We start from the raw sequence: 56,066 nt of genomic DNA, 5'->3' as shown, positions 1-56,066 counted from the left end.
CAAGGAGGCGCCCTGATCGGCGCGCTGCTCGGCGGCTGGCTGTCCGACAAGATCGGCCGCCGCGTCATGTTCCTGGTGACGATGGTGATGTTCATCGTGCTGGCGCTGGCGCAGGCCTTCGTGCCCAACGTTACCTGGCTCGTCGTGATCCGCTTCCTGCTCGGCATTCCGCTCGGGTCGGACATCTCGACCGGCTACACCTACATCATGGAATCCATGGCCAAGGGCGAGCGCGAGGTCATGGGCAACCGCTGGCAGTTCATGTTCGCGGTCGGCGAGGTCATGACTATCGGCGTCATCGTGATCTTCCTGCTGACCGACATGAACCACGAGATGTTGTGGCGCGTGACGCTCGGCCTCGGCGCGGTGCCGGCGCTGATCATCCTGATCATGCGCCACGACGTGCCGGAGACGGCGGTGTGGCTGGTGCAGAAGGGGCGCTACCGCGAGGCCAAGCAGGTCGCGCGCGAGATGTTCAACGACAATCTCGACATGCTGCCGGACCGGGACGTTGAGATGCCGAAGGTATCGACCCGCGCGTTCCTCGCCGATCTCAAGAAGGATCCGATCCGTTGGCGTGCCACGCTGTATGGCTGGATCGCCTGTTTCGCGCAGGCGAGCGAGTTCTCGACCTTTGCGTTCTACCTGCCGGTGCTGTTTGCAATGGTCGGCGTGTCGTCGATCCTCGGCAACAATCTGGTGACGATGGCGCTGTTTGCCTTCGCAGCCCTGTCAGGGTGGGTCGGGCCGCTGCTGACGCCGAAGATCGGCCATCGCGGCATCGCGATGGCCGGCTTCTCCATCGTGCTGGTGTCACTGCTGGTCGCTGCGTTTGCGCTCTACACGGACAACAAGATGCTGCTGCCGTTCGCCGCGGCTGGGATGCTCTGGGGCCATTATTGGGACGCGTCGAACTGCATGACCATCCCGACGATGGTCGCGCGGCCGCGATACCGCGGCACCGCCAGCGGCTTCGCTTACATGTTCGTGAAGCTGCCGTCCTTCCTGGCGATCTTCCTGTTCCCGACGCTGTTCGCGGCGATCGGACAAGCCAACGCCACCCTGTTCGTGGCGATCTTCCCGGTGATCGGATTGCTCGCTGCAACCGTCATCCTGCCGGAGGTCTACGGCTACGAGAACGACTGACGAAGCGTGACCCGGTCGCGGCGTCGTCGCCGCGATCGGGGCCTATTTCGGGATGTCGCGCGCCGGCGGCTACGGGCTCAAGAAGACCGGGTCGATCCCGACTCCATGGCCGAGCAGGCCGATCGCCTGAAGCTGGGCGGAGTGGAGGTCGATTTCCACGATGGCGAACAGGGTAAACAACACCACTGCGGAGAAGACCAGCAGCGGATGCGCCGTCTCGGCCCGGCTCTCGTCGCCGCGAATCGGGCGACGCAGGGAGGAGCTCTGCGGCAATGCTTTCGATCGAATCTGCATGACGAACCTTCCTTGTCGCCATATCCGTCTGACCTGCGCGACAATGGAATTCTAGCCGCGGTGTCACCGCCGGCATTGATGCACCGCAAATAGCTTGCACTCGATTTCGAAAGCTGAGCCCGGCGTCTCTTACCGGATTGCCGCCGCCAACGCCGCGATCAGCGCGGGTGGCGTCACCAGCAGGCCGAGCTTGAGGAACAGCCAGGCGCCGACCTCGATCTTCTCGCGCCGGAGCGCGACCAGCCAGAGGATGGTGGCGAGCGAGCCGGTCACCGACAGATTGGGGCCGAGGTCGACGCCGATCAGGATGGCGCTGACAACAGGCACGGGCAGATGATCGCTGGCGGCGACCGAGCCGGCGACGAGGCCGACCGGAAGGTTGTTGGCGATGTTGTCGGCGAGCGCGGTGGCAATGCCGACGCTCCAGGCGGCCTGCGGGACGGATTGTGCCACCGCTTGGTGCAGCAGCCCGCTGAGCTGCGCGATCACACCGGTCTTCACCAGCGCCTCCACCATGACAAAGAGCCCACCGACCAGCGGCAGCACACTCCAGGACACGCCGCGCAGCACAGGCATAGGCGATTGACGGTTGATCAGCAGCACGGCGGCCGCCGTCGCGGTCCCGCAGACGAATGTCGGCAAGCCCAATTGCAGATCGAGCGCAGAGGCCCAGATCAGCACGATGCCGATGGCGCCGATGCCATAGGCGGTCAAACGGCCGCCGCGTCCGAGTTTCGGGTGAGGGACACTCTTTTCGATCGTTTCGTCCTTCAACTCGCGGTGCAGCGCAAGGCGCAGGGCGACATAGGTGAGCCCGATCGAGGCAAGTGACGGCAGCGCGAACTGACGCAGCCACGTTCCGAGATGCGGCATGTGCTTGCCGAACACCACGAGGTTGGCCGGATTGGAGATCGGCAGCACGAAGCTCGCGGCATTGGCAATGAAGGCGCAGACGAACAGATAAGGCAGCGGCTTGGCGCCGGCCGCGCGAGTGGCGGCGTAGACGGCGGGCGTCAGTACGATCGCGGTGGCGTCGTTGGAGAGCAGCACCGTCACCAGCGTGCCGACGAGGTAGATCAGCAGGAACAGCCGCTGCGGGGAGCCGCGCGCATGCTCGACCGCAAAGGCGGCTAGATAGTCGAACAGGCCTTCGAGGCGGGCGAGCTCGGCGATCAGCATCATGCCGATCAGGAAGAGATAGACGTCGACACCCTTCTCGATGCCGGTGAGCGCGTCCTGCCAAGGCAGCAATCCGAGCAGCACCAGTGCAGCGGCGCCGATCAGGGCCCAGATCGCCTCCGGCAGGCGAAAGGGCCGGATGATGACGCCTGCGGTCGCGGCTACGATGATGCTCCAGGCCCAGATGGCGTCAGACGGCACGGTCAGTCCTCAAGGTGAACCAGATCTATTCGGCAGCGATAGCTGATGCGGACGCCGGTGTCTTCCCCCGCAGATCGCCATCTGCGCTTTGCCGCGTCTCCGGCAGAGCGAGGAAGCAGATCACGGCGCCGAGCGCCGCCACGGTGCCGAGCGAGATAAATGCTGCGCTGTAACCAGCGCCGACCACGACCAGGCCGGCAAGCGTCGTCGATAGCGCCGCGCCGATGCTCTGGGCGGTGATGACCGCGCCCTGCGCGACGTTGAAGCGGCCGGTATTGCGCATGAGGTCGGCGACGATGACGGGAAAGATTGCGCCGAAAATGCCGGCTCCGACGCCGTCCAGAAGCTGCACGCCGACCAGCCAGAACGGATTGTCCGAGAGCGTATAGAGGACGCCGCGGATAGGCAGGATCAACAGTGCGGCAAGGAAGAAGCGCTTGTGGCCCCAGCGGTCGGCCCTCGCGCCTACCAGCATTGCGAACGGCACCATCACGACTTGCGCGGCGACGATGCAGGCCGACATCAGGCTGGTGCCCATGTTCTTGTCCTGCAGCGCGAGCTTCTGCCCGACCAGCGGCAGCATGGCCGCGTTGGACAGGTGAAACAGGACCACACAGATTGCGAAGACGAGCAGTGGGCGGCAGGTCAGGAGTACGCTGAGGCCCGAGGGCTGTTCGGGCTCCGTGCTGGCGTTGCTGTCGCGCAGACCGCGGGCGAGATCATGGTCGATGGCCCGTTCGGGGATTGCGACAATGCTGGCGAGACTCGCAATCGCCATGGCGCCGAGCAGGTAGAACACGACGGTCGGGCCGAACCAATAGGCGAAGACGCCTGCCAGACCCGCCGCGACAGCGTTGCCGGCATGGTTGAAGGTCTCGTTGCGTCCGATCCGCCGGGTGAAGGCGGCATGACCGAAGATGCCGAGCGAGACGGCCGCGATTGCGGGCGGGAAGATGACAGCAGCAGCCTGGGCGATCCCCTGCGAGATCGCGACCGGCCCGAAGGTCGGAAACAACGGCAGCGATAGCGAGGCAAGCGTCACCAAAATCGCGGCTATCGCCATCGCGAGCCGCTTCGCCCGCGTTGCATCGACCAGCGGACCAGCCGGCGTCTGCGCCACGATGCCGGCGATCGTCGCGATCGACATCACGAGGCCGATGCGCGCCTCATCCCAGCGCTGCTCGGTGAGCAGATAGACCGCGAGATAGGGCCCCAGCCCATCGCGGACATCTGCGAGGAAGAAGTTGGCCGCATCCAGCGCGCGGCCGGCGCGCCTCGTCTGATCGGAGTTCGCGCTCGACATCGGGTCTCTCGGTCGAGGCTCAATGGCCCCGGCAGCAACCATCGTGATGTCGGCCTGGTTCCGCGGATCACGTCCGGCTCCTCAAAACTTGACCGCGAGCAGCACCGCGCCGCCGCCGATCATGGCGAAGATCGCGGTCACCGCCGCAAAGCAGGCGGAGAGGATCGCCCAGGTCTGCCAGGCGGAGAGGAGCGCGGGTTTCATGTCATCGATATCCGTTGCTTAGGACAGCGCGCCCGAGCCGTCATTGCGAGCGCAGCGAAGCAATCCAGAGTCTTTCCGCGGAGGCAGTCTGGATTGCTTCGCTGCGCTCGCAATGACGGAATGCGCGGCAACGCGGTGCGCCCATCAAACTCACCTTACCACCGACAGCTTCTCCGTGATCGCCTTGCGCAGGATACGCGACAGCGATTCCACCGAATAGGGCTTCTGGATCAGCTCGAAACCGCGATGCGCATTCTCGGCGAGCACGTTGCTGTAGCCAGAGGTGAGCACGACGGGCAGGCCCGGATAGCGCTCGCGGATGATGCTGGCGAGCTCGACGCCATTCATGCCGGGCATGATGACGTCGGAGAAGACGAGATCGACGGCGAATTCGTTTTCACCGAGGATGGTCAGGGCCGCATCGGCGCTGGCGACGCGGCGGACGACATAGCCGAGATCCTCCAGCAGCTCGGTGGAGAAGCGGCCGACCTCGTCGTTGTCCTCGACCACGAGCACGCGGTAGCCGCGCCCGGTGGCCGCGGCCTCATGGGTCAGTGCCGCGGCTTCCTTGTCCGTCGCAGGGCTTTGTGCCTGCGGCAGATAGATGGTGAAGGTCGCGCCTTTGCCTTGCCTGCTCGTCACCGCAATGTCGCCCTCGGACTGTTTTGCGAAGCCGAAGGCCTGGCTGAGGCCGAGCCCGGTGCCCTTGCCGACCTCCTTGGTGGTGAAGAAGGGCTCGAAGATCAGGTCGAGATGCTCCGGCGCGATGCCGCAGCCGGTGTCGGTGACCGAGATGGCGACATAGTCGCCGCCGCGCGCCGATTGTGCGCGCAGGCTCGGAATCCCAAAGACCTTGCGGACGGCGATGGTGAGGCCGCCTTCGCCGTTCATGGCGTCGCGGGCGTTGACGGCGAGATTGATCAGCGCGCTTTCGAACTGCGCGATGTCGGCCACGGTGAAGCAGCCGGCATCCTCAACCTCGACCGCGATCTCGATGCGGCCTCCGACCAGCGGACGGATCAGTTGCGCGACGCCCTCGACCTGGCTGCCGACATTGAAGATCTGCGGCTTGAGCGGCTGCCGCCGCGCGAACGCCAGCAGCTGTGCAGTCAGCTTGGAGGCCCGCTCGACCGTCTCGGAGATGGCGTCGACATAGCGGCGGCGGCGCTCCTCCGGCAGCTCACGGCGGCGCAGGAAGTCGGTCGCCGAACGGATGATGGTGAGGAGATTGTTGAAGTCGTGCGCGACGCCGCCGGTGAGCTGGCCGATCGCCTCCATCTTCTGCGACTGTCGCAGCGCTTCCTCGCCGCGCCGGCGCTCGGTGATGTCGACGGCCTCGGGCACGGCGCCGGTAATGTTGCCGTGGCGGTCGAGCACGGGGCGCATGCCGAATTCGAAATCGCGCTCGCCGATGGGAAGGCGCAGCCGCATCTCCAGCCGCACGGCTTCGCCCTTGAGCACGGCATCGAAGGCGTCGCGCACCAGCGCGCTCATGCCCTCCGTTGCGCTGAACCAGGGAGTCTCCCACAACGGCTTTCCGATGACGTCCGAGGAATTCGCCTTGATGCCGTCAAGCGCAGTCTTGTTGGCGTAAAGCAACTCGCCCCTGAGATTGACGAGGCCCTGATACTGGTTGCTGGTCTCCAGGATCGCACGCAGCCGCGCCTCGTTGGATTCGAGCTCGGCGGTGCGCTGGGCGATGCGCTCTTCCAGAGTCTCATTGAGCTGCCGGAGCTCGATCTCGGCCTGCTTGGCCGCGGTGATGTCGTGGGCGACGCCGATGAAGCCGATATGCTTGCCGGTCGGGTCCCAGCGCGGCTGCGATTCCGAGCGCAGCCAGCGCCATTCCCCCTTGGCATTCTTGTAGCGTGCTTCCAGCACGAACGGCTTTAGCGACGCTTCGCCCTGGACGGATTGCTGGAGCACATGCGGCAGGTCGTCCGGATGCAACACCCTGCGCCAGTCGAAGTCGATGGCCTGATCATAGGGCAGGCCGACGAAATCGACATAGGCCTGGTTGGCGAAGGAGCGCTTGCGGTCGAGCTTGGTCACCCAGATCGGCACCGGCGCGCTGTCGGCGATCAGCCGGAAGCGTTCCTCGCTCTCGCGCAGCGTCTCGCGCGCGAGCGCCTGGGCGGTGATGTCGATGTGGGCGCCGACGAGGCGGATGGCGCGGCCGTCCTTGTCGCGCTCGATCTTGGCAACGACCCGAATCCAGCGGGTCTCGCCGTCATTGGGGCGGATGATGCGGTATTCGGCGGTGTAGTCTTCGCTCGTTCCGGCGAGAGCCTCGAAGAAATGTTTGACGGTCGCGTCGCGATCCTCGGGATGGATGCGGTTGACCCAGTCCTCGTGCGTCTCGTCCGCGGCCTCCGGGGGCAACCCATGGATCATCAGATATTCGGGCGAGCGACGGTTCTTGAAGCCCTCACGGAAGTCGACCTCGACGCCACCGACCTTGCCGATACGCTGGATGCGCGCGAGCTCGGCCTCGCGCTCCTGAAGCGCGCGATAGGCGTTGTCACGCTCGCGCGCGACGTCTTCGAGGTGCTGGCGCAGCCTTTCGGCAGCGATTGTCTCGGGCAAGGGTTTGTTCAAGGCATGGGCCGTTGTCATGCGGGTGCGCACGTGCCGGACCGATATTCACACAGACGGAGCGTGATGGCCATCGCTTAGAAGGGAATATGCAGGGAAGGGGCGCGGATTCCGGCGGGTATGAACGAATGCCTCCACCGGCTATTTGTTCCTGACGTTGGAACGATGCGCCCTCTGTGCGCGTATCTGCGAGGCGCGACAACTCTGATTCCACAAGACTCCCTTTGCGAAGAGGCTAAATCTTGAAGCTCTTTGTCTGCCAGGCCTGCGGCAACGTCCTCTATTTCGAGAACCGCGCCTGCGAACGCTGCGGTCACCGCGTGGCCTTCCTGCCGGAGAAGGAGACGATGTCGGCCGTCGAGCCCGACGGCGAGGCCTGGAAGACGCTGACCGACAAGGGCGAAAGCCGCATGCTGTGCCGCAATGCCGAATACGATTCCTGCAACTGGCTGACGGATACTGGCGACGGCACGGGCTACTGCCGCGCCTGTCGTCACAACGGCATCGTGCCGGATCTGTCGGATCCGGCGCAGCTCGCCGGCTGGCGCGAGCTGGAGGTGGCAAAGCACCGCCTGTTTTATTCCCTGATCCGCTGGAAGCTGCCGCTCCAGACCCGGCAGGACAATCCCGCGCATGGGCTGATCTTCAATTTCCTCGCCGACGATCCGCACAGCGGAGAGAAGGTCATGACCGGTCATGACAACGGCCTGATCACGATCGCGCTCACCGAGGCCGACGACATCGAGCGCGAGCGGCGCCGGCTCGAGATGGGCGAGCCCTACCGGACGCTGCTCGGGCATTTCCGCCACGAGGTCGGACACTATTTCTGGGACGTGCTGGTGCGGGACGGCGGCAAGCTCGACCAATGCCGCGCCATGTTCGGCGACGATTCGGCCGATTACGGCCAGGCCTTGCAGCGCCATTATGCCGAAGGCGCGCCGCCGGACTGGCAGCAGAACTACGTCTCCGCCTACGCGACGACGCATCCGTGGGAGGACTTCGCCGAGACTTGGGCGCACTATCTCCACATCGTCGACACGCTGGAGATGACCGCCGAGTTCGGCATGGAGGTACGCCCCAAGGTCGACCGCGACGGGGAGCTGACGACGCGCATTCGTTTCAACTCCTACGAGGCCCGGGATGTGGAGGCGCTGGTCAGCGCATGGCTGCCCTTTACCTTCGCCATGAACAGCGTCAACCGCGCCATGGGCCTGCGCGACCTCTATCCCTTCATCCTGTCGCCCGCCGTGATCGCCAAACTGGGTTTTGTTCACAGCCTCGTGCGGGACGTAGCCAAGGCCGGGAAGCCGTAGGCGGTGCCAGGGCCCGCCGGCCCCGTTCCGCAAGCCCGTTCCGGTCTTGCGCTGGTACGCCAGAGGGGAGGGATTTAGACCGTTGCCTCCGGCCCATTTTGATGTACCACGGGAGCCACACGGCCCATTTCCCATAGGCCCCGACGGCCAGGAAAGGGTCCCCGCCCAAGGTCGAGACTCAAGAAAAGCATGTTCAAACGCATTCTGATCGCCAATCGCGGCGAAATCGCCTGCCGGGTCATCAAGACTGCCCGCCGGATGGGCGTTCAGACGGTTGCGGTCTATTCCGAGGCCGACCGCGATGCCCTCCATGTCGAGATGGCCGACGAGGCCGTGCTGATCGGCCCGCCGGCTGCGGCCGAGAGTTACCTGGTGATCGAGAAGATCGTGGACGCCTGCCGCAAGACCGGCGCCGAGGCCGTGCATCCCGGCTACGGCTTCCTGTCCGAGCGCGAGGCGTTTCCGCGCGCGCTGGAGGCGGCCGGCCTCGTCTTCATCGGCCCGAACCCCGGCGCGATCGCGGCGATGGGCGACAAGATCGAATCCAAGAAGGCGGCCGCCAAGGCCAAGGTCTCGACCGTGCCGGGCTATCTCGGCGTCATCGAGGACGACAAGCACGCGGTCCGCATCGCCGACGAGATCGGTTATCCCGTGATGATCAAGGCCTCCGCCGGCGGCGGCGGCAAGGGCATGCGTATCGCGAACTCCAAGGCGGAGGTCGCCGAAGGCTTCAACCTCGCCAAGGCCGAGGCCAAGGCCTCGTTCGGCGACGACCGCGTCTTCGTCGAGAAGTTCATCGTCGATCCCCGCCACATCGAGATTCAGGTGCTGGGCGACAAGCACGGCAACGTGATCCATCTCGGCGAGCGTGAATGCTCGATCCAGCGCCGCAACCAGAAGGTTATCGAGGAGGCGCCGTCGCCGCTGCTCGACGAAGAAACCCGCCGCAAGATGGGCGAGCAGGCCGTCGCGCTGGCCAAGGCCGTGCACTACGATTCCGCCGGCACCGTCGAGTTCGTTGCAGGGCAGGACAAGAGCTTCTACTTCCTGGAGATGAACACGCGTCTCCAGGTCGAGCATCCCGTCACCGAGCTCGTCACCGGCATCGATCTCGTCGAGCAGATGATCCGCGTTGCCGCCGGCGAGAAGCTCGCCATCGCGCAGAGGGACGTCACGCTCACCGGCTGGGCGGTGGAATCGCGCCTCTATGCCGAAGATCCGTTCCGCAACTTCCTCCCTTCGATCGGGCGCCTGGTGAAATACCGCCCGCCGGCGGAAGCCAGCAAGGATGGCATCACCGTGCGGAACGACACCGGCGTGCAGGAGGGCGGCGAGATCTCGATCCATTATGATCCGATGATCGCCAAGCTGGTCACGCATGCACCCTCGCGCGCCGCCGCGATCGAAGCGCAGGCGACCGCGCTGGACGCGTTCTATGTCGACGGCATCCGTCACAACATCCCGTTCCTGTCCGCGCTGATGCATCATCCGCGCTGGCGCGAAGGCCGGCTCTCGACCGGCTTCATCGCCGAGGAATTCCCGAAGGGCTTTGCGGTGCGCGTGCCCGAAGGCGAGGTCGCGCGGCGGATCGCTGCGGTCGGCGCCGCCATCGATCATGTGCTTGGCGAGCGCAAGCGGCAGATCTCGGGCCAGTTAGGCGGCCGCATCGTACAGCGCGAGCGTCGTCGCGCGGTCTGGCTCGATCACCAGGAGATCCTGCTCGAGGTCGGACGCGAGAGCGAGGCGATCGCGGTGCGCTTCATCGATGCCGAGGGCAAGGCCGGCAATGCGCATCTGTTGCAGTCACCGTGGAAGCCCGGCGATCCGGTCTGGCAGGGCACCATCGACGGCCAGTTCATCGCGGTGCAGACGCGGCCGATTGCCAATGGCATCCGCCTCGCGCATCAGGGCGTCGAGGTGCCGGTCTATGTCTGGACCGAGGCGGAAGCGGCCTCGGCACGCTTGATGCCGGTGACGACGGCCTCCGATACCGGCAAGAAGCTGCTCTGTCCGATGCCGGGCCTCGTGGTCTCGATCGCCGTGAACGAAGGGCAGGAGGTCAAGGCCGGCGAGACGCTCGCGGTGGTCGAAGCCATGAAGATGCAGAACGTGCTGCGCGCCGAGCAGGACGGCACCGTGAAGAAGATCCACGCCAGCGCCGGCGCCACGCTCGCGGTGGACGCGCTGATTTTGGAGTTTGCGTAAACGTGTGAGTGAGGCGGGCGGTCTGCCCGCAACCACCGTCATTGCGAGGAGCGGGCGACAAAATTGCAAAGCAATTCTGCGCTGAAGCGACGAAGCAATCCAGTCTGTTTCCGCGGATACATTTTTGGATTGCTTCGCTTCGCTCGCAATGACGGGGTATGCTGCGGCCTCCGTGATTTAACCGAGACAGCACCATGGCCTTTCGTTCCCGCCGCGAGAAACTGCGATCGATCCTGTCGGGCGGGACTTGCGTCCGTCCCGGCTCGGTCTACGACGCCATCTCGATCCGCATTGCCGAGGACCTCGGCTTTCCGCTCGGCATGTTTGGCGGTTCGGTGGCCTCGCTCGCCGTGCTCGGCGATCCCGATGTCACGCTGATCACGCTCACCGAGCTTGCCGAGCAGATGCGGCGGATGTCGCGCGCCTCCGCGCTCCCCGTCCTCGTCGATGCCGATCACGGCTATGGCAATGCTCTGAACGTGCGCCGAACGGTGCAGGAGCTGGAGACAGCGGGGGCTGCCGGGCTCACCATCGAGGACACGCTGCTGCCGGCGGCGTTCGGCGAGGCGAAGACGCAGCTGATCCCGCTCGAGGAAGGCGTCGGCAAGATGAAGGCGGCGCTCGACGGCCGCAGCGATCCCTCGCTCGTGATCATGGGCCGCACTGGAGCTGCCTCGATCACTTCGATCGAAGATGCGATCCGGCGCGCCGTGGCCTATGAGGCCGCCGGTGTGGACGCGCTGTTCTTCACCGGCATCAAGTCGCGGGCGGAGCTTGCGGCCATCGCATCCGCCACGCACCTGCCGCTCGTGCTCGGCGGCGCTCCGGAGGAATTGAAGGCGACCGACTATCTCGAGAGCCAACGCGTGCGCATCGCCCTCCAGGGGCATGCTCCGATCGCGGCTGCAACGCAGGCCGTGTACGAGGTTCAGAAAGCGTTGCGTGACGGCACAGCGCCGAAAGCGCTGAAGGGATTGCCCGCAGCGGAATTGATCAACCGCGTCATGCGCGAAGCCGACGTGAAGACGCGCAGCGCCAACTTTCTTGGGCTGAAAAAATGAGCAGGGCGATCCTCCAGGTCATGATCCGCGGTCGGGTCCAGGGCGTCGGCTACCGCGCCTGGGTCGAGTACCAGGCGACCACCAGCGGTCTCGAAGGCTGGGTCCGCAACCGCCGCGACGGCAGCGTCGAGGCGCTGTTCGCGGGCGCGCCCAAGCACGTCGCCGACATGGTGGCACTGTGCCGCCACGGCCCGCCGTCCTCACGCGTCGACAGCGTCACCAGCGAGACCGCCGGTGCGGATGAACTAAACCTGCGCCGGGCAGGGGAGGCATTTTCGGTGTTGCCGACGGTGTGAACGCTCGCAACAGGTCGTCATCCCCGCTAGTCCCGGGCATCCACGTTCTTCGTGCGACGGGGCTAGACGTGGATGGCCGGGACAAGCCCGGCCATGACGGCGAGGAGGCTTCGGTGCCTCAAGCTCTCGAAGAGAACAATCACCGTGGCAGCTTGGCAATGGCCTCGCTCAGCTCGTGGATCTCATAGGGCTTGCGCAGGATCGGGAAATCGCCGCGCACGCCTGCGGCGACCTCGCTATAGCCGGTGGCGAGCAGGATCGGCAGGCCGGGGCGGATCTGGCGCAGATGCTGGGCGAGGCTGAGCCCGTCCATCTTGCCGGGCATGACGATGTCCGAGAAGACGAAGTCGACGCCGTTCGTCTCGATCTCGCGCAACGCGGCTTCGGCATCAGCGACCCTGCGCACGCTGTAGCCGAGCTGTTCTAGCAGGCCGACGCTGACGGATGCGACCTCGGGATTGTCCTCGACCAGCAGCACCGTGCCGCTGCCGCGGAACGGTGATGCTCCCGCCGTCTCACGTGATGGCGCGTCGTCTGCGCGTGGCAGGAGGATGGTGAAGGTGGTCCCCTTGCCGAGCTCGCTTGCGACTTTGACCGTTCCACCCGCCTGATGAGCAAAGCCGTGCACCTGGGAGAGGCCAAGGCCAGTGCCCTTTCCGATCGGCTTGGTCGTGAAGAACGGCTCGAAGATCTTGTCGAGGACGTCATCGGGAATGCCAAGCCCGGTATCGGTGACGTTGATCGCGACGAACCTGCCGGCGAAGGGGTCCTCATGCAGCACGACGTTGTGCGCACCGATCGTCACCGTGCCGCCGTCGGGCAGCGCATCGCGGGCATTGATGACGAGATTGAGCAGCGCGGTCTCGAGTTCGGAGACGTCGGTCTTGATCGGCCAGAGATCGGGGCTGATGTCGAAGGCGAGGCGCACGGAGCTGCCGACGCCGGCATCGAGCACCTCGCGGATCGCGGCGATACGCTCGGCGAAGTCGATCGCCTGCGGATTGACGCTCTGTCGCCGCGCGAAGGTGAGCAGCTGGTTGGTCAGCGCCGCGCCGCGCTTGGCGGCGGTCTCGATGGCCGAGATCGCGCGCTGCAGCTTGGCCTCGTCCTTGGCCCCTCTCTTCAGCATGTGGAGGCTGCCGCTGATGATCATCAGGAGATTGTTGAAGTCGTGGGCGACCCCGCCGGTGAGCTGCCCGAGTGCATCGAACTTCTGGGCTTCGGCGAGCTGCTTCTGCATCGTTTCGAGCTTGATCTGCGTATTGCGGCGTTCGGTGATGTCGCGCGTGATCTTGGCGAAGCCGACCAGCTCGCCGTCCTCGTAGATCGGATCGATCACGACGCTGGCCCAGAAGAACGTGCCGTCCTTACGGACGCGCCAGCCTTCCTCCTCGTAGCGGCCCCTTTCCCGCGCGATGCCCAGAGCGCGCGCGGGCTTGCCATTGGCGCGGTCGGTCTCGGTGTAGAAACGGGAAAAATGCTGGCCGAGGATCTCATCGGGCGCGTAGCCCTTGATGCGCTCGCCGCCGATGTTCCAGCTCGTGATGATCCCGGCGGGATCGAGCATATAGAGGGCGTAGTCCGCAACGCCTTCGACCAACAGCCGGAAACTGCGTTCGCTCTCGAACAAGTCTCTCTGTTGATTAGACTTTTTTACCATTCCGGACCCCGCCTCGACGGGGACAAACGCTGGGGGCGGCGGATTGGTTCCCGGGATCTGGGACATTTTTAGGCAAACATCAGGGGCCGTATGCAGATCGGCCACCACCCCCACGAGACGCCACGCAGCGCGCTCGAAGCGATCCTGTGAGCGTTCGCGGTCTCAAGCCGGCATGCTCCGGAAGGTCGCCGCCACCGCGCGCAGCGCCGCCAGCTTGGCGGGATCGCTGACCTTCGAATGTAGCATCACCTTCGAGCTGCCGAGTTTCGGCAGCTTCTGCGCCGGCCCGATGTCGACCAATCCGGGAGGTGCGATCCGCCGCGCCAGCGGTGCGGTGGCGAGCCCGGCAAGCGCGGCCGCCACCACCGCGGCGACGCCGCCGCCGACAAAGCGTTCGCGCCAGGCGATGCCGGCTTTGTCGAGCGCGCGCACGGCGATGGCGCGGACGCCGCAGGGCGGGGCGAGCGTTGCGAGCGGCAGCGGCTCGCCCTTCGGCAGCGTGAGGCGGCGTGCGGCAAACCAGCCAAACTCGTCCTCGGCCAATTTTTCGCCGCCGCGGCGGCTGCCTTCCTGGCGGACGATCACGGCGTCGAGTTCTCCCGCGTCATAAGCATCCTGCATTTCGCGCGAGAAGCCGATGGTGACGGCGAGGGTGAGATTCGCAGACATCGCATGCAGTCGTTCGAGCAGCGGCACCAGCTCAGGGCCCGCGGCGTGGTCGGAGATGCCGAGGGAAAGCGACTGCGCGGTCGCCGCCTCACCCGACAGCGCGCGGTCATGCGCCGCGATCAGCGCGCGGGCGCGATCGAGGAACGCGGCGCCGTCGGCGGTGAGCCGGACCGCGCGCGGCGAACGCTCGACGAGACGTTTTCCCAGTAACGCCTCCAGCCGTTGCAGCTTGAGGCTGACCGCCGCCTGCGTCGTGCCGAGCGCTTCGGCGGCGCGCGTAAAGCTCTGGAGGTCGGCAACCAGCAGAAAAGCCTGAACGGTGGCGATGTCGAGCGTAGCTGTCATTATAAAGCTTTATCACTGGTATCAACAGAGATAAGATACCAAAATGATGAGCGGAGGTCTAGCTTCTCACCGACGCCGCGCAAATCGCGCGACATTCTTGGGAGAACCAGCATGCCCCTGATCACCGTATCCTACACCACGTCCCGCCAGTCGCCGTCGCTGAAGGCCGACATCGCGAACGCCGTGTCCGAGCTCACCGCAAAGATCCTGCACAAGGATCCCGAGGTGACCGCCATCATCGTGAAATCGGTCGATGCGGGCGACTGGTTCGCCGGCGGCAAGTCGCTCGCCGAGCAGAAGCTTGCGAGCTACTGGATCGACATCCACGTCAGCGAAGGCACCAACACCAAGGACGAGAAAGCTGCCTATCTCGCTGCCATGTTCAAGCGCATGGCCGAGATTTTGGGCCCGCTGCATCCCGAGACCTATCTGCACGTCGACGAGGTCAAGGGCGATGCCTATGGCTTTGGCGGCCTGACCCAGGAGCGGCGCTACATCGCCGGCAAGCTCGAGGTTTCGCTCAAGGCGGCGTGAGACAGGAAGCCGCGGGTGATGATCTCACCCGCGGCCCGAATTTCAGCTCGCCGCCCGGAACTGAACCTCGGAATTGTTCAGGAAGCACGTCTTGTCGAACAGCTTCAGGTCCAGCGGATTCGGCAGCCTGACATCGCTGAGATCGGGGCAGGGCTTGACTGAGGGATCATAGGATCGATCGATCTGTGCGATAAAGACGACGATCAATCCCCCGTCGCGTGCGAACGATTTCAGCGCGCGCACCTGAACGGAGAGGTCGGGGTTGTCCCGCCTCTGGTCGAGCAGTTGCAGATAGTCGATCACCACGACTGTGCCGCGGGGAGCTGCGGCCATTTGCTTCACGACGTAGTCGGCGCTGATGGCGTCTGAGCAATCGATCTCGAACAGTTTGTCGAACTGCACGGGGTCTACGCCGATCGCGCTGAGGCGGTCCAGAACGTCTTTCTCGGTATACTCGAGCGAGAAGAACGCAGCGCGATGGCCCGACCGCATGGCTTCGACGGCAAGCTCGAGGCTCATCAGTGTCTTACCTTGCCCGGGGCGCGCGCCGACCAGCACGAGGTCGCCCGGCCGGAATTGCGGAAACAGCCTGTTGGCCGGCGTCACCGCGGCAGCTTTCGCCGCCAGCATGCTCCAGGCGGAAAAGCCTTCCGCCGTGGCGATGCGGTCAAGCGCGGCGTGGAGCGGAATGCCTTGCTCGTGCGACAGGCGCTTTGCGTTTCGCTTCAGACGATAAATGGGTGCAGACAACTTCATCGAGAGAACCTCCCATTGCGAGCAGAAAGCGCAATCCCTCCTTATGCCTGGCGCTCGAACAGTCGGTCCGATGATCGAATCGCCCGGCATGACGTCTGCTTTCCCGGCGGAGGGGGGAGGCGCGGGCGGCACCAGAATCAAACATAGCCGATTCCGCGGCGAGCGGAGAACACGCGCGATCGGCCTCGAACAAATAATAAATGTTAGACTGCCGCTTCTGGCAGCAGCGCGCGGGTCGGCCCGAACAGCTCCTCGAACGCCTGCCGGAGCGCGATGTCGACATCGGCCATGGTCACGAGCTGGCCGAGATCGACCAGCGAGGTGACGCCGTAGCGGGGATCGGCGACGCCGCAGGGCACGATGCCGTCGAAGTGCGACAGCTCCGGCTCGACGTTGATGGCAATGCCATGGAATGACACCCAGCGCTTCAGCCGGACGCCGATCGCCGCGATCTTGTCCTCGTGCTCAGGCCCCTTGTCGGGCCGCTTCACCCAGACGCCGACCCGGTCCTCGCGCCGCTCGCCGCGGACGTTGAAGGCGGCCAGCGTGCGCAGAATCAGCTCCTCCAGGCTCGCGACATAGGCCCGGACGTCCGGCCGGCGGCGCTTGAGGTCGAGCATGACATAGGCCACCCGCTGGCCGGGGCCGTGGTAGGTGAGCTGGCCGCCCCGTCCAGTCGCAAAGGTCGGGAATCGGGGATCGAGCAGGTCGGATTCCTTGCCCGAGGTGCCGGAGGTGTAGAGCGGGGGATGTTCGAGCAGCCAGACCAACTCGGGAGCCTCGCCCGCGGCGATCGCCGCGACGCGGGCCTCCATGGCGGCCACCGCGTCCGGATAGGGCACCGGAGCGTCCGAGATAAGCCACGCGACGGGCTCGCCGCCGGCGGCGGAAAACGACGTCAAATCCAGCTCTTGACGCTGGTTTTGGCGGGGGCTTTTAGGCGAATTAACCATTAGCTAACCATAACGTGGTGATCATCACGGGAGCAAATACCAAGTCCTTTGGTTCAAAGTCCCAAGTTGCGGCGGTCCTGACAGTGCCCACTCTCGATAAAGTCACCGTGGATCTCATGGTCGTCCTCGGCACGACCACCATGCCGATCCATCAGGTATTACGTCTTTCCCGCGGCGCCATCATCGAGCTGGACGCAACCGAGGCCGACGAGGTCAAGGTCTTGGCCAACAATTTGCCGGTCGCCTCCGGCGTCGTGCTGGTCGATCGCAACCGGATCGCGGTCGAGGTCAAGCAGATGCTGCCGCGCACGCCGGGGACGCGGTAGCGCCCCGGGGACGCGGTCGCGGGCCGGGCACGCGGGAGCGTCCTGGGCGCCCGATAGGGCCGATCCCTGGGGAAGGGGCCGGAAACTTTCCTGCCAAGCTTGTGGAATTCGGGGCCCTTGCAGGCTTGTATCCCCCTGATGGATTTGTTAGATCGGCGGCCGCTGATCCGGCCAGCCTAACGACCTCAGGCCGGCATCTCCTAGCGCTCGTGGCGGAACTGGTAGACGCGCTGCCTTGAGGTGGCAGTGGGTAACACCGTGGGGGTTCGAGTCCCTCCGAGCGCACCAAGCGCGTAAGTCATTGAAATATATGATAGTTTCTTTTTGAAACTACTCGAAGAGCACTTATTCGCCACTGGAAAGTGGTGCGCCGCCCTAAAGAGATAACCGCACGCAGCCTGAAGGCCGCATCGCGCTAAGGTGTCCAGCCCTCTAGTTGCGGTCAGCCAGCTAAATCCTTCACAATTGTCTGGCCCATTTCATCACTGTTCTGACGAGCACTGGGATTCTAGTGCGCTCCATGCCGCGTCGTCCTGCCAAGATCACTCAAGGTGAAATTGCTCGCGTGATCCGCGCCGCCAAGGAAGCTGGCGCAGCGGAGGTGGTGATCGACGGTGAGGGGCAAATCCGCATTCCGCTATCATTGAACGGAGTGGCTTCGCCTCCATCACAGGAGTGCGACGACGGTCAAGCCTGGACGCCGTCCGTGCTCGCAAGAAAGAAACGGTGGTCATCTCGAGATGCCACGTCCTGGCCGGATATTCCAAAACAGCCACTCAGACTCGTCGGTCGGGCAGTTGGTAGAGGATGAGAAGCCAGAATGCCTGTAGGCGGAAAGACATCCCAGCCGATCGGCGCAGCAAGCTTGCGCTACACCGCTTTGGTTCCTTGGGCAAAACCTATATTATCGCCTTATGAGAACGGCCGCTAAGCTCGAACTCGATGCCGGCACCAAGACATTTGCCTCGGGCCTCCTGGCTGATTTGATAGACGCGCTGCGCCGCAGCCGTAAGGGCGACCTGGTGGCCTTGATCAGCGGCGATCCAAGCATCGGCCCCGACCTTGAGGCATGGTGTCGCTTCACCCGTAACAGTTTGGTTGACGTGGCGGTCGAACAAGGTCGCACCCGCTGGGTAGTTCGGTACGGAGAGACTCCTGAAAGCGTCGAAGATCGGCCGGTCGGCTCTCGTCTATGGCTTTATACGAACTTCGACTGCAACCTAAGCTGCGATTACTGCTGCGTGCGCTCCTCACCCAAAGCTCCGCGGCGGGCTCTTGGTATCGAGCGCGTGCGACGTATCGCTGTCGAGGCGGCCGAGCTCAGTGTGGGGGAAATCTTTGTGACCGGCGGCGAGCCATTCATGTTGCCAGATATCGGCGAGATCCTTGCCGCATGCGCGGCGGCGGCGCCGACCACGGTCCTCACCAACGGCATGCTGTTTGCCGGACGTCGGCTCGCAACGCTGCGCTCATTGCCGCGCGAGCGCGTAACATTTCAGATCAGCCTGGATAGTCCGACGCCGGAGCGCCACGACGGCCACCGTGGAAAGGGAACCTGGGCACGCGCCTTGAGAGGAGTTGAGCTGGCGTGCGCCGAAGGATTCCGGGTGCGATTGGCGGCGACGGTGTCAAGTGACGCGGAAGCCGAGGAATTCCGCAGCTTCCTGGATGCCCATCACGTCAGCGAGGAGAACCGCGTAATCCGGCGGATTGTCCTGCGAGGCTCCGCCACACAGGGCATTGCGTTGGCTAGGGCGGATCTGGTTCCTGAAGTAACGATTACCGCCGAAGGCGTGTTTTGGCATCCGGTCGGCGCAGAGGATAAGGACCTGCTGGTCAGCCACGACATCTTTCCGCTCGCCGAATCCTTTGCAGCCGTGCGCCGTGCCTTTGATCGCGAAAATGAGCATCAGCGCCGGTTGGCAATGATCTTCAATTGCGCCTGATAGGGGCGGAGCTCTCTATCGCTAAGCCGAGGGGCGCGTTAAGAAGCCTTGTTGCGCCGATGCTTCCCGCAATTCGGCGTAGGCTGCAAGCTGCGGCGCTATCCACTGGCGCAGCCCTTCGGCCTCGAGCACAGCGCGATGCGTCGGGTTTTCGTAGCTCATGGCGAATAGTGCTTTGGCAAAGTGCTGCTCCAACGCGGGGTCCAGATCGGATCGGGCAGTGAACATGCAGTGATTATATGGCGGCGAGGTCCAGATTTCGGTCAGCGCACCTTCCGGCACCAGACGCTCTGTACGCACCGCGTTCCAGAATGGGCTGCCGATTGCGCCGGCATCGGCGCGGCCGTCGAGCACCGCGCGAACGACGTTGGACTCGCTCGTCCCCGTGTCACCGTGCTTACCGAGGTCCGTGTTGAAGCGCAGCGTTCGGTAGTCTTCCCCCTCAATCAGTCCCTCGCGCTCTAGAAAATAAACCGGGAGGATTGCCGCATGGCCGCTGTCGCGGCTGCCGAGCGCCAGGGTCCGGTTCTTGAGATCGCCAAGCGTAGCGACCGGCCCACCGGTGACCGCAACGATCTTGGTCATCCAGCCGACGTCGGTGTCGCGCATCGCGATCGGGCGGCAGCGCTTGTCGCTCCAGGCATCGGCCTGGACATAGGCGAGGTTCGTGTTCCATGCGATGTCGATCCGCGGCAGCCGCTCGCCCGGCAAAGCCAGCAGCGCTGCGACCTGGGCCTCGTAGCTCTGAAACAATACGACCTCGACGGCGAGATGCGCCTCCTCGTGAAAGTAGCGTCGCATGCCCTCCCAGATACTGACCACCTTCGGATCGTATGCGACGGCACCTACCCAGATCGTCTGGCTCATGATTACTCCTCGCCTGTCACGCCTGATTTCAAATGCGATCAATCGCGATCCGAGGCGGCCAGCAGGGCAACCCTGCCGCGCTCAGAACAGCGGTATTCCCAACACGGCCTTGCCGATGAATTCACGCAGAACATCGCCCGTCGGCGCCATGACCGCGCCTGCATGGGCATCGCGGAACAATCGCTCGATGGCCAGATGCTTGGAAAACGCAGCACCTCCGCACACCCGCATCGCCGCCGAAGTGACGCCGATAGCAACATCACCCGCCGACGCTTTGCACTCGAGCACGCGCAGCATGGTGGTATCTCGGGGGCGCTCGAGGTGACCGACGAGATCGTCGACGCGCGCGGCGAGCCCATCAGTGTCGATTTGCATTGTCGCAAGTTGCGCGCGAAGCGTCGGCAGGCTCTCGCCGAGGCTCTGGCCCAGATGCTCGAAGCGAGCGCTCTTGAGGTGAGCTGTGGTCCCCGCCACGGCGGCCCGGCAAAGGCCTAGCGCGACCGCCGATGTCCCGAGGTTGAACAGCGGAAGCACGATTTCCAGCATCGCCTTGAAGCCCGCTCCGTCGTCGGTCAGCTGAAGACTCGATCCGACCTCGGCGTCCTCAAGGATCATCGGCGCGGAAGCGTTGGCGCGCATCCCGAGACCATCCCATGGGCCGGCGACCGACAGTCCAGGCGCACCAGCGGCGAAAAGGTAAAGGGTTGAATCGGTCGGACTCTTCCCTTCAGGAGCCAGCGCCGAGACAACATAGCTTTGCGCGTGACCGGCGCTCGTCACCCACGATTTCTTGGCCGTGATGCGCACATTGGTGCCACTACGGATCGCTCGCGAGACAGGCGCCCAGAAGTGGCTGCGGGATCCGGCTTCGCTGAATGCCAGCGTGGTGAGGTGCTGACCGGCTGCAATATCTTTCAACGTCTGCACGACGGCTGCACCGGGACGGGCCGCGGCGATCGTCGCGGTGGCGCACATGTGCATCAAATAGACCATCGCGGCCGACGCGTCCGCTTCCGCAAGCGTCGCAATGATGGCAGCGAGGGTCCTTGGTCCGAGAGCCGAGCCGCCGACTTCGGTGGGCAGCATCATCCCCAGCAGTCCGGCCGAGCCGAGCGCCGCGACTGCCTCCGACGAAAATCGAGCATCCTTGTCGTTTTGTCGTGCCGCCGGCGCCAGTATGCGGTCGGCGATCTCCCTGGCCTGCGAAACTGCAGTCTCGTGGTCCATAACAGCCCTCCGTCGTGCTCGGTCGAATTGAACTAGCTGCAGGCGGCTGTATTGCACTGCAGCGGATGTGTCGGGTCGGAACGCCCAGCGTGTGGCGCTACCGCTTCCGTATACTCGCTGTTGGTTTCTCCACGCCAAAGTACCCCCAAATTATTACGCCGCTCAAAGCGATCTGGTTACGTCACCCGGAGGATATTTTTTAGACGTCGGTCGCACCTTTTGCTTGTTCCGGCTGCGGCCGGCGGAGACAATCATCGCAGCAGGGGGCGGCGCTGGTCCGCTGTCGCGAAAAGCGCTGCGAGCGACCGGCGATTGCGTAAGGAGGTTTGCCTGGCGTGGCGGCAATTGATCGCGATCCCGGCCGATCGCCCGCGGCCCCGGCTCCTGCTATGAGCGTTGCGGCGATTGGGATCATCTGTAAGGCGCCGCAGCCTGGCCGCGCAAAGACCAGGCTTGCGACGGCTATTGGCGCGGTTGCCGCCTCGGAGCTCTCGGCTTGCTTTCTGCGTGACGTCGCCGACGCCATCGAGACGGTCCCGGAGAGCCTCGGCAGGCGCGGCTATGGTGTCTATGCGCCCGCGGGGGTCGAGCACATCATGCGGGAGCTGCTTCCCGCAACGTTCGGGCTTCTGCTGCAAGTCGGTGACGATCTCGGAGATGTGCTGTTCGGTGCCGCGCGCGATCTCCTCGACGGACACGACTGCGTTTTGCTCGTCAATGGCGACAGCCCAACCCTTCCTGCCCGTTTCCTGGTCCGGGCTATCGAAGCTCTTCGCGAGCCCGGCGACAGAATGGTGCTCGGGCCAGCAAGCGATGGCGGTTATTACCTCATTGGGTTAAAGCGCCCACATCGGCAGCTATTCACGCGCATCGCATGGGGGACGGAGACTGTAGCTCGCAGCACATGCGATCGCGCCGCCGAGATCGGACTTGCCACGATACTGCTGCCGGAATGGTACGATATCGACGACATTGAAGGGCTAACTTGGCTTAAGGACGAATTGGCCGGCAATTCGGCGCGCTTTCGCGGCGGTGGTCTGGCGCGGGCGAGCCGAGTTTTTCTCAAGGCTGCGCAGCGGATAGACCCATGAAGCCAATTGCGGGAACCATTGCGAGTCAATTCGGCGGACTGGCGCGCTCGGTCACCACAATGCCTCCGCTTCATCGGCTGGCCGGTATTGGCGTTATCCTGCTTGGTCTCACTCTGGTGACCCCCTTTGCCTTCGAGGCAGCCGGTGATAATGCCTTCATTGCTCTGACCATTCTTGCAGGTCTGCTGACGATCTTCGCGACAAGTATGGCCGAACAGGCTCCACCCGATCGCGCGCTATGGCTCATTTTTGGATTGGCGATCGTTCTGAGAGCCTATGTGCTGGCGTTCGATCCCCTTCTGTCCAATGACATCTATCGCTATGTCTGGGATGGCAGGGTTCAGGCCGCAGGTATCAATCCGTACCGCTATTTCCCGGCTCATGAGGCATTGGCATCTCTGCGCGACGGGGCGATCTTGCCGCACATCAACCGGGCCGACTCTGCCGTCACCATCTATCCTCCCGTCGCGCAGTTTTTCTTCCTCGTTGTCACGCGGATTGGTGAAAGCGTGACGACGATGCGCCTCGCACTGTTGGGGTGCGAGGCCGTCACCGTCACGATGATCATGCTGCTGCTGCGGCGCATGCACCGCCCGGTGACGCGCGTGATCGCCTATCTCTGGCATCCGCTGCCGCTGTGGGAGATCGCCAACAGCGGCCACGTCGACGCGCTCATGGTCGCGCTGGTGCTGCTGGGCCTATGGATTGCCCTGGCCGGCTCCGCTCTGCGCGGGGCCGCCGTGATCGCATTATCGACGCTGGTGAAACCGTATGCGGCGCCGGTGCTCGCCGGGATCTGGCGGCCGTGGGACCCTAAAATGCCGCTCGTTGTGATCGCCGTCATCGCGCTTTGTTACCTTCCTTATCTGTCGGTCGGCTGGGGCGTTCTCGGGTTCCTGACCAAGGGCTATTTCAACCAAGAGGGGATCGTTGCCGGCAACGATATCTGGCTGTTGTCGCTCTGGCGGCTTGTGTTCGGCGAGCATGAGCGCGACGTTGCCGTCTACGTGGCACTGGCCGGGCTGGTCCTCATGCTCAAGGGGCTCACGGTTGCCCGCAGCTCTGATCACAGCATCGCGTCGCGTGTTGCCGACATTAACATGCTGTTGCTTCTTGCTTTCCTGTTGTGGTCGCCCAACTACCCCTGGTATTTTCTGATTGTTGCGCCGTTTGCCGCCTTGTGCGGCTCCGCGCCCACCTGGGTCGTTTCGATCGGAGCGCTGTTGCTATCCGAACAACTCGACTGGGACTTCTACATTCCAAGGGTGGTAAGCAAATCAATCCTGTTTGGAGGTCTTTTGCTGGCTTGGGCCTTGGTCGTCTGGAGGACCCGCATGCCGCGGACCATAGAGGCAAGGCTGTTGCAATGAGCCTTTCCCGCGAAGCGCAAAACCCTCACGCGCCGTTCGACCCGCGCCGCTACCACGAGTCGGTCGCGGGCGAGCGCACCGAGGTCGCCCAGCGCCCGCCAGTCTGCCTTTATCTGGAGGTGACGAACCGCTGCAATCTTTTGTGCACCACTTGCCCGCGCACCTACGAGCAGCTCGAGCCGCCGGCGGACATGAGCTGGGACTTGTTCGTATCGATTGTCGATCAGGTCCCCGGTCTTGCGCGGGCGGTTCTGCACGGCGTCGGCGAGCCGATGCTGGTCGCTGATCTGCCCCGCATGGTCGGATACCTGAAGGATCATGGCGTTTATGTCGTCTTCAACACAAATGGAACGGTTCTCAGTGAGCGCAACGGCCGTGCGCTGATCGACGCCTGCCTTGATGAACTGCGCGTCTCTCTCGACGCGTCAAATCGCGAGAGCTTCAAGGCGATCCGCGGCAGAGATTATTTCGGCCGCATCATCCGCAACGTGCGAGCATTTCGCGAACTACAGGAGCGGGAGGGCCACTCTAAGCCGCTGGTATCCTTCTGGCTGACCGGTCTGAGAGAGACTGTCGAGCAGCTTCCGGCCTTTGTGCAAATTGCGGCGGAGATCAGCGTCAAGGAAGTCTATCTGCAACGGCTCGTATTCTTCGATGAATCCGCCATTGGCAAGGCGCGGCCGGATCAGGCGCTGTTCGAGCGCCTGACGGAGGAGGAAGCGGCGTACCTGAAGCAGGCTGAGGAGCTCGCGCGCTCCCTTGGCATGACCTTCAGCGCATCGGGCGCAACGAGCGAGCCCAGCTTAAGCCTCAAGGGTGGCGGAGACCTTTCGCCATGGTCGCTCTGCCGGCGGCCATGGTCGCTGATGTACTTTACGGCCAATGGCCGTGCGCTGCCATGCTGTATCGCGCCGTTCTCGCAGCATGGCTATGACAACTACACCCTCGGTCATGCCCGGCAGCAGGACCTGCGGGACATCTGGAATGGGCCCGCCTACCAGCACTTTCGGGCAGCGCTCTTGTCAGACGAGCCACCCAAGTGCTGCGCCAATTGCGGCCTGCGCTGGAGCCTGTGAGCCAGGTGATCAAGGAGAGCGAACAGAGCGAGCGCCGGCCGGTGGTTTCGGCGATCATTCCCTGCATTGATGAGGAAGCAGCCATCGGCGGGGTCGTGACGGCGGTGCTCGGCCAGAATGTAAGCGAGGTCATCGTGGTCGACGGGGTCTCGCGAGATCGTACGGTCGAGCGCGCTGAGGCCGCCGGAGCGCGCGTAATTGTCGAGCCGCGACGCGGCTACGGGCGCGCGATCCAGGCTGGCATCGCCGCTGTGCGCGATAACGCCGACATTCTGGTTTTCCTCGACGGCGACGGCAGCGATCCTGCGGAATTCATTCCTGATCTGGTATCGCCGATCATTGCTGGGCAAGCCGACTTCGTACTCGGCTCGCGTGTTCGCGGCCCACGTGAGCCCGGCAGCCTGGCACCACAGCAGGTCATCGCTTCCCACGTCGGCAGGCTTCTGCTGCGCTTCGTCTATGGCGCAAACTTCACGGATCTGTCGCCGTTTCGCGCTATCCGGCGGGATGCGCTCATACGTCTCAATATGAAGGAAGAGACATTTGGCTGGAATCTGGAGATGTTGATGCGGGTCGCCGCGGCGCGTGTACCGATGCTTGAGATCGCTGTCGGACAGCGGCGCCGAATCGGCGGAGTGTCGAAGGTCTCCGGCAATCTCATCGCCGGCATCAAGGCAGCCTGGTCGATTTCGGCGACGTTTGTTCGTCTCGCGTTCGAGCTGCGAGACCACGGCAAGAGGAGCTAGTCAGTGCGTGCCGGCACGATCTTCACAGGCAACGATATCCCGGGGAGACTTTCGATTTTCCTTATTCGGCGGGGAGAAGACAGCGAGGTATCCGCCATCGCCTGCGAGCTGATATGTGGCGATCTCGCGATAACCGACGGCGCTCGCTTCGCAACGCAACTGCTCAATTGGCGTGCCATGTTCGGAGGTCGGACGCTCAAGGTCGACAATTCCGATCCGCGCGCCCGGTTTCAAGGCAGGCGCGAGATTATAGAGAAAGGCATAGGGTTGGGCGATCTCGTGATACATGTGCACGAGGATGGCAGCATCCAGCGAGGAGGCGGGCAGGCGTGGGTCGTGCGGTTCGCCCAGCGCTAATGTGACGTTTGTCAGTCGAAGACGCTCGACGCGCTTGGCGAGCTCGATGAGGTAATCTCGGGTGACGTCCTCAGCAATGACGGAGCCTTTGGAGGCGAGGAGGGGCGAGAGCCGAACCGTGTGGTAGCCACGGCCGGCGCCGATATCACCGACTGTCATGCCGGGCTTCAACATAAGACGCCGAGCAATCTCGCCGGTCTCATCCAGGGAGTCACGGTGCCTCTCGTCGGAGCGGCCTGGGCTGACAATCGGCGCAACCGGGCGCTGGGGCGAGGGGAACTCCGATGCCGAGACCCCTGATGGGGCCAGATAACCGATATCGGCCGCGTACGCGCAAGTTGGGCCCAGCATCGCAAGAAGCGAGGCTGCGCGAAATAGAGCGATCAAATGCCCGCCATGCATCTCGTGCGGCTGGTCGGCTCTTGTGAGTTCACGAGGTTGGCTCAACGTCGTCACTCTCTCACTCACACGATCGCAACTACCCCGCCATGTGGAAAAACCTGCCGATTAATCCCTTCCCGTCGCGCACCGCAGGGATTTGGCGGCGCAACCAGGCATCAAGGCCGAGACTGCGGCCGGCGCCATCGAGTGTGAACAGGAACATCAGCATGGCCAAAAACATGTAAGTCCACGGCCACTCGGACGAATTGCCATACAGGCCGAGCCAGAGCTGCAGCACATAGGCGATGGCCAGCACGCCCAGCAATCGCACCGCAAGCCCGAGCATCATCGACCCAGCGAATGCCAGCTCGGCAACAAAGACGATTGGCCCAAAGATGGACATGTTCGGGAGCACGACATCTTTCATGAAGCTGCGGTGAAACTCGAACGCCGCGTTGGTCGATTCCTGTTCGGTCCAGTATTGCAGACCGCCCGACAGAGGTAGCGGCAGCTTCCATAACATGCCCTGAAACCACATACAGCCGACCAGCACCCGAACCAGCCAGATTCCGAGATGTCGGCCGGTACGCTGCTCCGAATCCTCCTGCCAATTCCGCAAGGCCACTGCAATGCTGGCGAATAGCAGCGCCCAGAACAGCGCCAGGATCAGATAGCGCCAGTTTCCGAGACTGAGATAGTCGCCCGTCATCGCACTCAGGAAATGACCGATATCGATGAAGGGATTTGTGGGCATAGGCGCATGCTCCGGAGCAGTGCACAGTAACTCCACAGTGTCCGCGTCCGCAACTCCGTCTCGGCGTGCGCGGGTTCACTTCGCTGCGCTCTGTCCGTCGGAGCAACTGGCTGTAGCCAGCGCCTGAAACGCCTCATCCGCGAAGCCGAGACCAAGGGTGGCGATCCGCGTAGTCAGCTTCCAGCCGGAGATCAAGGCGCATATGAGGTTCGGCGTACTCCTGATAGTGGGCACGATAGCGGACCGCGCCAGAGGTCCAAGTTGGGGCCAGGTCCAGGTGCGGACGTTGTATCAGTGGCGTTTCGCGACGCGCTATGCGGATTGTCGGCGCGATGCTCTAGGCGTACCCTCAGTGCTCGTTCAAGGGGACGACGAAATGCGATCATCCGGGCAGATCGTTATCGAAGCGAAGCCTGAGGCTCTTTCCATCAACCCACAGAGCGCCGTCATCGTTGTCGATATGCAGAATGACTTGGCTCTGAGGGCGGGATGTTCGCGCTTGCGGGCGTCGACATTTCCGGCATCCGAAACGCCATTGCGCCCACAGCTCGCGACTTGGCTGCAGCGCGGCATGCCGGCATCAGCATTATTTACTTGAAAATGGGTTTCCGACCGGATCTTTCGCGATCAGCCACTATTTTGTGATGGACTGGGCCGCGGTGTGGCCCGCCACGCCAAGGTGACTGAAGCATCGATCGCACTCAACTACACCACCGTGTTGAATATCGCCGTTCTCGCGCTAGCAACTGCGCTTGTCTGGAGATTTCTAAGGACCGGCGGTCCAGCAATGCCGCGTATGATGAACGAGCCAAGCCATCGGGCTACTTAGGGAGAGAAGCATGATGGATGGTATGATGAACATGATGGGTGGCATGGGTTGGGGGATGGGTCTGATCGGAGTACTCATCCTCATCCTTCTCATTCTCGGCATTGCGGCGCTCGTTAAATACCTCTCGGGACCGTAAGCAGTGCCACCGGGCGCAGATGGGGATCGAAAGCCAGCCTGTTACTGGCAGGATATCGGGCTCACAAACCCGTGAACCGCAGCGCCGGTTGATCTTGCGGCTCCTGCCGATGGCCTAGCTATTCTCGGCGCTGGTCGTTATCTTAGTCGTATGTCGGTGAAGCTCGGCCGCGTCATGAGATTGCTGCTGGCGCTCACGTTCATCGTGGGGCTGGTTCCGCATGGCATACGTGCTGCGCATGCTGACGTGAGCATGGTCATGGCTGCCGCGACCGACATGCCGATGAAAGGCAAATGTCAGGGCTGCGGCGACGATCAGAAGGCCATGACGGCCGCGGCATGCTCCGCCTTTTGCGGAAGTTTCGTGGCCTTGCCCGTCTTTGGACCGCTGTTTGAGCTGTCCTCGGTCGAGACGGCGCGAGATTGCTTCAGCCCAATTCTTGCGGGGCATACGATCCCGCCTGACCCGTATCCTCCCAGACCTGCCGTCCTGAACTAAAGGCGCATCGCTGGTCGCGATGTTGACCTTTGGCGCGCGATGCCCACCGCATCGACAGCGCATCGTGATGACGCACGTGGGCTCTTGGCCACGGGCATCGGATCAACGTCCAGGATCGGCTTTCATGCATTCCGATTTGAGTCCGACGATCAGTCGCCGCGCACTGCTGCTAGGCGGTACCGCAGTTGCGGCCTCCGCCCTGTTCCCGGGAATACCGCGAGCCGCACCGGTAGAACTCAAGGTTATTGAGCTCTCCGCGGCGCCCGGTCGCGTGTCCCTCGTTGGCTCGCCTGACACGGAAACAAATGTCTGGTGTTACGGGAATCGCATCCCTGGTCCCGACATCCGGCTCCGCCAAGGCGAGTCCGTTCGGTTGGTGGTGCGAAACCAGTTACCGGAAGATACGACCGTCCACTGGCACGGCATACGTCTGCCGAATGCCATGGACGGCGTTCCCGGCCTCACGCAGCCGCCGATCAAGCCTGGCGAAGCCTTCACCTACGAATTCACGCCGCCCGACGCCGGCACGTTCTGGTATCACCCGCATGCCGACAGCCTGCAGCAACTCGGCCGTGGCCTGGCCGGTGCTCTGATCATTGAAGAGCCGGAACCCGTTCCGGTCGACCGCGACGTTGTTTGGGTGTTGAGCGACTGGCGGCTTAGATCCAACGCGCAGATCGCGCCCGGATTCGGCAACGGCATGGAAGCCGCCATGTCCGGGCGCGTCGGCAACACAGTCACGGTAAACGGCGTCGTCTCGGAAGACGAGCCGGTACGGGCAGGGGAACGCGTTCGCCTCCGCCTCGTCAACACCTCGCTCGCGCGCATCATGGCCCTACGGTTCGAGGGCCACCGTCCGACAATCGTCGCGATCGACGGCCAGCCCTGCGAACCGCATGAGCCGGACAATGGGCGTCTGCTTCTTGCTCCCGCAATGCGCGTCGACCTTATCCTCGATATGCAGGGTGAACCGGGACGGCGATACCGCGTGGTCGACGATTTCTACGACGACCTGTCCTATTGGCTCACTCAACTCGCTTACAAAGACGAGCCGCTGCTCCGCGCGTATCCACTCGATTCACCGCTCCATTTGCCGCGCAATCCGTTGCCAGAGCCGGACCTGACCAACGCCGAACTGCGCGAACTCCGGCTGCAGGGCGGCATGATGGGTGGCGGCGGCATGATGGGGATGGGCGGAATGATGGGCATGGGCAACCAAGCCAACTGGTCCATCAATGGTCATTCGATGACAGGCGACGGTCACGCTGGGATGCCGCCGCTGTTTACGCTCCGGCGCGGACGAAGCTGCGTGCTGTCGATGCGCAACGAGACCGCTTGGTGGCATCCGATGCACCTCCACGGGCACAGTTTCCGCGTCCTGAGCCGCAACGGAGCACCGGTGCCGCACCGGCAGTGGGCCGATACCGTTCTCGTCCGGCCGAAAGAGACGGTCGAGATCGCTTTTGTCGCCGACAATCCCGGCGACTGGATGCTGCATTGCCATGTCACCGACCACCAGGTGTCGGGAATGATGACGGTGCTGCGCGTTGCATAACCAACCCGCTCTTGCAAAGGAGAAACTACATGAACAGGCGGACATTCTTCCTTGGTACTGCGCTAACGACGCTCCTGCCGCCGCTGCCGGTGCTTGCCGCGCCAACCCCAGCGACCTTGTACAAGAACCCGCAATGCAGTTGCTGCGAGGGGTATGCCGCATACCTGCGGCAGAACGGCTTTACCGTTGATGTGACGCCCACTAACGACCTCGCCGAGATCAGCGAGAACGCCGGCGTGCCAGCGAAGTATCAGGGCTGTCACACGATGTTCGTTGGCAACTACGTGGTCGATGGGCATGTCCCGGTGGAGGTGGTCCGTAAGCTTCTGTCCGAGCGGCCGCCGATTGCGGGGATCACCCTTCCCGGGATGCCGACCGGCTCCCCCGGCATGACCGGCCCCAAGACGCAGAAATTCGTCATCTACGCCGTGACCAAGGATGGCAAGGCACCGACCGTCTACGCCACCGTGTAGCCAGTCGGTAGCGGGCGAGGTCGGCCCGCATCGCCCCACAAGCACGTTGGCCAACGATCGTCCCCAAACGGCTTGTGGATGCGATCCTGCCATCGATCGGAAAGGTTGAGCAGCAATGATGCTTGTCCCCTGTATCGGCCGGATTCAGTCCGCGATCGCTGTCGCAATCGCACTCGCAGCGGCCACTCAATTGGCCGTTGCTCAGGAGCCAGCGAAAAAGGTGGTCCTGCATAACAGCCCAAGACCTGTCGCCGCTGTTCAGTTCAGTGATGAGGAAGGCCGACCGCGAAGTCTGGCTGACTTCAAAGGAAAGGTCGTGGTCCTCAATCTCTGGGCCACCTGGTGCGTGCCCTGCCGAAAGGAAATGCCCGCGCTCGATCGGCTGCAAGCGGCCTTGGGCGGGGCCGAGCTCGAAGTTGTACCTCTCTCGGTGGATCGCGGCGGGCACGAAGCCGTCCGCAAGTTCTACTCCGAGGTCACCATTCGCAACCTTGCCGTTTACACCGACCCTTCCGGGCAGGCGTTGCGTGCTGTCGGCGCGATCGGCTTGCCGACGACGCTCATTATCGATCGCGCTGGCCAGGAAGTCGGGCGCGCGCTTGGCCCGGCCGAGTGGGATTCCCCAGAAATCGCCGACACGCTCCGAGCCGTCATGACCAATACCGGCGATCGCTTCGCTCAGCGGCAAGACCCTGATCGATTGCACACGTCGCTCGGCCTGCTCCGGCGTGTGTTCGACTGGCTGATGTCGCCCATTAACGAAGTGATCCTCGATAGAGAAACAGCTGATGACTCCTCAGACGAAAATAAGAGCAGATGATATCTCTGCTGTACGCGCGTGGCGGCCCTGGCGTTATCTTGGGGAGCGGCGCGTACTGGTTGTCCTCGCGGTCATCGCCGTGATCGCCGGCACCGCGTTCGGATGGAACTGGCTCGTGGCTGCCGGTATTGCGCCCGTCCTGCTGAGCGTACTGCCATGCTTGGTGATGTGCGGGCTCGGTCTGTGCATGAACCGCCTGATCGGCCGCTCTTGCGCAACCTCCACATCACAAAACGCAGCGAATGTCGGCTGGCAGGCAACGAATTCTCCGGTCCTTGACCAGGCAACGGCAGATGTCGCTCAGGGTCGGGGTCCAGACCGAAATCCTGGGGACGCCGCCGCGCGGCGAGCCTGCGGAAATCGGAAACCGACGAAAGGAGACCGAACATGCAATCAACCGCTAGAACTCTGCTTGTATTCGCCGCGTTCTCGGTCGCCGCAGTGACCATGGCTCCGGCTCTCTATGCCGACGATCACGCCTCGTCCAGCTCCACGACGATGGTCGGAATGATGGGTCGGGGAGCGGAATGATGGAACGGATAGGGATGATGAACCATTGCGGCGCGATGATGGGCAGAGATGACAGCGGTGGCCGACCCAACGACCAGTGGCGCGCTCCTCGATCGCCGGATGCCAAGGCCAAACAGTAGCTGTCGATGAAGACACGAACCAGATGCCTGACCATCATAGCTCTTGTTGCGGCCGCCGGCGCGATCGCGCTGGCTGAGGCATGGTTTGTGGCGACTCCGTATCCGAAGGTCGTCACGTCTGGCACGGCAGCGATTGGCGGGCCGTTCACGCTGGTAACGACCGACGGCAAGACAGTGAGCGATGAGACCTACCGCGGCAAGTGGCTTCTGATCTACTTCGGCTACACCTTCTGCCCGGATGCGTGTCCGACCGCGCTCACCAACATGAGCGCGGCCTTGGAAAAGCTTGGCCCAAATGCCAGCGAGCTCCAACCGCTCTTTATCACGGTCGACCCCCAGCGCGACACCCCTGTCGTCATGACTGATTACCTGAAGTCCTTTGATTCTCGCATTGTCGGCCTGACTGGAAACCAGGCGCAGATCGACGGCGTGCTGAAGGCATATCGCGTGTACGCCGAAGCGCAGAAATCCGAAGTGGATAACGCCGATTATCCGGTCTCGCACAGCGCGTACCTCTATCTGATGGATCCACAGGGGCGATTCGCGAATGTGATCCAGAGCAGCGAAGGCGGCGAAGAGATTGCTGCTTGGCTGCGCAAGCAAATGACCCACAAGAACGGATAGGACGATTGATGAAACGACCATTCAAGCTGATCTTGAGCATCGCATTGGCTTTGATAGCCGGCGCTCAGGTTAACGCGCAGACCTCAAGCGCGAGTTCAGTCGTAGTCGAGCGCCCATGGGCGCGAGCAACGCCCGGAGGAGCGAAGACCGGCGCAGCCTACTTGACATTGATCAATAACGGCGAAGCCCCAGACCAGTTGTTGGGCGCGACGACGCCGGTCGCAGACAAGGTTCAGTTTCACAGCACCACAGAAGAGAATGGCATGTCCCGTATGCGCGAAATGCCCGTCGTCGATCTGGTACCTCATGCAAAGACCACGTTCGATCCGGGCGGCATGCACATTATGCTCGTCGACTTGAAGCAGCCGCTCAAAGAAGGTCAGACTTTCTCTCTAAGTTTGACGTTTGCCAAGGCGGGCAAAGTCGACGTCACGGTTCCGGTTGCGAAGGTCGGCGCTAGGCGGCCCAGTGACATGGCTCCCATGATGCATCATCACGACGACACGATGAAAGAATGAGGTTGGTTGAGCTTGAGCCTGATGATGCTGCCTCCAGCGAACTGGCAATCTGTCGCCCAAGGATCAGTGAAATAGCGTCTTCGGGACGACCGCGATGTCGCTATGGAGTGCTGATCGAGGGCGCCGGTTTCCAGTTCGATCGACTCGAGACCGGATACATGCGCGGCCCGAAGCCGATGACATTCATGTACGAGGGCAGCGCGCGACCACGATAAGCGCCTGGCTCCGAGGGAGGCAATGATGTGCGCTCATCACGATGTTCGCGAGCGCGGCCGGGCGAAGCAGATGCGACGCGCGGCCAGCACGTATTTACCGCGTGCGCCGCCTGCCATTCGCTCGAGCCAAACCGAAATATGACGGGCCCAAGTCCGGCGGAGCTTTGGAATCGCAAGGCAGGAGCCTTGGCAAGCTTCCCACGCTACTCTTCCGCCCTGAAGAGTTCGGGAGTGCTCTGGAACGATCGGCACCCTCGACCAGTGGCTTAAGGACCCGCAACATTTCGTACCCGGCAATGAGATGACGTTCGCAGGGATCAAGAATGATCAGCAACGCGCTGATCTCCTCGCATTTCTCAGACAGGCCACCCAGCGGGGGCTTATCGCAATCGGCACAGCGGGACAGATTGCATCCAACTCTCATCCGGCGAGAAATTGCTTCAGTTTTCGTACTCAATGGTCCCTGTGTGGCGGTCGACTTTCAGGTTTTGCACAAGTGAATTGTCGACAGTAACGATCGCGGCACTAATACTCCCGCCGTCGGCACTGACGTTACCAATCTTCAGCCGCTTATTGTTGAGCCGCTCGAGCTGCACGCCGAGATAGCTTCGCACGTCCTCGACGGACAGGTTCATCATCGGGGTCACGTGCGATCCAAACATTCCGCCTGTGCCGCCGCGCGTCGTGTCGGAGCCCATCATTCCTTGCCCCATCATGTTGGACCCCATCATCCCTTGGCCCATGCCGCCCTGCATCATGCCGCCCATCATCGGACACATCATGCCTTGCTCCATGCCGCGTCGCATCATCCCGGAATCCATCATGCCTTGTCTCATCCCATGCTCGGGCATGTTGGAAGTTGTAGCCCTGGACGCGCTGCCTTCTTGCATCATGTCGGCACCCATGCCTTGCATTCCTTGAGCCATGGCGAGAGTTGAGCTTGAGGTTGCGATGCAGAGAACCAACGCCGCCCCCAAGCACAAATTAGTGGTGGTTTTCATGGTCGTTACTCCTGGTTGTTGAGGGCCTGCCTGATCTCGACCAGTAATCCGACTACGGGACGCACATTCTGCTGACATTTTACACCCGCGCGAAGCGCGAGCGGAATGCTTATGCCGCTCCATAGTTTCAGGGACGCGACCGCAATTGCTGCAACGCGCTTGCACCAAATGGAGGCGGCAATCCGGAGGTGAAGTCCGTCGGTCCAATCGTGCCGGACGGGCAGGGGCCGATGAACCAGGATTAAACTTGCCGTTCCGATCTCGTTCAGCTCGCCTCTTCGAAAATGTCCATCGGATGGGATCTCTTACGGTTCCGAGTCAGTTCACGCTTGCGGAGGACGATGATGGACGCGGACGAGCTTCAAAAGAAGAGCCTAAGACCGGTGTTGTGCCTCCTCAGCGCAGCCGCGCTACTTGTGACGTTGACGCACGCCGCGAGTGCCCATGATGAGGAAGGCTGGTACCGACCCCGCGAACACGATTGGCACTCCGGCTGGCACCACGATTGGCACTCCGGACCGCATTATGGTCAGCACAGCGGGTTCCATTGGGATCCGTACTATGGCTGGCACTATGGCAGGCACAACGGCCCGCACGAGGGGCGCCATGACGATTGGCACCGTGGCCCGCACCATGACTGGAATGGTGGCGATCACGATGACTAGGACATGATCCGCAGGCGCCTTGCGCCGCAAATGGATTGTGCCCAGCGAAAAAGGCTGATACGGCGACCGGATTTGGACATAAGGCGATATCCAAACGTGCGCGAATTAGGCCGAACGAGTGCGAATTAGGTAGGAGAGACGATGCTACGTGTTGTCGCGAGCTTGGCTATTCTTGTGAGTGGTCTCATGGCCGGATCGGCCTACGCTCACCCGGCCCTCCAAGCCAGCAATCCCGGACAGGATGCCACGGTACCGCCTCCGAAAGAGGTTCGATTGACCTTCAGCGAGAATGTCATCCCTAAATTCTCAGGGCTGACAATCAAGGACAGCAGGGGCGCTCTCATCCAGACGGAAAGTCCATCCATCGATCCGAATGATAAGCGACAGCTTGTCGTTCCGATCGTCAAGTCGCTGTCTGCCGGAATTTACGACGTCGAGTGGCATGCTGTTTCAGCCGATACCCACAAGGTGAAGGGCCACTTCTCGTTCAAGGTTTCGCAATGATGCTGGAGGCGGGCCTCGTTGGCGCCCGCTTCGTTCATCTGGCCTGCGTCATTATTTCCTTCGGTGCTGCACTCTTCCCGCTCTATTCGTGCCTGAGCGCCGACAGCTCAGAGCGACTTGGGCGCCAACTGAATCCTATCCTGATCACGGCCGCGCTTGGCGCGCTCTTAAGCGGCCTTGCCTGGTTCGGCTTGACCGTGGCGAACATGTCCGGGGAGCTTGCAGACGCCGTGGATCGTGACACGTTGGCATCAGTGCTATGGGACACCGATTTCGGTCACGTATGGGCGGTGCGCGCACCGCTTATGATTCTCCTCGTTGCGGCGATCCAGTTGCCTGGCGTATCTCACTTGAACCGTCGTGCGATCGCAATTGTGACGTTTCTCGCAGCGATCCTCCTCGCGTCATTGGCCGGAATTGGGCACACCCAGGTCAACGAAGGGACCTCGGCACGCATTCACGTCACTAGCGACGTAGCGCACCTGCTTGCGGCTGGCGCTTGGCTGGGCGGTCTTTTGCCTCTAAGTCTCTTTCTCGCTTCCAATCAGAAGGTCAGGGTACCGAATAGAGGAGTCGTGCGCGTCTTGTCGCGTTTTTCAGGAATGGGCTACGCTGCGGTAGCGGTCCTCCTTGCCTCCGGTTCGATCAATAGTTGGTTCCTCGTCGGCTCTCTGTCGCACTTGATCTCTACGACTTACGGTCAGCTGCTGTTGGTGAAATCGGGGCTGTTCGTTCTAATGGTGCTGTTGGCTGCCGCCAACCGGTTCTGGCTTGTTCCGGCTATGGCCCAATCGCCGACTGCGAACGGGTCCGAAAGCATGCTGGCAAAGCTTCGCGGTCACGTTCTTGGGGAGCAGGTGGTGGGCCTAGTCGTCGTGGGCGTCGTCAGCGTGTTGGGGACATTAGACCCCGCCATGCATGGTTCGTGAAGTTAATGCATCGTGGGGACGCCGATCGTGCAATCGCAAGAACCGTTGGACGATCAAGGAAGCACCAAGCGTCCGATTCTGCTCCCATAATACTCAGTGAACCACAGCGCGCCATCCGGCCCGGTCGTGATGCTGTGGGTTTCGCTACCGTCCGAAGTAATCGCGAACTCGGTGACTGAACCGCTGGTCGTGATCCGACCGATTCTGTTGCCAACGATGCAGCGCGAAGCTTGCTGGCGAACGCAACTGGCTTCGGTAAACCACAAGGCACCATCTGGCCCCGTCGCGATGCCCCATGGCTGGGCATCAGGATTAGGAAGGGCGAATTCGGTCATCTCGCCATCGGTGGTCATTCGCACGATTTTGCCACTAACCGACTCGGTGAACCACAGTGCGCCATCTGGCCCGCTCGTAATACCCCCGGGGCTACTATTCTCTGGGGAGATCGTGAGCTCGGTGACCGCGCCCGTTGTAGTCATCCGCCCGACTTTGCCGCGAAAATATGTGAACCACAGCGCGCCGTCGGGCCCAGTTGCGATCGCGCCGCTGCTGGCGGTGGGAATCCTGAATTCGGTGACCTCGCCGGTCGTCGTGATCCGCCCGATTTTATCTCCAACCGCTTCGGTGAACCACAAGGCGCCATCTGGCCCGGTCGTGATGCCAAGTGGTCCCGTCGATCCAGGGATTGCGAATTCGGTCAGCTTTAGGTTTTCGACGGTGGCGGTCGTCGGAATGCGCCCGATCTTCTTCGCCGTGAACTCGGTGAACCACAGCGCGCCGTCAGGCCCCGTCATGATGGAATGCAAAACGCCGCCGCCCTTGATCGGGAATTCGGTGATTTGCCATCGATGGTCATTCGCCCGATCTTGCCCGCTGCCTCGGTGAACCAGAGCGCACCGTCTGGTCCAGTGGTGATTGCGGACGGACGGCTGACGGGAGGCAGCATGAATTCAGTGAAGGTCTGGGCAGCAGCAGGCATAATTCCCACGGCCGCACCCAATCCGAGCGCAATTGCCAGCAACAATGAAGCGACCGCAAATCTCATGGCCTTCTCCACGTAGGGTGGGCCTTGCGCCGAAGCACGATCTCACGAACTCCGAAACTTAAGCAGTCTTTCGGACGCCGTATCGCGTTAATTGCTGGCGCGCCGGAGAAGGGCGGAGCCGATGGCGCAAAGGCGACGCTTGCTGTCGTCGCCGCTACTCGCCCGGCGCGGTTAGCGGGAGCGCTTACCGCGGCGAGAAGGCCGGCGCACATGCCTCAAAAGAAGTTGACCTGGAGCTGAATTAGAACGTCTCAAATTGCACCGATCCGAAACCGGCGGTACGACCGTCCTCGGACCCAACCTTCAATTTGGCATCCCGGTGAGCATGCTATCTTTACCGCCGCGTCTCGCAGTGCTTGCCACGCTGGTCGCTCTGGTATTCTGCGGCGCAGCGAGGGCCGAGACGAGCGATGTCGAAACCACGTGGCGACTGTTGGATTACATTGCGGTGGATTACGCCGGCGCCGCATCACATGGCTCGGTCTTAAGCCCTTCCGAATATGCCGAGCAGAATGAGTTCGCGGCGACCGTTGCCGCAAAGATCGCTGCACTCCCACCTAAGCCGGAACGGCAAGCGCTTGCGACGGAAGCCGCCCGCCTGCAGCGCGCCATCGCAGACAAGTCTGACGCCGAGCAAGTAGCGGCTATAGCGCATGGCCTGGCGGCTGCGTTGCTGGCGACCTACCCCGTGCCGCTGGCGCCGAACAAGGTTCCGGACTTCGCACGCGGCGCAGCGTTGTTCGGTCAGAACTGCGCCGCCTGCCATGGAGACGCGGGCGACGGCCATGGACCAGATGCCGTCAAGCTTGATACGCCGCCCATAGCGTTCACGGACGCCGAGCGTGCTCGCCAGCGCAGCGTGTTCGCCCTCTATCAGGTGATCACCCAGGGACTTGATGGTACGGCGATGCCGAGCTTCGACGGCCTTCCGACCGATGACCGTTGGGCGCTGGCCCTCTACGCCAGTCATTTCGCCTTCGTCGATGCCGCTGCGGCCGAAGGCGAGCGGCTGTGGAAGCAGGACGCCTCGCTTCATAGGCTCGTTCCCGATCTGAAGACGCTCGTCGGGACGACGCCCGCAGCGCTCGCGAGCAAGATCGGACAGGACAAGGCCGACGCTCTCATGGCCTATTTGCGTCGCCATCCAGAAACGGTCACGCAGCAGCAGACCGGATCCCTGTCGCTGGTGCGCGGCCGCTTGACCGAAAGCCTTGCCGCCTATCGTGCGGGGGACCGCCAGCATGCGAGCGAGCTGGCTTTGTCTGCCTATCTCGATGGGTTTGAGCCGGTCGAACCGGCGCTGGGGGCGCGCAATCGTGCGCTTCTGGAGCGGATCGAGGGCGCGATGGGCGAGTACCGTGCCGCCATCCAGAGCGGAGAAAATGCCGATGCGCTCGCCGATCGCGTACAGGTCCTCGACGATCTTTTCGATGGTGCAGAGGCGTCGCTTTCCCCCAATGCGGCAAGCGGCCTCTCAACGTTTCTCGGAGCGGCAACGATCCTGCTGCGCGAAGGACTGGAAGCGCTGCTGATCGTCGTTGCGATGATCGCCTTCCTCCGCAAGGCCGAGCGGATGGAGGTCATGCCCTACGTCCATGCGGGTTGGGTAGGCGCGCTCGTCGCCGGCTTCTTGACCTGGGTCGTTGCGACCTGGGTGATCGGAATCAGCGGCGCGAGCCGGGAGCTGACGGAGGGATTCGGGTCGGTAATCGCCGCCGTCGTTCTGCTATCGGTTGGCATCTGGATGCACGGCAAGGCACAAGCCGATCAATGGCAGCGCTACATTCGCGAAAGGATGGCAAAGGCGTTGTCCGGTGGTTCGGCCTGGTTTCTGTTCGGGCTCGCTTTCATCGTGGTTTACCGCGAGGTATTCGAGACGATCCTCTTCTACGCGGCGCTATGGACCCAGGGAAACGGCGGCGTGATACTCGCAGGCGCGCTGAGCGCGTGCGCGGCGCTGGCGCTTATCGCGTGGGCGATGCTGCGCTATAGTCGCCGGCTGCCAATCGGCAAGTTCTTCACCTACAGTTCGTGGCTCATGGCGGTTCTGACGGTCGTGCTGGCTGGCAAGGGCATCGCAGCCCTGCAAGAGGCCGGCATCGTTAGCATCGCGCCGTTACGCTTGGTGCCACGCATCTCGTTGGTTGGTCTGTTCCCAACCACGCAAACGGTCGCGGCCCAGCTACTCATGATTGCGGCTCTGGCGATAGGCTTCGGCCTCAATCGTCGAAAGGTCGCATAGGATGAGGCCTGGCGGTGGCAGTGACCAGGATGACGAAGTCGGTTTTGCCCATTTCGATAAGCCGTTGAAATCACAGCAAATGCGACCGCCCTCCGACGCAGATCGCGCAACTGCCAAGGGCGCTCCGGCGGAGCGCCCCATCTTGTGCAGAACGGCGAAGACTAGGCGACCCTTGGGACAGGCAGCTCGGTGACTCCCGGCAACACCGTCTTGATGCGGATGTTGCGGAATTGCACCTTCGATCCATCGTGATGGTTTTGTAGCGCGATGTGGCCGCGAAGAGACCGGGACGTGGGATCCGTGAAGTCGTTCACGAGCACATCGTTAAGCGTCACTTTGATGCGGTTTCCGACCGCCTCAATCAGGAACCTGTTCCATTGCCACGGGCCTTTCGCAACATCGCTGCGGGTCGCGGCACTGATGTTGTAAATGGCGCCCGTGCTTCGCAGCGGATCGTTCTCCATATTCTTTTCGGAGTTGTATCCACGGGGATCGATTTGGATCTCGTAGCTTTGGTCGATTGCGGCCGTCCAATCGTTCGGATTCGAACTGTTCAGGTTGGGCACGCGGATGAAAACGCCGGAGTTGTCCGTGCGGTTGGCGTATTGCCATTCCAGCTCGAGCACGAAGTCGGAGAAGCTCTCGCGCGTGTACCAGAGCAATCCGGGCCCGCCGACGGACTCGAGAATGTCGAACACCTGCAGGAAGCTTCCGGATCCCGACATCTGCCAGTCTGCCAAGCTTCCTGCGTAGAGCGGCTTGAAACGCGCCAAAGGCGTCGGCGTCGATGCCGCAACGACGGCGGCGCTCGTCCGACGCGCGAGCGTAAGGCCGGTCAAAGACGGATTCGCCGAGCCGACGGTGGGGAACACAGCAGGGCCAGCAACATAGGCGTTGGAGATGTGATGGAATCGTCCGTTGGAGTCGGTAATCGATGTGGCCGGATCCTCGCCCATCCACAACGTGCCCGCTTCGTGATGCGTATTGCCCAACTGGTCCTTGGTGGCACCATACGGATCGGCGGGCGGGGTGCTTTGCCAGCCGCCATTGTACAGGTACTGAACGTCGCCGGCGTTCTTGCCGAGGCGTCCGGCCAGGCTGACCGCCGCGCTGGCGAGTTTGCTCCAGGCCGCGTAGTCGTTTGGGGTCGGCGTGAAATTGACCCACGCGCGCGCGCTCATGCCGTCGTTTTGAAGCGGATCGGCCGCATTGGTGAGGTTCACGAAGCTCGTGACGCCGCCCGGGCCTGCGCTCTTGTCGCCGTCCATTTCACCGAGACCGCGAAAAACGATCGCCACCCAATCCGGGTCCTCGTTCGAAAGCAGGTTCCGCAACAGGTCGATGTCGGGCACCATAGTCCACATCGTTGCTTCCGGGTTCTGTCCTTTCTCTGCCGATGCGAGCACCTGGAAATGATAGCGGCGTTTGCTGCCGTCCGGATTCGTGATCTCGCCGCGCACGATGGCTCCGCCCTGCTCAAGTGTGGTGACCGCTCCGAGCCCGAGCGCGCTGCGCTTGACGCGCACGGTCAGATTCGTGCGCAGATGCGCCATAAAGTTGGCGCCCATGCTGTACGCACCACGATTGATCGGGAACGACTCGATCGCCAGCCGTGTCGACTCGATCGTCCCCGCCGCCAGAATGACCTGGCAATCGGGACTGAGGTTTGTCGGAACGGAGAGCGATCGAAACTGACCATTGTAGGTGAGATCGATGCCCGTGACCTTGCCCCCGCTGTTCTTTAGCCGGATCACGTGGCACCGCGGAACGAGGAAGAATCGCCGCCGCGAATTATCGTTCAACGTCCAACGTTTCGCGATATCGTCGCGGATGCTCTCCAGCAGCATGGGTCCGCTGCTGAATTTGTCGAAGGAAAAGAGGCTGGGCCCCGGTGAGCCTGCCTGCACCGCGATCGGGGCCTCTTCGACGACATCGACGGTCACATTGGGAATGTTCGCGCCGCTCGCCACGCTTTGGAGCGCTGCATTGACCGCCGCATTGAGCGGACCCGAGAGGTAGTCCGCCTTGTCCTGAACGCCAATTTCGAACTCGACGTCCGGGTAGTTCGCTGTCAGAAAATCGCGCGCGCCTTTGGGCCACGCAGCCAGATCAGCCGGCGTGAGCCGCGGCGACCAGCCTCCCCAGAACAGCGATCGGCCTCCTGGGCAGTAGGCTAGCCCGGTGAATGGCTCGTTGCTGTGCCAAGGAATGCCCCAGACGCCATTGCGCCCACCCGGATCTTGATCGTTACGCGTGACCAGCGCGGTATCCGGCGCATTCAGCCCGAGATGCGGCATGTTCTGCACGTGCGTTGAAGCAAAATAGCCTCCCGCGTCGAGCAGGAGCACCCGGAGGTTCTGGTCGGCGCTGCCGCGATAGATCTTGTCGGCGACATAGGCGCCGAACATGCCTGCGCCGATGACAACTACATCAAACGGCTTGCCGCCGTTATTCGCTGCTTCGTCATAGGTGCTGCACACGTATCGGCCGAGCAGATCCCGCGTGAACTCGGTGTCTTGAATATCGACCGGAATGGAAGCGTCTTGCCGCAGAAAGGTGAGCATGGAGAGTTCCTTTCGAAGCGTTGAGATCGCCGCGGTGCGCGAGACGGTTTGGTCCGGCCGTGTCGCTTTCGATCGTTAGGCCGCGCCTCCGCAGCAAGGCAGAGGAGGCGCCTCAGGGGTCAAGCGAGACGCGCGACGAAAGACCTGCCACACGCTTGGAGCGCGATCTTGGAGAAATGATACGACAAATTGCCGGCACGATTGGTGAGCCGGTTCACACATGAGTGCGATTTCAGCTCCGTGACCCCGCGGGTGATCTCGCAGGGCTGATAGACTTCGCGGCGGTTGCAGTGAGCTGCTCCACAGAAGCAGACCTAAGCGCCAGAACGACAGAAATGCTGCCAGTCGCCTGCGGGTGAAACTGCGACTTGGCCGGGAAGGCCGCTTGGGCGCATAGCGGCCTTGTGAGTGAGCCGCCGGTCAACCAAGAGCCAGACCGAAATGCGTTGCCGCTCGATCGCATCGTCAGCGCGAGCGAAAGAGACACTCAGCGCCTGCGCTGGCTGCACGCCGGAGCCGAGCAGCGCGATGTGGTCAGCTTCACAAACTATAAATAGTCGGCTCTTCAGAGCTTCGCCTGCAGTCTATCCGCGACGCGGCGGGCGATCTCTGCCGGCGCGTCATCCGGGATCGGGAAGACTGAACTGACGTTGATCTCGCCGAGCACGTAACTGTCGCTCCCGTCGGAACAAGGCGGGCCGAGCATGAAGTCGGCGTCCCAAATCATCGGGAGATCGCTTCTCGGAATGTCCAGCAAGGACATCAGCTGCGGCGTCCACTCGTCTTCCATCAGCCGGCGCAGGCGCTGGAAGCGCGGGTCGGCCTTGCTGGCATAGAGCCGCGGTCCGGCTTTCGCGCGCGCGATCGGTTCGTCAACCAGGGCCTTGACCTTATGATAGCCGAAGCCGGCGCAGCGATCGCCTGCCATATAACAGCGGACCACCCCTTCGCTCAGGCGTGGCTGGAACGGCTGATCGATCACAGAACCGTCTTCGAAATACTCGATGCAGCGCTTAAGAAACTCGTCCAATGCGATGTCCTCCGATCCTTCCTTGGTGGCATCAAGCACGCGTACCATCAGCCCGTCGGGTGGACTTGCCAGCGCCTCGACTTTCCAGACACCCTGGCCGCCATTACCGCGGTTGCGCTTGATCACGCGCGGACCTGCGGCGAGTCGCAAGGGCAATTCCACACTCATCTGCTCGAGCGTTCGATAGAGGGCCGTGTCACAGCCCCAGCTCATAATGCGGGTGCGATGGAGCACCTCTTTGGTGCCCATTTTGAGGATGACATCGGGATGGGCGCTCACCCAGACGCCGCGCGCCGCGACCTCGCGCAGCAGCGCGTCAAGATTGGCGCGGTTGCGCCCCTCGTGTATCGGATTGACCCAGACGAGCACGCCATCGAACGTGGCGAGCTGTGTTCGGAGGGCGTCGAGGACATCGTCCTCATAGACCACCGGTTCCGCATCAACGCCGACATCGGCGAGCGCCGCGAATACGGCACTGAACCGGCTGGTCTCTGGCGAGGCACTGCGGCGCGCCGCTTCATCTCCGCGCCACAGGATGGCGATGCGGCCAAGGCGAGCTGTGGGTTCAAGCATGGAAAACGTCTCCTGATTCATTGATCCATCGGCTTCAGTGTTGGTTATGCACAGAAGGTGCGGGCGGATCTGTCGTAACGCTAGACGACTAGGACCGCGCCCGAAGCCAACAGCAGCATCAATACAATCTTGCGGAACGCGGCCTCGCTGACACGGCCGAACAACTTGAGACCAAGCCAAGTGCCGGCGAACAGGGCCGGCAATCCGATTAGAAAGAGCTTGATCGTCTCCGCGCTCAACGCACCTTTGGCGCCGATCCAAAGCGCACTCAGTAGGAACGTCGCCACCGCAACGGGTTGAAACACCGCACGCTGCACATCCTTGGGCCACCCGCGCAGTCCGCACCAGATCGTGACGAGGATTCCGGCGAGCCCAGTGATGCCGCCCAGCGCCCCGTTGAGGAATCCGACAACGGCATCGACTGCGGTGCCCGGCGATTTCAAGGGCTCGATCGCAGGACGAAACAGGGCATAAAGGCTATAGAGAACGAGAAACACGCCGACACCCGCGCGGACGTGGCCAGGATCGCCCCAGGTCAACATTGTTACCCCAACCGGCACGCCGGGTGCTGCACCAAGGATGAACGGCCAGAGCCGTCTCCAGTCCAGAGCACCACGTAATTTCCATACGGAGTATCCCTGCACGATCAGCCCAAAGGCGATGATCAAGCTGGCGGTTTGCACGGGAGTAAGGATGTAGAGCCAGATCGAGGCGGCGATCAGGCCAAATGCAAACCCGGAAAGGCCGGCAACGAGCGCACCGGCGAAGGTCGCAACGATGAAAAGCGGAAGTTCAAAAGACATCCCATCCATGTGTTCGCTCCAAAACAAAGCGAACAGCTCTTGCATGGGATGACCCACTTGACGGGGAGGCTGCTACATCCCCAGAGGCACACTAGTCCGAACGCCGAGAAAGCTCAATTGACGTTTTCAATGTGCGCGGTGAGCGACCTTTTGTCCCCGAAGGGTCGATTAGTTGATCTGCCTACAAGATGGCATCAAAGAGCAACGCTCGACATATCCCCTCAGGGGGGATAGGATATGTGCATGGCGAAAGAACACGTTCACGAAAGTCATCCGGAGATCGTCAAGCGGCTGAAGCGCGCCGAGGGGCACCTCCACAGGGTCATCGAGATGTTCGGCGAGGGGCGCGGCTGTCTCGATCTCGCTCAGCAGCTTCATGCGGTTGAGAAGGCCATCGGCGAGGCGAAGAGGGCGCTCATCCACGATCACGTGGACAATTGCCTCGACGCGGCAGCGAACGGCGGCTCGTCGAAATCCACGAAGACCGTGCTCGCCGAATTCAAGGCGATCTCGCGTTACCTCTGAGCGGCGGCGCGCCGCGCCGGTATTGAAGAGAAACGTATGTCCTTCCGACCGTTTATCCTGGTCGCGGTGTTCGCAGCGGGCGTCGCATCTGCCCTTTGGGCACCAGGCATGCCGGCCCTGCGGAAAGCCGTGGGAGTTGCCGCCGAGCAGCCGCGGCAGGAGGCCAAAACACCCGAGGCCGAACGTCAGCCTGTCGTCCGGATGGACGACGAGCGAATTGCTCTCGCCAAAATCGAGCAGGTGCGGGTGGGACCGGGCAGCATCGCCAGGCGACTTTTGGTGCCCGGAACCGTTGCTCCAGACGCGGACCGGGTTGCGCACGTCTCGGTGAAGCTGTCCGGCACCGTTGCCGAGCTTCGCAAGAACATTGGCGATATCGTCGCACAGGGCGAAATTCTGGCTTCGCTTGAGAGCCGCGAAGTTGCGGACGCCAAGAGCGAATATCTGGCCGCTCGACTTGCGAACGAACTGCAACAAGATCTCGCAGGACGAGACAAGCTATTGTGGGAAGGCCGCGCAGCGCCGGAGCTGCAATATATTCGTTCCCGCAATGCGGCAGCGCAGACCGCCATGCGCCTGGACATCGCCCGCCAAAAGCTGCTGGCGTTGGGCGTGCAGGAAAATGAAATTGCGGGGCTGCCGCAGGCGCCAGAAATCTCGCTGCGGAGCCAAAACGTTCGCGCGCCGATCTCGGGCCGGGTTGCCGCGCGCAGAGTCGAGCTCGGAACGGCAGTCGGCCGCGACAATCTTGAAACCGAGCTCTTTGTCATTGTCGATCTGAGCCGCGTATGGGTCGAACTGGCTGTCTCGTCCAGCGACCTGCCATTGGTGAAAGAGGGCCAAACTGTCCGGATCACGGGGCGGGGAATGCCGGAAACCGCTTTTGGCAAAATCGTGTTCGTGTCGCCGCTGCTTGAGAAGGAGACCCGCAGCGCGCGCGTCGTCGCGGCGCTGGACAATCCGGACGGCCGCTGGCGGCCAGGGTCCTTCGTTACTGCGGCGATTGCGCTGAATGATCACCGGGCAGATGTCGTGGTACCGATCGGCGCACTTCAGACGGTGAATGGACGGAGGGTGGTCTTCATTCGCAGCAAGGATGGGTTCGAAGTGCGCGGCGTGATGCCCGGCGAGCGCGACGGTGAGGTCATTGAGATCGCCTCTGGTCTTGCTGCTGGTGAGACCATCGCCGTGTCGAACACGTTCTCGCTGAAGGCAGAGCTTTCGAAGCCCCGCGACGAGGACTGAGCAATGATCGCCTGGATTGTCGACTTCTCAGTTCGTCGGCGCTGGCTCGTGGTGCTGGTGACGCTGGTTGCCGCCGGCGCCGGCTTCTGGTCGATGACGAAACTGCCGATCGATGCCGTCCCCGACGTCACGAACGTGCAGGTCCAGGTCAACGCGACCGCCCCGGCCTTGACGCCAACTGAAATCGAAAAGCAGGTAACAGTCGCGCTCGAGACGGCGCTGGCGGGCACGCCAGGCCTGGAATCGACGCGATCCTTCTCGCGCAACGGCTTTGCGCAGATCACTGCCGTATTCGCCGATCGCACCGATATCTACTTCGCGCGTCAGCAGGTTTCCGAACGGCTGAACGAAGCGAAAAGCAATCTTCCTCCCGCTGTCGACGTTCGCATGGGGCCGATCTCCACCGGCCTTGGTGAGATCTACTGGTGGGCGGTCGAGTATGCCAAGCCGGGCGAGATGGGACCAATCGAGGACGGCAAGCCCGGGTGGCAGAGCGATGGCAGCTATCTCACGCCCGAAGGCGAGCGGTTGACGGATGACTTTCAGCGTACCGTCTATCTCCGTACGGTGCAGGACTGGATCATCCGCCCGCAAATGAAGACAGTGCCCGGCGTGGCCGGAGCGGATGCGATCGGCGGGTTCGTTAAACAGTTTCAGGCGCACCCCGATCCGCTCAGGCTGAACGCCTATGGGCTATCGTTCGGCCAGGTGATTGCCGCGATCGAGGCCAACAATGTTAGCCGCGGCGCCAACTTCATCGAGCAGAACGGCGAGGGCGTCGTGGTCCGCGCCAGCGGCCGGGTCGAGAATCTCGAGGACATCAGGCAGATTGTCGTGACGACGCGGGGAGGAACTCCCGTGCGCATCCAGGACCTCGCCGATGTCGAGATCGGGCGCGAGCTGCGGACCGGCAGTGCCAGCGTCGATGGGCAAGAAGTCGTGCTCGGAACAGCGCTTATGCTGATCGGCGGCAATAGCCGCACGGTGGCAGCCGCTGCCGACGCCAAGATCAAGCAGATTAGCCGCACGCTGCCGCCGGGCATCAAGGCGCGGACCGTGCTTAATCGCACGCAGTTGGTTGACGCCACCATTCGGACTGTTGCAACCAACCTCGCCGAAGGTGCTCTGCTGGTGATCGCAGTGCTCTTCCTGATGCTCGGCAATTTCCGTGCGGCGCTGATTACCGCTGGCGTCATCCCAGTCACGATGCTGTTGACGGTAACAGGCATGTTGGGGACCAAGCTCAGCGCGAACCTGATGAGCCTTGGCGCGCTCGACTTCGGCCTGATCGTCGATGGTGCCGTCATCATCACGGAGAACAGCCTGCGCCATCTGGCAGAACGCCAGCGCGAGCTCGGCCGGACCCTTAGGCCTGCCGAGCGCCTCAACACCGTGACGGTATCGGCAATCGAGATGATCAGACCCACGGTCTACGGCCAGCTCATCATCATCCTGGTCTATGTGCCGCTACTGACCTTCACTGGCGTCGAAGGCAAGACGTTCGAGCCGATGGCGTTGACTGTGATGATCGCGCTTGTTGCGGCCTTCGTTCTGTCACTGACCTTCGTGCCTGCGGCGATTGCGATCGCGATGACCAAGCCGGTGCGCGAACAGGAAAACGCAATTGTCCATTGGCTTAAGCAAATCTATGCGCCAGTCCTGGCGAAGGCAGTGGTGTCGCCGCGGCCGATCATGGCCACGGCGGTGGTTCTCTTCGTCGGTGCGGTGATCCTCTTTGGTCGACTTGGTCAAGAGTTCACGCCGACGCTCGACGAAAAGAACATCGTCATGGAGGTCAAGCGCGTGCCCAGCACGGCGCTGTCGCAGGCTCAAGCGATGCAGCTCCTGATCGAGCGGACGATCAGCAAATTTCCGCAGGTCTCCTTCGTGTTCTCGCGCACAGGAACGCCCGATCTCGCCGCGGATCCGATGCCCCCGAGCGCCTCCGACACCTACATCATCGTCAAGCCGCAGAGCGAATGGCCGGATCCGTCGCTGTCGAAGGACGAGCTGATACGGCAGATCGAGGCAGAAGCGACCAAGTTGCCGGGCAACAAGGTCGGCTTCTCCCAACCCATCGAAATGCGGTTCAACGAGCTGATCGCGGGCGTCCGGGAAGATCTTGCCGTCAAGGTGTTCGGCGACGATTTCAGCGAAATGCAGCGAACCGCGCAGGAGATCGCCAATGTGCTGCGTCGCATCGAGGGTGCCGAAAGTGTCAAGGTCGAGGAAACGACTGGCCTTCCATTCCTTGAAATCCGCATCGACAAGGCCGAAATCGCCCGCCGCGGCCTTAACCTCGCAACCATCCAGGACTTGATCGAGACGGCCATTGGAGGCCGAGTGGCCGGGCTTGTCTTCGAAGGCGACCGCCGCTTCCAGATTGTGGTTCGGCTCGACGACAAGCTGCGTTCCGACATTACCGCTCTGGAGGCGCTTCCAGTGCCGTTACCGCACGCCGATCCGAATACGCCGGCCCCTTCCGTTCCGCTGCGCACACTGGCATCCTTCGAGCAGACCGAGGGGCCCAACCAGATCAGCCGCGAAAACGGTAAGCGCCGGGTGGTGACGACGGCCGAGGTTCGCGGCCGGGACATCGGTTCGCTCGTCGCCGAAGCACAGGCCAAGGTCGCAGAACAGGTCAAGCTTCCCCCTGGGACTTATCTGGCCTGGGGAGGACAGTTCGAGAACTTCTCCGTCGCGCGGCAGCGGCTGATGGTCGTGGTGCCCGGCTGCTTCCTTCTCATCTTCCTGTTGCTGTTCGGCGCCTTGGGTTCCGCGCGCGATGCGCTTCTGGTCTTCAGCGCCGTGCCGCTCGCTCTGACCGGCGGTATTGTCACGCTATGGCTCCGTGGCATGCCGTTCTCGATCTCGGCTGCGGTTGGCTTCATCGCGTTGTCGGGTGTCGCCGTCCTGAACGGGCTCGTGATGTTGAGCCAGATCCGCAAACTGGTCGAGGACGGCGCCGAACTTCGGTCCGCGATCGAAGAGGGGGCGTTGATACGCTTCCGACCGGTGATCATGACTGCTTTGGTCGCTTCGCTCGGCTTCGTCCCCATGGCGCTCGCCACGGGAACGGGTGCCGAGGTGCAGCGGCCGCTGGCCACCGTGGTGATCGGTGGATTGCTCACGGCGACGCTGCTGACCCTCGTCGTCTTACCAGCTCTCTATGCCTATTTCGCGCGACGGCCATTGCGGTTGAAGAGATCCGATCAGTTCCTCTCGCGACGCGCAGCCGAATAGACCAGAGGGCCTATCGTGCTTTCAGTCCTTGCCAACCGGACCTATCGCCACCTGTTTGCCGCTCAGGTGATCGCCCTGATTGGCGCGGGTTTGATGATCGTCGCGCTCGGCTTCCTGGCGTTCAAGATCGCCGGTGATAAGGCGGGCGCCGTGCTCGGCACCGCACTTGCAATCAAGATCATATGTGTCGGCATCGCGCCAACCGCCGGTAGCCTGGCAAGCCATCTGCCGCGCCGGCCGTTCCTGATCGCGATGGAACTTGCGCGCGCGCTGAAATCAGGCTGTGAGAGCGAAACGTGATTGGCCGCATGTTGCCGCTACAGAGAGCTGTGAGCGGGAACCCGATCAAGCTGAAGTGAACAAACCGGCAAGTTGGCGAGCCCCGCTTCCGCTGGTTCCTAATTGACAAGCAATTCCGCTTTGGCAAGGTCGCCGCTATGGGGGCGGCGATCTCCCCATGAGGCGACATGCCCAAGCATCGCGTCCGGATTTCTGAGAAGGACGCTGCATGTCAACCGTCAACGACGGGTTTTCGCCAGACCGTTCAGCGCCTTTGCTGGGCGTGAGAAACCTGACCAAGCGCTATGGAAGCGATGGCACCGCGATCGACGGTGTGACGTTCTCTGCTGTCGCGGGCGAAATCCTCGGCATCATCGGTCCAAATGGCGCCGGCAAGACGACGTTGCTGGAAGCCGTTGCCGGACTTCTACCGGTGAATTCAGGCGACGTCTTTTGGCGCGGAGAGCCGCTGCACGTGGGCCGTCGACGCGACGTCCTGTTCTACCTGCCTGATGGCGTCCGTCCGTACCAGGACCAATCGGCCCTGCAGGTCGTGTGGTTTGTCGGCAGCGTCTTTCGACGGTCAGAAGCAGACATCAAGTCGACCATCGAAGCGCTCGGGTTACAGCCGGTGCTTCGAAAGCGCGTCCACGCTCTGTCAAAGGGCTATGCCCGACGGCTGATGTTGACCATCGGACTGCTCGCGCCGCATGACCTGTTACTGATGGACGAACCATTTGACGGATTTGACCTGCGGCAAACGCGCCACGTGATGGGTCTATTGCGTGACCAGACGGCGCGCGGACGCACGCTGATCCTCTCCATCCATCAATTGCCGGACGCGGAACGGGTCTGTGACCGTTTCATCCTACTCTCGGCAGGGCAGGTGCGCGGATCTGGAGGACTTGCTCAATTGCGTGCGCAGACTGGACTGCCGAACGGCTCACTGGAGGATATCTTCCTTGCACTCACGTGAGGCATACCTGCGGCCGACCGCACCGATCGTTCCGCTGCTCGCAAAGGAACTCCGCGAGGTCACGGCCGGGCGGGCACTTTGGACCATGTTGCTGCTGGTCTGTCCGCTCGTCGGATACTCTTTCGTCCAGGCAGTCTCGCTCTACAGCGAGTCAAGCGCCGCGGCACTCCAGTCACCAGTCCTGGCGAGGAGCCTGTCTCCCCTCGATGGAATCCTCGTTCCGACATTCGGCTCATTCTATGTGGCTGTGACGTTGCTGTTCCCTTTCGTGGCGATCCGCGTGCTGGGCCAGGAGAAGGAAAGTGGCGCTTTGCGCCTGCTGGTCCAATTGCCGTACCGACCCTCGACGCTGATCGCCGCAAAATTCTGCGCCGTACTGGCAGCCTGGTTCATGGTTAGCATTCCTGCGCTTTCCGCGCTGGCCGTGTGGGCTATGTTGGGTGGCCATCTGGCTGCGCTCGAGACGCTGAATCTTATATTGGGTCATTTGCTCTACGGTCTTCTGGCCGGCGCCATTGGGCTGCTCGCCGCGGTTATCGCCGACAATTCGGCTACTGCAGCCATCATCGCGCTCGCCGTCACGATAGGATCATGGGTGTTGGATTTCACGCTCGCGGGCCGCTCTGGTCTGTCGGCCTGGCTTTTGCAATTGTCGCTAACCCAAACGCTGCGTCCCTTTGAGCAGGGGCTTCTTTCGGCCGGCCTCGTGCTAGGCATAGCGGCCGTCATTGGCGGGCTCGCTGCGCTGACAGTTGTCTGGCTCCCTCCCGGTACATCGGTGCGGACGAAAGTCATCCGCTCTGTGTCTTGTGTGCTTGTGATTGCCGTTGCGCTCACCGTCGCGGCGCAGATCAGGGCATCCGGGGATCTCAGCGAAGATCGTCGCAACTCCTTTTCGTCTGCAGATGAACGTTTGCTCGCATCGCTTCGGCGGCCCTTGGTCATCAAGGTCAATCTCGCTGCCGAGGACCCCCGCTATATCGATCTTCGACGCAACGTTCTCGCGAAGCTCGAGCGCGCCATGTCTGACGTCACCGTTGTTCTCGCAAGCGAGCGGTCGAGCGTTGCCAATCCATCAGACGCCTATGGCCAAATCGAATATGTCTACGGTGATCTAACCGACGTAAGCCGTTCCACCAGTCCGCGGGAGATACTGCCGCTACTATATGCGCTCGCGGGCACGCAGCCGCCGGCGCCTAGCCTCGGCGAAGAGTACCCCGGTTATCCCCTGGTCGTCAGCGCAGACGCGGTGCTGCTGTGGTTCTTCGGCGGATTGCCGCTCCTGATCGTGCTCGCGTGGCGATGGATTCGCCGGCTCCCTCCAGACAAAGGCTCTCTCGTTCATCAAGGAGTTAAGCCATGAGATCCTGCAAGAAACTCGGAATGATCATCCTCGCGGCAATCGGCTTTGCGGTGCCGGCATTGCCCTGTTTAGCCGCGGAGCCAATCAAGATTGACCTCTCGAATGAAACCGTCGGTGGGGAACCAAAGTCGCTGGTGCCAGTGGTGGGCTTCTGGAGGATCGAGCAGGACGGCGGCAAGAAGGTGCTCACTGTCGATGGTCGGCAGTGGAAGGAGGGGCAATCTTCGGCAGGTATCGCCGACAAGGCACGGGCTCTCTACGGTGAACGCTACGCTGAGTTTCTCGATCGCGTGCAGGCCTACGCCTACTATCCCTACGCGGTCGCGCCAAAAATCGAAAATTTCAGCGATGGCGAGATTTCGGTGCGCTTTGAAGGGTTGTCGGGTCGTATCGATCAGGGCGCCGGCATCCTATTCAATCTCAAGCCAAACGGGGACTACCTGACAGTCCGCGCGAACTGTCTGGAGAATAACATCGTGCTGTGGAAGTTCGAGAACGGCAAGCGCTCTTCCGTCAAATGGGTACGCAATACGCCGACCGCGACACGGCAGTGGCATGACCTCAAGGTCCGCGTCAAAGGCACGAAGGTGGAAGGCTATCTCGATGGCAAGCTCTATCTGGAGCACACGCTGACCCAACCGGTCTCGGGCCGGATCGGGCTCTGGTCGAAGGCCGATAGCCACATGTATTTCGCGGACTACACAGTAGCTGCCGGCGGCAACTGAAAGGATGACAACGGGGAGATTCGTCAGAAAAGGAGATGGATGAACAGGAAATGGATTCTGGCAGGCAGCGGCGCGCTGTTCGGGGCAGGCTGGTTTCGCGTGCGACCCCTCCGCGCGACGTTGAGGCGTTGCGTCCGCAGCTACCCTGCGAGCGATTCCGCTGCTTCGAAATGAATGTTTATCGGCATTGACAAGTTGTCGCAGCCGGCTCTATTTCTTGGGTATGGGGAAGCGATCTCCCCATGAGGCGACATGCCCAAGAATCGCGTCCGATTTCACCAAGGGCGCATCATGTCTGCCGTTATCCCAATCACATCCAACAAATTCCCAGATCTTACTAGCGCGCTGCCGCCGGTTGGCACTCTGTGCGCCCGGATGCCACCCAGGCCATGCGTCGGGAGGTTGCCATGACCTATGTCGTGAAGCGGTTGTCCTGCGACCCGAGCCGCATCCGTGGGATGTCGGAGCGGATGATTATCAGCCACTACGAGAACAACTATGGCGGCGCGGTCAAACGGCTGAATCTGATCGACGAAAAGCTTGCTGAACTCGACTACGCGAGCGCGCCGGGCTTCCTGATCAATGGGTTGAAGCGCGAGCAGCTTATCGCGACCAACTCGATGATCCTGCATGAAGTGTTCTTTGATGGTCTTGGCGATGAGAGCGAACCGGGCGCAAATCTGAAGGAAGACCTTGCTCGCGACTTCGGTTCGTATGACCGGTGGCGGGCCGAATTCATTGCCATGGGCAAGGCACTTGGCGGTGGCTCCGGGTGGGTGCTGCTGACTTGGTCACCCCGCGACCGCAAGCTCGTGAATCAGTGGGCGTCGGATCACTGCCACACGCTGGCCGGTGGCACGCCGATACTCGCGCTCGATATGTACGAACACTCGTACCACATCGACTACGGCGCCAAGGCCGCGAACTACGTGGACGTGTTCATGGCGGCGATTAATTGGCCGGCCGTGCAACGTGCTTTTGACGGGATACAGAAATGAGGCACGGCCTACGATGCGTTCGGTGGATTCTCTGTTCGGCCGCGCTGGCTTTCATAGCTGACGCTCGCGCCGAAGATCAGTTCAAGATGCTGGACGGAAAGCAAATCCGCGCTCGCGTTGTTGGTCAGGACATCACGGATGGGGCCCATTGGTCCATGCATCTCCGGCCGGATGGCGCTCTCGTCGGTTCAGAATCGGGAAGTTCTTGGACCGGGACCTGGAAAATTCGAGATGACAAGCTGTGCACGACGATGCCAAGCAGCCCATCGCTCTTGTGCAATGAAGTCTGGATGTCAGGGGCGTACATCAGGATGCGCGTCAACAAGGATGAGGAGACATTCGACGCAAGGGTTATGGCGCACCAAGCCAAGCAATGAACAGTGCGGACTCGCGATGCTCTGAAGCTGGCAAAGGGCCTTCGAGCTGCCTTAGACATGACGGCCAGCACCAAGAAGTCGCAGAACTGATCGATCCCATCGGCCAGACGGTTGGCCCACGTGATCGTGCCCTCAGGAAAGGAAGATCGAATGCGAAATGTGCCTCTTATACTGTCTATATTGGCTGGTCTCTTTGCGCTGAACGCGACGGCGCAGGCTCAAACATCCTGCAAGGTATGCGCGGAGCAGCAAAAGGCGTGCATGAAGAACTACGCCGGACCGGCCTGCAAAACCGAGTACCAAATGTGCCTTAAGGCCTGCAAGAAGTGAACGAGGCTTAAGTTGCGCAGCTTACATACAAGGAGCTTCATCGCGGTACTTGCCGGCATTGGGAGCCTCGTTGCTCTAGATGCCGGATTTGTTGCCGCGGAAAATCTCAAGAAATTATCTGGCGCGCAAATACGAGCAAAATTGTCGGGCAAGGAAGTGACCGACGAGGTCCATTATCGTGATGTCTACGAACACGACGGGACCCTCCGAAGCTATTCGATGGGCAGCAAGAAGCGCGGCAAGTGGACCATTCAAGGGGATGACCTTTGCATCGATCTTCCGGAACCCGACGGCGGCTGTTTCGAGGTGACCGCGGCGGGAAAGAACGTCGTCCTGACGCCGAAAGGACTTGGCTCGCCGTCGGACGGGATAGTCCAGGCGATCTCCGATCCGAAGTAGTGGTCACCAATAGCCGATTTCTTCGAAGGATTTGAAATAACAACAACCACTATCCCCGAGCGTGGCCGTATGGCGAAGCTTACACTCTACTTCCTGCGTCTCGGCTTTCTTGGCTTCGGCGGTCCGGTTGCGCTCGGCATCGTGGAAATGCCAACGTGCAGGGGGGCATCGTATCTCTCGCGGTGCTCTTCCGCTGGAAGGTAAGCAATCCCGCGCTGATTGCGGCAACTGCAGTCGTTGGGCTTATCGCCCATCCGCTGCTGCAACCTGCGTGGTTGATGGTGAAATAGCAGTTTCTGCAAAGGGCAAGGGGGCACCTCGATCAATGTAAGGCAAAGTGGAACTAACAGGCAGCCATGTCTTTACACTCTGAGACAATCTGACCGACAGGTGCGAATCGAATGGCAAGCGCAAAGGATTGAAGCGGTAGGCAGCCGCCCGGACAAACACAACCTCTCGCATTGAGCCGTGAGTGCGCTCGGATGGCGAAGAATGGACAACAACAGAGCTTAAGACGGGAGCTCGGGCCGATAACGGCAACCCTCTTCACCGCCGGCATGATGGTTGGCATCGGTATCTTTGCCACGATCGGTGCTGCCACGGCAGCCGCAGGGAGCGGCATCCCGATTGCCATACTCCTCGGTGGCAGCGTTGCCCTTGCCACCGGTATCAGCGCCACACAATTGGGTGTGAACAATCCGACTGAAGGGGGCGCTTTCACATGGGCGCGCGATGTCCACCAGCCTACGCTTGGCTTCATCGCAGGCTGCGGGTATCTCGGGAAGAACCTCATCTCGATGAGTGTGATCGCGCTTGCCTTCGCCACCTACCTGGGGTGGTGGCCATCACCATTCTGAACCTGTTTGGAATCCAGCTGACGTCGCGGGTGCTGATCAGCCTTCTGCTCTTTGGTCATCGCTGTGCTCTCGATCTACTGAGCGTTCTCGCTCCACGCGATCGAGCAGGGCCATTTTGTGCCAGTCTTAGGTGCTAATGGGCTTATGGGCGTCGCAAGTGGCGCGGCTATCTTTTTTTGGACCTGGGATGGGTTTATGCGGATGGCCATCATGGCCGGGG

The 56,066-nt window shown here is 62.2% G+C and carries 54 protein-coding genes, 1 tRNA gene and 2 pseudogenes (2 of these 57 running past the window's edge); 37 read left to right on the top strand and 20 right to left on the bottom strand.

All coding sequences use genetic code 11. The features are described from left to right. Positions 1-1,146, top strand: partial view of an MFS transporter gene (locus LRP30_RS23810; RefSeq protein WP_346016176.1) — the 3' portion only. Its footprint begins 219 nt before the window's first position; only the last 1,146 of its 1,365 coding nucleotides appear in the window; its start codon lies off the left edge, out of view; it ends in the stop codon at positions 1,144-1,146. 69 nt (positions 1,147-1,215) lie between these two features. Here the strand turns inward: LRP30_RS23810 and LRP30_RS23805 are convergent, their stop codons facing one another. The 5 genes and pseudogenes from LRP30_RS23805 to LRP30_RS23785 all read right to left on the bottom strand — a co-directional run bounded on the left by LRP30_RS23805 (position 1,216) and on the right by LRP30_RS23785 (position 6,955). After that, positions 1,216-1,440 (bottom strand): hypothetical protein, encoded by a 225-nt coding sequence (locus LRP30_RS23805; RefSeq protein WP_164939115.1) that lies wholly within the window; start codon positions 1,438-1,440, stop codon positions 1,216-1,218. Between the two features lie 129 nt (positions 1,441-1,569). Next, on the bottom strand, positions 1,570-2,820 hold the full coding sequence (locus LRP30_RS23800; protein ID WP_128943300.1) for an arsenic transporter: 1,251 nt from the start codon (positions 2,818-2,820) through the stop codon (positions 1,570-1,572). Positions 2,821-2,845: 25 nt separating this feature from the next. After that, positions 2,846-4,123, bottom strand: coding sequence for an MFS transporter (locus LRP30_RS23795; RefSeq protein ID WP_249756486.1), 1,278 nt, complete (start codon positions 4,121-4,123; stop codon positions 2,846-2,848). Positions 4,124-4,237: 114 nt separating this feature from the next. Beyond that, positions 4,238-4,327, bottom strand: a pseudogene (locus LRP30_RS23790) (EamA family transporter); the annotation flags it as partial. Between the two features lie 150 nt (positions 4,328-4,477). Beyond that, positions 4,478-6,955 (bottom strand): PAS domain S-box protein, encoded by a 2,478-nt coding sequence (locus LRP30_RS23785; RefSeq protein ID WP_249756485.1) that lies wholly within the window; start codon positions 6,953-6,955, stop codon positions 4,478-4,480. A gap of 209 nt (positions 6,956-7,164) precedes the next feature. On the opposite strand from LRP30_RS23785, the gene LRP30_RS23780 reads away from it, so the two are divergent. The 4 genes from LRP30_RS23780 (at position 7,165) to LRP30_RS23765 (ending at position 11,797) form a co-directional block, all read left to right on the top strand. Further along, positions 7,165-8,235, top strand: a complete 1,071-nt coding sequence (locus LRP30_RS23780) for a putative zinc-binding peptidase (protein WP_249756484.1) — start codon at positions 7,165-7,167, stop codon at positions 8,233-8,235. Between the two features lie 189 nt (positions 8,236-8,424). Next, positions 8,425-10,440, top strand: coding sequence for an acetyl/propionyl/methylcrotonyl-CoA carboxylase subunit alpha (locus LRP30_RS23775; protein ID WP_249756483.1), 2,016 nt, complete (start codon positions 8,425-8,427; stop codon positions 10,438-10,440). 194 nt (positions 10,441-10,634) lie between these two features. Then, positions 10,635-11,501 (top strand): isocitrate lyase/PEP mutase family protein, encoded by an 867-nt coding sequence (locus LRP30_RS23770; RefSeq protein ID WP_249756482.1) that lies wholly within the window; start codon positions 10,635-10,637, stop codon positions 11,499-11,501. Next, entirely contained in the window at positions 11,498-11,797 is a 300-nt protein-coding gene (locus LRP30_RS23765; RefSeq protein ID WP_091889695.1) for an acylphosphatase, read from the top strand. Before LRP30_RS23770 ends, LRP30_RS23765 begins: the two co-directional genes overlap by 4 nt. Before the next feature lie 139 nt (positions 11,798-11,936). Here the strand turns inward: LRP30_RS23765 and LRP30_RS23760 are convergent, their stop codons facing one another. Together LRP30_RS23760 and LRP30_RS23755 are read right to left on the bottom strand one after the other, a co-directional pair. Beyond that, positions 11,937-13,457: a PAS domain-containing sensor histidine kinase gene (locus LRP30_RS23760; RefSeq protein ID WP_249756481.1), complete on the bottom strand. Its 1,521-nt coding sequence runs from the start codon at positions 13,455-13,457 to the stop codon at positions 11,937-11,939. A gap of 162 nt (positions 13,458-13,619) precedes the next feature. Then, the gene (locus LRP30_RS23755; RefSeq protein ID WP_249756480.1) at positions 13,620-14,471 is read right to left on the bottom strand and encodes a LysR family transcriptional regulator; all 852 of its coding nucleotides are present in this window, start codon (positions 14,469-14,471) and stop codon (positions 13,620-13,622) included. A gap of 111 nt (positions 14,472-14,582) precedes the next feature. Here LRP30_RS23755 and LRP30_RS23750 point away from each other — a divergent pair, with 111 nt between their 5' ends. Continuing rightward, positions 14,583-15,005 carry a 4-oxalocrotonate tautomerase family protein gene (locus LRP30_RS23750; RefSeq protein WP_128933228.1) on the top strand — a complete coding sequence of 141 codons (423 nt, stop codon included), beginning with the start codon at positions 14,583-14,585 and terminating at the stop codon, positions 15,003-15,005. Between the two features lie 42 nt (positions 15,006-15,047). On the opposite strand, the gene LRP30_RS23745 is transcribed toward LRP30_RS23750, so the two are convergent. After that, entirely contained in the window at positions 15,048-15,761 is a 714-nt protein-coding gene (locus LRP30_RS23745; protein WP_164940030.1) for a DNA helicase, read from the bottom strand. A 203-nt stretch (positions 15,762-15,964) separates the two neighbouring features. Continuing rightward, positions 15,965-16,714 carry a lipoyl(octanoyl) transferase LipB gene (gene lipB, locus LRP30_RS23740; protein WP_128943306.1) on the bottom strand — a complete coding sequence of 250 codons (750 nt, stop codon included), beginning with the start codon at positions 16,712-16,714 and terminating at the stop codon, positions 15,965-15,967. Between the two features lie 83 nt (positions 16,715-16,797). Between lipB and LRP30_RS23735 the strand changes: the two genes are divergently transcribed. The 3 genes from LRP30_RS23735 to LRP30_RS23725 all read left to right on the top strand — a co-directional run bounded on the left by LRP30_RS23735 (position 16,798) and on the right by LRP30_RS23725 (position 18,986). After that, positions 16,798-17,040, top strand: a complete 243-nt coding sequence (locus LRP30_RS23735; protein WP_011088012.1) for a FliM/FliN family flagellar motor switch protein — start codon at positions 16,798-16,800, stop codon at positions 17,038-17,040. A gap of 203 nt (positions 17,041-17,243) precedes the next feature. Continuing rightward, positions 17,244-17,328: transfer RNA gene (locus LRP30_RS23730), tRNA-Leu, on the top strand. Between the two features lie 626 nt (positions 17,329-17,954). After that, entirely contained in the window at positions 17,955-18,986 is a 1,032-nt protein-coding gene (locus tag LRP30_RS23725; protein ID WP_249756479.1) for a radical SAM protein, read from the top strand. Positions 18,987-19,007: 21 nt separating this feature from the next. Here the strand turns inward: LRP30_RS23725 and LRP30_RS23720 are convergent, their stop codons facing one another. Next, a complete protein-coding gene (locus LRP30_RS23720) occupies positions 19,008-19,853 on the bottom strand; it encodes a PhnD/SsuA/transferrin family substrate-binding protein (protein ID WP_249756478.1) in 846 nt (281 codons plus the stop codon). 81 nt (positions 19,854-19,934) lie between these two features. Next, the gene (locus LRP30_RS23715) at positions 19,935-21,137 is read right to left on the bottom strand and encodes an acyl-CoA dehydrogenase family protein (RefSeq protein WP_249756477.1); all 1,203 of its coding nucleotides are present in this window, start codon (positions 21,135-21,137) and stop codon (positions 19,935-19,937) included. 332 nt (positions 21,138-21,469) lie between these two features. On the opposite strand from LRP30_RS23715, the gene LRP30_RS23710 reads away from it, so the two are divergent. From LRP30_RS23710 to LRP30_RS23695, 4 genes are read left to right on the top strand one after another with little or no spacing between them, the layout of a single operon-like run. Further along, positions 21,470-22,171 (top strand): TIGR04282 family arsenosugar biosynthesis glycosyltransferase, encoded by a 702-nt coding sequence (locus LRP30_RS23710; protein WP_128955626.1) that lies wholly within the window; start codon positions 21,470-21,472, stop codon positions 22,169-22,171. Then, complete coding sequence (locus LRP30_RS23705) at positions 22,168-23,541, top strand: glycosyltransferase 87 family protein (RefSeq protein WP_249756476.1); 1,374 nt, start codon at positions 22,168-22,170, stop codon at positions 23,539-23,541. Before LRP30_RS23710 ends, LRP30_RS23705 begins: the two co-directional genes overlap by 4 nt. Then, the gene (locus tag LRP30_RS23700; RefSeq protein WP_249756475.1) at positions 23,538-24,617 is read left to right on the top strand and encodes a radical SAM protein; all 1,080 of its coding nucleotides are present in this window, start codon (positions 23,538-23,540) and stop codon (positions 24,615-24,617) included. Before LRP30_RS23705 ends, LRP30_RS23700 begins: the two co-directional genes overlap by 4 nt. Next, positions 24,614-25,363, top strand: a complete 750-nt coding sequence (locus tag LRP30_RS23695) for a glycosyltransferase family 2 protein (protein ID WP_249756474.1) — start codon at positions 24,614-24,616, stop codon at positions 25,361-25,363. Before LRP30_RS23700 ends, LRP30_RS23695 begins: the two co-directional genes overlap by 4 nt. Here the strand turns inward: LRP30_RS23695 and LRP30_RS23690 are convergent, their stop codons facing one another. Next, positions 25,364-26,176, bottom strand: a complete 813-nt coding sequence (locus tag LRP30_RS23690; RefSeq protein WP_249756473.1) for a methyltransferase domain-containing protein — start codon at positions 26,174-26,176, stop codon at positions 25,364-25,366. 22 nt (positions 26,177-26,198) lie between these two features. Further along, a complete protein-coding gene (locus LRP30_RS23685) occupies positions 26,199-26,810 on the bottom strand; it encodes a DoxX family protein (RefSeq protein ID WP_245473306.1) in 612 nt (203 codons plus the stop codon). Between the two features lie 202 nt (positions 26,811-27,012). Here LRP30_RS23685 and LRP30_RS23680 point away from each other — a divergent pair, with 202 nt between their 5' ends. The 9 genes from LRP30_RS23680 (at position 27,013) to LRP30_RS23645 (ending at position 32,958) form a co-directional block, all read left to right on the top strand. Then, entirely contained in the window at positions 27,013-27,453 is a 441-nt protein-coding gene (locus tag LRP30_RS23680) for a hypothetical protein (RefSeq protein WP_249756472.1), read from the top strand. Positions 27,454-27,694: 241 nt separating this feature from the next. Then, positions 27,695-27,820: a hypothetical protein gene (locus LRP30_RS44995; protein ID WP_256477618.1), complete on the top strand. Its 126-nt coding sequence runs from the start codon at positions 27,695-27,697 to the stop codon at positions 27,818-27,820. A gap of 150 nt (positions 27,821-27,970) precedes the next feature. Further along, the gene (locus LRP30_RS23675) at positions 27,971-28,318 is read left to right on the top strand and encodes a hypothetical protein (RefSeq protein WP_128933236.1); all 348 of its coding nucleotides are present in this window, start codon (positions 27,971-27,973) and stop codon (positions 28,316-28,318) included. Positions 28,319-28,442: 124 nt separating this feature from the next. Beyond that, positions 28,443-29,873, top strand: coding sequence for a multicopper oxidase family protein (locus LRP30_RS23670; protein WP_249756471.1), 1,431 nt, complete (start codon positions 28,443-28,445; stop codon positions 29,871-29,873). A 29-nt stretch (positions 29,874-29,902) separates the two neighbouring features. Further along, positions 29,903-30,346 (top strand): DUF411 domain-containing protein, encoded by a 444-nt coding sequence (locus LRP30_RS23665; RefSeq protein ID WP_249756470.1) that lies wholly within the window; start codon positions 29,903-29,905, stop codon positions 30,344-30,346. Positions 30,347-30,461: 115 nt separating this feature from the next. Then, the gene (locus LRP30_RS23660; protein WP_249756469.1) at positions 30,462-31,166 is read left to right on the top strand and encodes a TlpA disulfide reductase family protein; all 705 of its coding nucleotides are present in this window, start codon (positions 30,462-30,464) and stop codon (positions 31,164-31,166) included. A 387-nt stretch (positions 31,167-31,553) separates the two neighbouring features. Then, positions 31,554-31,697, top strand: a complete 144-nt coding sequence (locus LRP30_RS23655) for a hypothetical protein (RefSeq protein WP_249756468.1) — start codon at positions 31,554-31,556, stop codon at positions 31,695-31,697. Between the two features lie 125 nt (positions 31,698-31,822). Continuing rightward, positions 31,823-32,440, top strand: coding sequence for an SCO family protein (locus LRP30_RS23650; protein ID WP_249756467.1), 618 nt, complete (start codon positions 31,823-31,825; stop codon positions 32,438-32,440). 8 nt (positions 32,441-32,448) lie between these two features. Beyond that, on the top strand, positions 32,449-32,958 hold the full coding sequence (locus LRP30_RS23645) for a copper chaperone PCu(A)C (RefSeq protein ID WP_249756466.1): 510 nt from the start codon (positions 32,449-32,451) through the stop codon (positions 32,956-32,958). Between the two features lie 655 nt (positions 32,959-33,613). Here the strand turns inward: LRP30_RS23645 and LRP30_RS23635 are convergent. Beyond that, positions 33,614-34,174 carry a hypothetical protein gene (locus tag LRP30_RS23635; RefSeq protein WP_128941261.1) on the bottom strand — a complete coding sequence of 187 codons (561 nt, stop codon included), beginning with the start codon at positions 34,172-34,174 and terminating at the stop codon, positions 33,614-33,616. Positions 34,175-35,025: 851 nt separating this feature from the next. Between LRP30_RS23635 and copC the strand changes: the two genes are divergently transcribed. Continuing rightward, positions 35,026-35,343, top strand: coding sequence for a copper homeostasis periplasmic binding protein CopC (gene copC / locus LRP30_RS23630; protein WP_249756465.1), 318 nt, complete (start codon positions 35,026-35,028; stop codon positions 35,341-35,343). After that, positions 35,340-36,272, top strand: a complete 933-nt coding sequence (copD, locus tag LRP30_RS23625) for a copper homeostasis membrane protein CopD (RefSeq protein ID WP_249756464.1) — start codon at positions 35,340-35,342, stop codon at positions 36,270-36,272. The genes copC and copD overlap by 4 nt, the downstream gene beginning before the upstream one ends. A gap of 53 nt (positions 36,273-36,325) precedes the next feature. Here the strand turns inward: copD and LRP30_RS23620 are convergent, their stop codons facing one another. After that, positions 36,326-37,066, bottom strand: a complete 741-nt coding sequence (locus LRP30_RS23620) for a hypothetical protein (RefSeq protein WP_249756463.1) — start codon at positions 37,064-37,066, stop codon at positions 36,326-36,328. Further along, entirely contained in the window at positions 37,063-37,317 is a 255-nt protein-coding gene (locus LRP30_RS23615; protein ID WP_249761986.1) for a hypothetical protein, read from the bottom strand. Before LRP30_RS23615 ends, LRP30_RS23620 begins: the two co-directional genes overlap by 4 nt. Positions 37,318-37,669: 352 nt before the next feature. On the opposite strand from LRP30_RS23615, the gene LRP30_RS23610 reads away from it, so the two are divergent. Continuing rightward, entirely contained in the window at positions 37,670-39,559 is a 1,890-nt protein-coding gene (locus LRP30_RS23610; RefSeq protein WP_249756462.1) for a cytochrome c/FTR1 family iron permease, read from the top strand. Between the two features lie 161 nt (positions 39,560-39,720). Here the strand turns inward: LRP30_RS23610 and LRP30_RS23605 are convergent, their stop codons facing one another. Continuing rightward, positions 39,721-42,123, bottom strand: a complete 2,403-nt coding sequence (locus tag LRP30_RS23605; protein WP_249756461.1) for a family 16 glycoside hydrolase — start codon at positions 42,121-42,123, stop codon at positions 39,721-39,723. A 368-nt stretch (positions 42,124-42,491) separates the two neighbouring features. Between LRP30_RS23605 and LRP30_RS23600 the strand changes: the two genes are divergently transcribed. Continuing rightward, positions 42,492-42,680 carry a hypothetical protein gene (locus LRP30_RS23600; protein WP_249756460.1) on the top strand — a complete coding sequence of 63 codons (189 nt, stop codon included), beginning with the start codon at positions 42,492-42,494 and terminating at the stop codon, positions 42,678-42,680. 8 nt (positions 42,681-42,688) lie between these two features. Here LRP30_RS23600 and LRP30_RS23595 read toward each other — a convergent pair whose 3' ends face one another. Further along, complete coding sequence (locus tag LRP30_RS23595) at positions 42,689-43,747, bottom strand: Cj0069 family protein (protein ID WP_249756459.1); 1,059 nt, start codon at positions 43,745-43,747, stop codon at positions 42,689-42,691. 59 nt (positions 43,748-43,806) lie between these two features. Next, on the bottom strand, positions 43,807-44,574 hold the full coding sequence (locus LRP30_RS23590) for a sulfite exporter TauE/SafE family protein (protein WP_249756458.1): 768 nt from the start codon (positions 44,572-44,574) through the stop codon (positions 43,807-43,809). A 198-nt stretch (positions 44,575-44,772) separates the two neighbouring features. Between LRP30_RS23590 and LRP30_RS23585 the strand changes: the two genes are divergently transcribed. The 8 genes and pseudogenes from LRP30_RS23585 to LRP30_RS23550 all read left to right on the top strand — a co-directional run bounded on the left by LRP30_RS23585 (position 44,773) and on the right by LRP30_RS23550 (position 53,883). Beyond that, a complete protein-coding gene (locus tag LRP30_RS23585) occupies positions 44,773-45,054 on the top strand; it encodes a metal-sensing transcriptional repressor (protein ID WP_091889643.1) in 282 nt (93 codons plus the stop codon). A gap of 36 nt (positions 45,055-45,090) precedes the next feature. Next, positions 45,091-46,299 carry an efflux RND transporter periplasmic adaptor subunit gene (locus LRP30_RS23580; RefSeq protein ID WP_249756457.1) on the top strand — a complete coding sequence of 403 codons (1,209 nt, stop codon included), beginning with the start codon at positions 45,091-45,093 and terminating at the stop codon, positions 46,297-46,299. A 3-nt stretch (positions 46,300-46,302) separates the two neighbouring features. Further along, on the top strand, positions 46,303-49,542 hold the full coding sequence (locus LRP30_RS23575) for a CusA/CzcA family heavy metal efflux RND transporter (protein WP_249756456.1): 3,240 nt from the start codon (positions 46,303-46,305) through the stop codon (positions 49,540-49,542). A gap of 15 nt (positions 49,543-49,557) precedes the next feature. Then, positions 49,558-49,812 (top strand): annotated as a pseudogene (locus tag LRP30_RS23570) (MFS transporter); the annotation flags it as partial. A gap of 238 nt (positions 49,813-50,050) precedes the next feature. Beyond that, positions 50,051-50,797, top strand: coding sequence for an ABC transporter ATP-binding protein (locus tag LRP30_RS23565; RefSeq protein WP_164939116.1), 747 nt, complete (start codon positions 50,051-50,053; stop codon positions 50,795-50,797). A gap of 85 nt (positions 50,798-50,882) precedes the next feature. Continuing rightward, a complete protein-coding gene (locus LRP30_RS23560) occupies positions 50,883-52,160 on the top strand; it encodes an ABC transporter permease subunit (protein WP_249756455.1) in 1,278 nt (425 codons plus the stop codon). Then, entirely contained in the window at positions 52,157-52,885 is a 729-nt protein-coding gene (locus LRP30_RS23555; protein ID WP_249756454.1) for a hypothetical protein, read from the top strand. The genes LRP30_RS23560 and LRP30_RS23555 overlap by 4 nt, the downstream gene beginning before the upstream one ends. 407 nt (positions 52,886-53,292) lie before the next feature. Next, positions 53,293-53,883, top strand: coding sequence for a Fe-Mn family superoxide dismutase (locus LRP30_RS23550; RefSeq protein WP_249756453.1), 591 nt, complete (start codon positions 53,293-53,295; stop codon positions 53,881-53,883). An 8-nt stretch (positions 53,884-53,891) separates the two neighbouring features. Here LRP30_RS23550 and LRP30_RS23545 read toward each other — a convergent pair whose 3' ends face one another. After that, a complete protein-coding gene (locus LRP30_RS23545; RefSeq protein WP_249756452.1) occupies positions 53,892-54,032 on the bottom strand; it encodes a hypothetical protein in 141 nt (46 codons plus the stop codon). Positions 54,033-54,602: 570 nt separating this feature from the next. Between LRP30_RS23545 and LRP30_RS23540 the strand changes: the two genes are divergently transcribed. The 3 genes from LRP30_RS23540 to LRP30_RS23530 form a co-directional block, all read left to right on the top strand. Then, entirely contained in the window at positions 54,603-54,989 is a 387-nt protein-coding gene (locus tag LRP30_RS23540; RefSeq protein ID WP_128941270.1) for a hypothetical protein, read from the top strand. A 482-nt stretch (positions 54,990-55,471) separates the two neighbouring features. Continuing rightward, entirely contained in the window at positions 55,472-55,846 is a 375-nt protein-coding gene (locus tag LRP30_RS23535; protein ID WP_249756451.1) for an amino acid permease, read from the top strand. Positions 55,847-55,990: 144 nt separating this feature from the next. After that, a protein-coding gene (locus LRP30_RS23530; RefSeq protein WP_249756450.1) for an amino acid permease crosses the window boundary here: on the top strand, positions 55,991-56,066 show its beginning. The gene runs 638 nt beyond the window's last position; only the first 76 of its 714 coding nucleotides appear in the window; the start codon lies at positions 55,991-55,993; its stop codon lies beyond the right edge, outside the window.

Source organism: Bradyrhizobium sp. C-145 (assembly GCF_023375135.1).
GTDB classification, from domain to species: Bacteria; Pseudomonadota; Alphaproteobacteria; order Rhizobiales; family Xanthobacteraceae; genus Bradyrhizobium; species Bradyrhizobium zhanjiangense.
This window is presented reverse-complemented; position numbering and strand designations above follow the sequence as displayed.

Excerpts from the sequence above, each read along its gene's own strand:
- LRP30_RS23765 (WP_091889695.1), top strand. The coding sequence starts at position 11,498 with ATGAGCAGGGCGATCCTCCAGGTCATGATCCGCGGTCGGGTCCAGGGC.
- LRP30_RS23555 (WP_249756454.1), top strand. The coding sequence starts at position 52,157 with ATGAGATCCTGCAAGAAACTCGGAATGATCATCCTCGCGGCAATCGGC.
- LRP30_RS23725 (WP_249756479.1), top strand. The coding sequence starts at position 17,955 with ATGAGAACGGCCGCTAAGCTCGAACTCGATGCCGGCACCAAGACATTT.
- LRP30_RS23775 (WP_249756483.1), top strand. The coding sequence starts at position 8,425 with ATGTTCAAACGCATTCTGATCGCCAATCGCGGCGAAATCGCCTGCCGG.
- LRP30_RS23565 (WP_164939116.1), top strand. The coding sequence starts at position 50,051 with ATGTCAACCGTCAACGACGGGTTTTCGCCAGACCGTTCAGCGCCTTTG.
- copC (WP_249756465.1), top strand. The coding sequence starts at position 35,026 with ATGGCCGGATCGGCCTACGCTCACCCGGCCCTCCAAGCCAGCAATCCC.
- LRP30_RS23805 (WP_164939115.1), bottom strand. The coding sequence starts at position 1,440 with ATGCAGATTCGATCGAAAGCATTGCCGCAGAGCTCCTCCCTGCGTCGC.
- LRP30_RS23595 (WP_249756459.1), bottom strand. The coding sequence starts at position 43,747 with ATGAATCAGGAGACGTTTTCCATGCTTGAACCCACAGCTCGCCTTGGC.
- LRP30_RS23545 (WP_249756452.1), bottom strand. The coding sequence starts at position 54,032 with ATGGGCCCCATCCGTGATGTCCTGACCAACAACGCGAGCGCGGATTTG.
- LRP30_RS23705 (WP_249756476.1), top strand. The coding sequence starts at position 22,168 with ATGAAGCCAATTGCGGGAACCATTGCGAGTCAATTCGGCGGACTGGCG.
- LRP30_RS23550 (WP_249756453.1), top strand. The coding sequence starts at position 53,293 with ATGACCTATGTCGTGAAGCGGTTGTCCTGCGACCCGAGCCGCATCCGT.
- LRP30_RS23760 (WP_249756481.1), bottom strand. The coding sequence starts at position 13,457 with ATGGTAAAAAAGTCTAATCAACAGAGAGACTTGTTCGAGAGCGAACGC.
- LRP30_RS23645 (WP_249756466.1), top strand. The coding sequence starts at position 32,449 with ATGAAACGACCATTCAAGCTGATCTTGAGCATCGCATTGGCTTTGATA.
- LRP30_RS23700 (WP_249756475.1), top strand. The coding sequence starts at position 23,538 with ATGAGCCTTTCCCGCGAAGCGCAAAACCCTCACGCGCCGTTCGACCCG.
- LRP30_RS23670 (WP_249756471.1), top strand. The coding sequence starts at position 28,443 with ATGCATTCCGATTTGAGTCCGACGATCAGTCGCCGCGCACTGCTGCTA.
- LRP30_RS23650 (WP_249756467.1), top strand. The coding sequence starts at position 31,823 with ATGAAGACACGAACCAGATGCCTGACCATCATAGCTCTTGTTGCGGCC.
- LRP30_RS23720 (WP_249756478.1), bottom strand. The coding sequence starts at position 19,853 with ATGAGCCAGACGATCTGGGTAGGTGCCGTCGCATACGATCCGAAGGTG.
- LRP30_RS23580 (WP_249756457.1), top strand. The coding sequence starts at position 45,091 with ATGTCCTTCCGACCGTTTATCCTGGTCGCGGTGTTCGCAGCGGGCGTC.
- LRP30_RS23665 (WP_249756470.1), top strand. The coding sequence starts at position 29,903 with ATGAACAGGCGGACATTCTTCCTTGGTACTGCGCTAACGACGCTCCTG.
- LRP30_RS23795 (WP_249756486.1), bottom strand. The coding sequence starts at position 4,123 with ATGTCGAGCGCGAACTCCGATCAGACGAGGCGCGCCGGCCGCGCGCTG.
- LRP30_RS23660 (WP_249756469.1), top strand. The coding sequence starts at position 30,462 with ATGATGCTTGTCCCCTGTATCGGCCGGATTCAGTCCGCGATCGCTGTC.
- LRP30_RS23535 (WP_249756451.1), top strand. The coding sequence starts at position 55,472 with ATGGCGAAGAATGGACAACAACAGAGCTTAAGACGGGAGCTCGGGCCG.
- LRP30_RS23560 (WP_249756455.1), top strand. The coding sequence starts at position 50,883 with ATGTTGCTGCTGGTCTGTCCGCTCGTCGGATACTCTTTCGTCCAGGCA.
- LRP30_RS44995 (WP_256477618.1), top strand. The coding sequence starts at position 27,695 with ATGATGGATGGTATGATGAACATGATGGGTGGCATGGGTTGGGGGATG.
- LRP30_RS23710 (WP_128955626.1), top strand. The coding sequence starts at position 21,470 with ATGAGCGTTGCGGCGATTGGGATCATCTGTAAGGCGCCGCAGCCTGGC.
- LRP30_RS23750 (WP_128933228.1), top strand. The coding sequence starts at position 14,583 with ATGCCCCTGATCACCGTATCCTACACCACGTCCCGCCAGTCGCCGTCG.
- LRP30_RS23685 (WP_245473306.1), bottom strand. The coding sequence starts at position 26,810 with ATGACGGGCGACTATCTCAGTCTCGGAAACTGGCGCTATCTGATCCTG.
- LRP30_RS23635 (WP_128941261.1), bottom strand. The coding sequence starts at position 34,174 with ATGAAAACCACCACTAATTTGTGCTTGGGGGCGGCGTTGGTTCTCTGC.
- LRP30_RS23770 (WP_249756482.1), top strand. The coding sequence starts at position 10,635 with ATGGCCTTTCGTTCCCGCCGCGAGAAACTGCGATCGATCCTGTCGGGC.
- LRP30_RS23590 (WP_249756458.1), bottom strand. The coding sequence starts at position 44,574 with ATGCAAGAGCTGTTCGCTTTGTTTTGGAGCGAACACATGGATGGGATG.
- LRP30_RS23675 (WP_128933236.1), top strand. The coding sequence starts at position 27,971 with ATGTCGGTGAAGCTCGGCCGCGTCATGAGATTGCTGCTGGCGCTCACG.
- lipB (WP_128943306.1), bottom strand. The coding sequence starts at position 16,714 with ATGGTTAATTCGCCTAAAAGCCCCCGCCAAAACCAGCGTCAAGAGCTG.
- LRP30_RS23585 (WP_091889643.1), top strand. The coding sequence starts at position 44,773 with ATGGCGAAAGAACACGTTCACGAAAGTCATCCGGAGATCGTCAAGCGG.
- LRP30_RS23615 (WP_249761986.1), bottom strand. The coding sequence starts at position 37,317 with ATGAGATTTGCGGTCGCTTCATTGTTGCTGGCAATTGCGCTCGGATTG.
- copD (WP_249756464.1), top strand. The coding sequence starts at position 35,340 with ATGATGCTGGAGGCGGGCCTCGTTGGCGCCCGCTTCGTTCATCTGGCC.
- LRP30_RS23575 (WP_249756456.1), top strand. The coding sequence starts at position 46,303 with ATGATCGCCTGGATTGTCGACTTCTCAGTTCGTCGGCGCTGGCTCGTG.
- LRP30_RS23620 (WP_249756463.1), bottom strand. The coding sequence starts at position 37,066 with ATGACGGGGCCTGACGGCGCGCTGTGGTTCACCGAGTTCACGGCGAAG.
- LRP30_RS23655 (WP_249756468.1), top strand. The coding sequence starts at position 31,554 with ATGCAATCAACCGCTAGAACTCTGCTTGTATTCGCCGCGTTCTCGGTC.
- LRP30_RS23745 (WP_164940030.1), bottom strand. The coding sequence starts at position 15,761 with ATGAAGTTGTCTGCACCCATTTATCGTCTGAAGCGAAACGCAAAGCGC.
- LRP30_RS23755 (WP_249756480.1), bottom strand. The coding sequence starts at position 14,471 with ATGACAGCTACGCTCGACATCGCCACCGTTCAGGCTTTTCTGCTGGTT.
- LRP30_RS23605 (WP_249756461.1), bottom strand. The coding sequence starts at position 42,123 with ATGCTCACCTTTCTGCGGCAAGACGCTTCCATTCCGGTCGATATTCAA.